At 67.7% G+C, this 56,998-nt stretch carries 50 protein-coding genes, 1 tRNA gene and 1 pseudogene (1 of these 52 cut by a window edge); 29 read left to right on the top strand and 23 right to left on the bottom strand.

The window, feature by feature from the left end; genetic code table 11:
* Both FHY04_RS00260 and FHY04_RS00255 read left to right on the top strand, forming a co-directional pair.
* Positions 1-480 carry the 3' portion of a hypothetical protein gene (locus FHY04_RS00260; RefSeq protein WP_409349134.1) on the top strand. Its footprint begins 321 nt before the window's first position, so only the last 480 of its 801 coding nucleotides appear in the window; the start codon falls outside the window, past its left edge; it ends in the stop codon at positions 478-480.
* Between the two features lie 101 nt (positions 481-581).
* On the top strand, positions 582-995 hold the full coding sequence (locus FHY04_RS00255) for a VOC family protein (protein ID WP_037531709.1): 414 nt from the start codon (positions 582-584) through the stop codon (positions 993-995).
* A gap of 38 nt (positions 996-1,033) precedes the next feature.
* On the opposite strand, the gene FHY04_RS00250 is transcribed toward FHY04_RS00255, so the two are convergent.
* The gene (locus tag FHY04_RS00250; RefSeq protein WP_183935031.1) at positions 1,034-1,294 is read right to left on the bottom strand and encodes a DUF6894 family protein; all 261 of its coding nucleotides are present in this window, start codon (positions 1,292-1,294) and stop codon (positions 1,034-1,036) included.
* A gap of 298 nt (positions 1,295-1,592) precedes the next feature.
* Between FHY04_RS00250 and FHY04_RS00245 the strand changes: the two genes are divergently transcribed.
* The 3 genes from FHY04_RS00245 (at position 1,593) to FHY04_RS00235 (ending at position 4,317) form a co-directional block, all read left to right on the top strand.
* Positions 1,593-2,333, top strand: coding sequence for a Crp/Fnr family transcriptional regulator (locus tag FHY04_RS00245; protein ID WP_311723057.1), 741 nt, complete (start codon positions 1,593-1,595; stop codon positions 2,331-2,333).
* A gap of 226 nt (positions 2,334-2,559) precedes the next feature.
* Positions 2,560-3,993 (top strand): DEAD/DEAH box helicase, encoded by a 1,434-nt coding sequence (locus tag FHY04_RS00240; RefSeq protein ID WP_056679374.1) that lies wholly within the window; start codon positions 2,560-2,562, stop codon positions 3,991-3,993.
* 57 nt (positions 3,994-4,050) lie between these two features.
* Positions 4,051-4,317 (top strand): hypothetical protein, encoded by a 267-nt coding sequence (locus FHY04_RS00235; protein ID WP_037530941.1) that lies wholly within the window; start codon positions 4,051-4,053, stop codon positions 4,315-4,317.
* Between the two features lie 270 nt (positions 4,318-4,587).
* On the opposite strand, the gene hslU is transcribed toward FHY04_RS00235, so the two are convergent.
* The 5 genes and pseudogenes from hslU to FHY04_RS00210 all read right to left on the bottom strand — a co-directional run bounded on the left by hslU (position 4,588) and on the right by FHY04_RS00210 (position 7,954).
* On the bottom strand, positions 4,588-5,883 hold the full coding sequence (gene hslU / locus FHY04_RS00230; RefSeq protein WP_037530944.1) for an ATP-dependent protease ATPase subunit HslU: 1,296 nt from the start codon (positions 5,881-5,883) through the stop codon (positions 4,588-4,590).
* Between the two features lie 118 nt (positions 5,884-6,001).
* A complete protein-coding gene (gene hslV, locus FHY04_RS00225; RefSeq protein WP_081874259.1) occupies positions 6,002-6,544 on the bottom strand; it encodes an ATP-dependent protease subunit HslV in 543 nt (180 codons plus the stop codon).
* A gap of 212 nt (positions 6,545-6,756) precedes the next feature.
* Positions 6,757-6,984 (bottom strand): annotated as a pseudogene (locus FHY04_RS00220) (3TM-type holin); the annotation flags it as partial.
* Positions 6,985-7,055: 71 nt separating this feature from the next.
* Complete coding sequence (locus FHY04_RS00215) at positions 7,056-7,592, bottom strand: glycoside hydrolase family 108 protein (RefSeq protein ID WP_183935422.1); 537 nt, start codon at positions 7,590-7,592, stop codon at positions 7,056-7,058.
* A gap of 176 nt (positions 7,593-7,768) precedes the next feature.
* Positions 7,769-7,954: a DUF4169 family protein gene (locus FHY04_RS00210; RefSeq protein WP_183935028.1), complete on the bottom strand. Its 186-nt coding sequence runs from the start codon at positions 7,952-7,954 to the stop codon at positions 7,769-7,771.
* 58 nt (positions 7,955-8,012) lie between these two features.
* On the opposite strand from FHY04_RS00210, the gene FHY04_RS00205 reads away from it, so the two are divergent.
* Positions 8,013-8,471 carry a DUF3617 domain-containing protein gene (locus FHY04_RS00205; RefSeq protein ID WP_183935027.1) on the top strand — a complete coding sequence of 153 codons (459 nt, stop codon included), beginning with the start codon at positions 8,013-8,015 and terminating at the stop codon, positions 8,469-8,471.
* Between the two features lie 75 nt (positions 8,472-8,546).
* On the opposite strand, the gene FHY04_RS00200 is transcribed toward FHY04_RS00205, so the two are convergent.
* Positions 8,547-8,623, bottom strand: a tRNA-Pro gene (locus FHY04_RS00200).
* Positions 8,624-8,823: 200 nt separating this feature from the next.
* Here FHY04_RS00200 and yajC point away from each other — a divergent pair.
* Genes yajC through FHY04_RS00180 form a run of 4 tightly spaced genes read left to right on the top strand, consistent with a single transcriptional unit; the run spans position 8,824 to position 12,156 of the window.
* Positions 8,824-9,162, top strand: a complete 339-nt coding sequence (yajC, locus tag FHY04_RS00195; RefSeq protein WP_031441219.1) for a preprotein translocase subunit YajC — start codon at positions 8,824-8,826, stop codon at positions 9,160-9,162.
* Positions 9,162-10,766, top strand: a complete 1,605-nt coding sequence (secD, locus tag FHY04_RS00190; protein WP_183935026.1) for a protein translocase subunit SecD — start codon at positions 9,162-9,164, stop codon at positions 10,764-10,766. The genes yajC and secD overlap by 1 nt, the downstream gene beginning before the upstream one ends.
* Positions 10,767-10,782: 16 nt before the next feature.
* On the top strand, positions 10,783-11,748 hold the full coding sequence (secF, locus tag FHY04_RS00185; protein WP_031441217.1) for a protein translocase subunit SecF: 966 nt from the start codon (positions 10,783-10,785) through the stop codon (positions 11,746-11,748).
* A gap of 39 nt (positions 11,749-11,787) precedes the next feature.
* Positions 11,788-12,156: an Mth938-like domain-containing protein gene (locus FHY04_RS00180; protein ID WP_159512928.1), complete on the top strand. Its 369-nt coding sequence runs from the start codon at positions 11,788-11,790 to the stop codon at positions 12,154-12,156.
* Positions 12,157-12,183: 27 nt separating this feature from the next.
* Here FHY04_RS00180 and FHY04_RS00175 read toward each other — a convergent pair whose 3' ends face one another.
* The 3 genes from FHY04_RS00175 to FHY04_RS00165 all read right to left on the bottom strand — a co-directional run bounded on the left by FHY04_RS00175 (position 12,184) and on the right by FHY04_RS00165 (position 14,976).
* Positions 12,184-13,365, bottom strand: a complete 1,182-nt coding sequence (locus FHY04_RS00175) for a glycosyltransferase (RefSeq protein WP_183935025.1) — start codon at positions 13,363-13,365, stop codon at positions 12,184-12,186.
* A 43-nt stretch (positions 13,366-13,408) separates the two neighbouring features.
* Complete coding sequence (locus FHY04_RS00170) at positions 13,409-13,891, bottom strand: hemerythrin domain-containing protein (protein ID WP_056409029.1); 483 nt, start codon at positions 13,889-13,891, stop codon at positions 13,409-13,411.
* Positions 13,892-13,968: 77 nt separating this feature from the next.
* A complete protein-coding gene (locus FHY04_RS00165) occupies positions 13,969-14,976 on the bottom strand; it encodes a class 1 fructose-bisphosphatase (protein WP_031395046.1) in 1,008 nt (335 codons plus the stop codon).
* A 170-nt stretch (positions 14,977-15,146) separates the two neighbouring features.
* Here FHY04_RS00165 and FHY04_RS00160 point away from each other — a divergent pair, with 170 nt between their 5' ends.
* Genes FHY04_RS00160 through FHY04_RS00150 form a run of 3 tightly spaced genes read left to right on the top strand, consistent with a single transcriptional unit; the run spans position 15,147 to position 18,138 of the window.
* Positions 15,147-16,271: an 8-amino-7-oxononanoate synthase gene (locus FHY04_RS00160; RefSeq protein WP_183935024.1), complete on the top strand. Its 1,125-nt coding sequence runs from the start codon at positions 15,147-15,149 to the stop codon at positions 16,269-16,271.
* Positions 16,268-16,891, top strand: coding sequence for a dethiobiotin synthase (gene bioD, locus FHY04_RS00155; RefSeq protein ID WP_183935023.1), 624 nt, complete (start codon positions 16,268-16,270; stop codon positions 16,889-16,891). Before FHY04_RS00160 ends, bioD begins: the two co-directional genes overlap by 4 nt.
* Positions 16,888-18,138 carry an adenosylmethionine--8-amino-7-oxononanoate transaminase gene (locus tag FHY04_RS00150; RefSeq protein WP_183935022.1) on the top strand — a complete coding sequence of 417 codons (1,251 nt, stop codon included), beginning with the start codon at positions 16,888-16,890 and terminating at the stop codon, positions 18,136-18,138. The genes bioD and FHY04_RS00150 overlap by 4 nt, the downstream gene beginning before the upstream one ends.
* Here the strand turns inward: FHY04_RS00150 and FHY04_RS00145 are convergent.
* On the bottom strand, positions 18,135-18,797 hold the full coding sequence (locus FHY04_RS00145) for a sulfite oxidase-like oxidoreductase (protein ID WP_183935021.1): 663 nt from the start codon (positions 18,795-18,797) through the stop codon (positions 18,135-18,137). The two genes, FHY04_RS00150 and FHY04_RS00145, sit on opposite strands and share 4 nt — an antisense overlap.
* 110 nt (positions 18,798-18,907) lie before the next feature.
* Here FHY04_RS00145 and FHY04_RS00140 point away from each other — a divergent pair, with 110 nt between their 5' ends.
* Together FHY04_RS00140 and FHY04_RS00135 are read left to right on the top strand one after the other, a co-directional pair.
* Positions 18,908-20,008: a glycosyl transferase gene (locus tag FHY04_RS00140; RefSeq protein ID WP_183935020.1), complete on the top strand. Its 1,101-nt coding sequence runs from the start codon at positions 18,908-18,910 to the stop codon at positions 20,006-20,008.
* A gap of 85 nt (positions 20,009-20,093) precedes the next feature.
* Positions 20,094-21,263 (top strand): aspartyl/asparaginyl beta-hydroxylase domain-containing protein, encoded by a 1,170-nt coding sequence (locus FHY04_RS00135; RefSeq protein ID WP_260171249.1) that lies wholly within the window; start codon positions 20,094-20,096, stop codon positions 21,261-21,263.
* Between the two features lie 18 nt (positions 21,264-21,281).
* On the opposite strand, the gene FHY04_RS00130 is transcribed toward FHY04_RS00135, so the two are convergent.
* The 3 genes from FHY04_RS00130 to FHY04_RS00120 all read right to left on the bottom strand — a co-directional run bounded on the left by FHY04_RS00130 (position 21,282) and on the right by FHY04_RS00120 (position 23,586).
* Positions 21,282-21,809: an energy transducer TonB gene (locus FHY04_RS00130; protein ID WP_183935019.1), complete on the bottom strand. Its 528-nt coding sequence runs from the start codon at positions 21,807-21,809 to the stop codon at positions 21,282-21,284.
* 129 nt (positions 21,810-21,938) lie between these two features.
* Complete coding sequence (locus tag FHY04_RS00125) at positions 21,939-23,267, bottom strand: aspartyl/asparaginyl beta-hydroxylase domain-containing protein (RefSeq protein WP_311723038.1); 1,329 nt, start codon at positions 23,265-23,267, stop codon at positions 21,939-21,941.
* On the bottom strand, positions 23,242-23,586 hold the full coding sequence (locus FHY04_RS00120; protein ID WP_183935018.1) for a hypothetical protein: 345 nt from the start codon (positions 23,584-23,586) through the stop codon (positions 23,242-23,244). The genes FHY04_RS00125 and FHY04_RS00120 overlap by 26 nt, the downstream gene beginning before the upstream one ends.
* Before the next feature lie 93 nt (positions 23,587-23,679).
* On the opposite strand from FHY04_RS00120, the gene FHY04_RS00115 reads away from it, so the two are divergent.
* Positions 23,680-24,741 (top strand): hypothetical protein, encoded by a 1,062-nt coding sequence (locus FHY04_RS00115; RefSeq protein ID WP_260171248.1) that lies wholly within the window; start codon positions 23,680-23,682, stop codon positions 24,739-24,741.
* Between the two features lie 107 nt (positions 24,742-24,848).
* Here FHY04_RS00115 and FHY04_RS00110 read toward each other — a convergent pair whose 3' ends face one another.
* Complete coding sequence (locus tag FHY04_RS00110; RefSeq protein ID WP_183935017.1) at positions 24,849-27,974, bottom strand: TonB-dependent receptor domain-containing protein; 3,126 nt, start codon at positions 27,972-27,974, stop codon at positions 24,849-24,851.
* A 221-nt stretch (positions 27,975-28,195) separates the two neighbouring features.
* Here FHY04_RS00110 and FHY04_RS00105 point away from each other — a divergent pair, with 221 nt between their 5' ends.
* Positions 28,196-28,735: a hypothetical protein gene (locus FHY04_RS00105; protein ID WP_183935016.1), complete on the top strand. Its 540-nt coding sequence runs from the start codon at positions 28,196-28,198 to the stop codon at positions 28,733-28,735.
* A 65-nt stretch (positions 28,736-28,800) separates the two neighbouring features.
* Here the strand turns inward: FHY04_RS00105 and FHY04_RS00100 are convergent, their stop codons facing one another.
* Positions 28,801-30,288, bottom strand: a complete 1,488-nt coding sequence (locus FHY04_RS00100; RefSeq protein ID WP_183935015.1) for a glycosyltransferase family 39 protein — start codon at positions 30,286-30,288, stop codon at positions 28,801-28,803.
* 61 nt (positions 30,289-30,349) lie between these two features.
* Entirely contained in the window at positions 30,350-32,656 is a 2,307-nt protein-coding gene (locus FHY04_RS00095; protein WP_409349133.1) for a glycoside hydrolase family 3 N-terminal domain-containing protein, read from the bottom strand.
* A 164-nt stretch (positions 32,657-32,820) separates the two neighbouring features.
* Between FHY04_RS00095 and FHY04_RS00090 the strand changes: the two genes are divergently transcribed.
* The 7 genes from FHY04_RS00090 (at position 32,821) to FHY04_RS00060 (ending at position 43,691) form a co-directional block, all read left to right on the top strand.
* Positions 32,821-33,888: a LacI family DNA-binding transcriptional regulator gene (locus FHY04_RS00090; RefSeq protein WP_183935014.1), complete on the top strand. Its 1,068-nt coding sequence runs from the start codon at positions 32,821-32,823 to the stop codon at positions 33,886-33,888.
* The gene (locus tag FHY04_RS00085; protein ID WP_260171247.1) at positions 33,885-36,950 is read left to right on the top strand and encodes a TonB-dependent receptor domain-containing protein; all 3,066 of its coding nucleotides are present in this window, start codon (positions 33,885-33,887) and stop codon (positions 36,948-36,950) included. The genes FHY04_RS00090 and FHY04_RS00085 overlap by 4 nt, the downstream gene beginning before the upstream one ends.
* 69 nt (positions 36,951-37,019) lie before the next feature.
* Entirely contained in the window at positions 37,020-38,474 is a 1,455-nt protein-coding gene (locus FHY04_RS00080) for a glucoamylase family protein (RefSeq protein ID WP_183935013.1), read from the top strand.
* Positions 38,475-38,540: 66 nt separating this feature from the next.
* On the top strand, positions 38,541-39,440 hold the full coding sequence (locus tag FHY04_RS00075) for a hydrogen peroxide-inducible genes activator (protein WP_056679320.1): 900 nt from the start codon (positions 38,541-38,543) through the stop codon (positions 39,438-39,440).
* Between the two features lie 93 nt (positions 39,441-39,533).
* Complete coding sequence (locus FHY04_RS00070; RefSeq protein ID WP_166747000.1) at positions 39,534-41,222, top strand: ABC transporter ATP-binding protein; 1,689 nt, start codon at positions 39,534-39,536, stop codon at positions 41,220-41,222.
* Entirely contained in the window at positions 41,212-42,291 is a 1,080-nt protein-coding gene (locus FHY04_RS00065) for an efflux RND transporter periplasmic adaptor subunit (protein WP_183935012.1), read from the top strand. Before FHY04_RS00070 ends, FHY04_RS00065 begins: the two co-directional genes overlap by 11 nt.
* Positions 42,288-43,691: a TolC family protein gene (locus FHY04_RS00060; protein WP_311723025.1), complete on the top strand. Its 1,404-nt coding sequence runs from the start codon at positions 42,288-42,290 to the stop codon at positions 43,689-43,691. The genes FHY04_RS00065 and FHY04_RS00060 overlap by 4 nt, the downstream gene beginning before the upstream one ends.
* Positions 43,692-43,707: 16 nt before the next feature.
* Here FHY04_RS00060 and FHY04_RS00055 read toward each other — a convergent pair whose 3' ends face one another.
* From FHY04_RS00055 to FHY04_RS00040, 4 genes are all read right to left on the bottom strand, one after another.
* Entirely contained in the window at positions 43,708-45,576 is a 1,869-nt protein-coding gene (locus tag FHY04_RS00055) for a gamma-glutamyltransferase family protein (protein ID WP_183935011.1), read from the bottom strand.
* Positions 45,577-45,659: 83 nt separating this feature from the next.
* On the bottom strand, positions 45,660-46,832 hold the full coding sequence (locus FHY04_RS00050) for an MFS transporter (protein WP_260171287.1): 1,173 nt from the start codon (positions 46,830-46,832) through the stop codon (positions 45,660-45,662).
* 137 nt (positions 46,833-46,969) lie between these two features.
* Entirely contained in the window at positions 46,970-48,331 is a 1,362-nt protein-coding gene (locus FHY04_RS22850; RefSeq protein WP_183935010.1) for an ATP-binding protein, read from the bottom strand.
* The gene (locus FHY04_RS00040) at positions 48,328-49,005 is read right to left on the bottom strand and encodes a response regulator transcription factor (protein WP_183935009.1); all 678 of its coding nucleotides are present in this window, start codon (positions 49,003-49,005) and stop codon (positions 48,328-48,330) included. Before FHY04_RS00040 ends, FHY04_RS22850 begins: the two co-directional genes overlap by 4 nt.
* 149 nt (positions 49,006-49,154) lie before the next feature.
* Between FHY04_RS00040 and FHY04_RS00035 the strand changes: the two genes are divergently transcribed.
* From FHY04_RS00035 to FHY04_RS00015, 5 genes are all read left to right on the top strand, one after another.
* Positions 49,155-50,450: a glycosyltransferase family 1 protein gene (locus FHY04_RS00035; RefSeq protein WP_183935008.1), complete on the top strand. Its 1,296-nt coding sequence runs from the start codon at positions 49,155-49,157 to the stop codon at positions 50,448-50,450.
* Between the two features lie 68 nt (positions 50,451-50,518).
* The gene (locus FHY04_RS00030; RefSeq protein ID WP_183935007.1) at positions 50,519-51,451 is read left to right on the top strand and encodes a lysylphosphatidylglycerol synthase domain-containing protein; all 933 of its coding nucleotides are present in this window, start codon (positions 50,519-50,521) and stop codon (positions 51,449-51,451) included.
* Between the two features lie 28 nt (positions 51,452-51,479).
* Positions 51,480-52,304 carry a hypothetical protein gene (locus FHY04_RS00025; protein ID WP_260171246.1) on the top strand — a complete coding sequence of 275 codons (825 nt, stop codon included), beginning with the start codon at positions 51,480-51,482 and terminating at the stop codon, positions 52,302-52,304.
* Positions 52,305-52,409: 105 nt separating this feature from the next.
* Positions 52,410-54,857 (top strand): prolyl oligopeptidase family serine peptidase, encoded by a 2,448-nt coding sequence (locus FHY04_RS00020; protein ID WP_260171245.1) that lies wholly within the window; start codon positions 52,410-52,412, stop codon positions 54,855-54,857.
* Positions 54,858-54,917: 60 nt separating this feature from the next.
* Entirely contained in the window at positions 54,918-55,571 is a 654-nt protein-coding gene (locus FHY04_RS00015; RefSeq protein WP_183935005.1) for an SOS response-associated peptidase family protein, read from the top strand.
* Positions 55,572-55,674: 103 nt separating this feature from the next.
* Here the strand turns inward: FHY04_RS00015 and FHY04_RS00010 are convergent, their stop codons facing one another.
* Positions 55,675-56,175, bottom strand: coding sequence for a hypothetical protein (locus FHY04_RS00010; RefSeq protein WP_260171244.1), 501 nt, complete (start codon positions 56,173-56,175; stop codon positions 55,675-55,677).
* A gap of 155 nt (positions 56,176-56,330) precedes the next feature.
* The coding region (locus FHY04_RS00005) for a transposase (protein ID WP_183935004.1) at positions 56,331-56,998 on the bottom strand (668 nt) is incomplete at its 5' end.

The raw sequence follows: 56,998 nt of genomic DNA, 5'->3' as shown, positions 1-56,998 counted from the left end.
GCCGCGACTTACTGGGCGCAGGGCGGCAATGCCTGGCTCGCCGCGGGCGACGCGACCAAGGCGCGCACCGCGCTCGATTCGGCACTCACCGCGGGGACGCTGACCGGGCTCCAGCTCGGCGAGGCACGGCTCGACCATGCCCGCGCGCTCGTCGCGGCGGACGATCTCGCCTCGGCGCGCACCGATATCGATCTCGCGCTGACCACCGCGGGCGACGATCCGCTTGCCTGGCTCCTGTCCGCGACGCTCGCGCGGCGGATGGGCAATCTGCCCCGCGCACGCGGCGACATCGCCGAGGCGCTCAAGCGCTCCCCCGACGACGCCTCGGTTCAGCTCGAGGCGGGCAACATCGCCGCGCGCGACGGCGACGAGACCCGCGCCCGCGCCGCCTGGGCCGAAGCCGCCCGCCTCGCCCCCGACACCCCCACCGCCCGCAACGCCATCGCCGCGCTGCGCCAGTTCGACCCGCCCAAACCCTGATCCGCCGGGACAGGCGCGCCCGTCCGCGACGACGCCCGCCCCTCTGGAACCCCGCCGGGGCGCCGCCTATCTACCGGCGATCCAACCCGAAAAGGCCGTCCATGAAATATCTGCACACGATGATCCGGGTCACCGATCCGGCCAAGACGATCGCGTTCTTCGAGCTGCTCGGGCTGAAGGAGGCCCGCCGCCTCGAAAACGAGCAGGGTCGCTTCACGCTGATCTTCCTCTCCGCGCCCGGTGACGAGAGCGCCGAGGTCGAGCTGACGCACAACTGGGATCCGGAAGAGTATGGCGAAGGCCGCAATTTCGGCCACCTCGCCTACCGCGTCGACAACATCTACGAGACCTGCCAGCGGCTCCAGGACGCCGGGGTGACGATCAACCGGCCGCCGCGCGACGGCCACATGGCGTTCGTCCGCACCCCCGACAACATCTCGATCGAGCTGCTGCAGGACGGCCGGCTCGACCCCGCCGAGCCCTGGGCGTCGATGCCCAACACCGGCCACTGGTAAGGGCCACTGGTAAGGATCGTCGGCCTGTCCGCTGCGCGTCACGCGCGGCGGCGGGCCGGCATCGTCCCGGCCGCCATCGCCGCGGCGCAATCCGCGACGTGGACCGTCGCGCCGCCGCCCTCGATGATCTCGATCCGCATCGTCAGGTCGACACAGCCCTGGCGGATGTCCTCCGCCAGCATCTCGCGCATCGCCACGATCGCATGCTCGATCGCCGCTGCGCGATGCGCGAGCTCGATCCCCTCGTGATCCTCGATCACCTCGCCGCGCAGGGCGATCTGAAATCTGTATCGCGGCATCAGCGACATCCTGTGCGTTCGATGCGACGGCCGGGGTGACCGGCGCTGCCGCGCCCATTGTTCGCCCCTGTTTCTCGCAAGGCGTCTACGCCCCTGCGCGACGATCGGTTCCGCGCCACCCGTACAGCGCGAGGCACCCGACATTTTCTTACAAGAACCGACAATTTCCGAAATGCGCGTCTAACCTATGTTTGAGCGAGACTATAACGCCTGTGATAGTGCAGGGCGCCTCTGGGCAAGCTATGCTTAACCCGGCGACTGAGAGTTCGATATGCTCCCGCCCGAGCGGAGCCTGCATGTGGATTACCCCATCGTCGTCACCGATCATCTGATTGCCAAGCTCGCGACCCGGGTCGAGCTGAACGCGGCGGATCGCGTGGCGATCGCGGCGCTGCCGTGCAAGCTGCGCACGATCGACCAGTCGACCTATATGCTGCGCGAGGGGCAACGCCCGCTGCGCTGCGCGTTCGTGATCGACGGCTTCGCCTATCGCCAGAAGCTCACCCCCGATGGCGAGCGCGAGATCGTCTCGATCCTGATGCCCGGCGACTTCATCGATCTCCAGAACCTGTTCCTCGAGGAATCGGATCACGACGTCCAGGCGCTGACCCGGATCACCGTCGCCGAGATCCCGATCCCCGCACTGCGCGAGATTGTCGCGGTCTCGCCGAAGATCGCCACCGCCTTGTGGATCGAGGCGCTGGTCGAGGCGTCGATCCACCGCGAATGGCTGCTCAACGTAGGTCGCCGCAACGCCAAGATGCGGCTTGCGCACCTGCTCTGCGAATTCTCCGCCCGGCTGCGCGCCTCCTCGCTCAGCGACGCGGATGGCAGCTACGAACTGCCGATGACTCAGGAACAGATGGGCGATGCGCTCGGCCTGACCCCGGTCCATGTCAACCGCGTGCTCCGCGCGCTCGAGACCGACGGGCTGATCACGCGGCGCAAGCGGCAGATCGGCGTCGTCGACTGGTGCGCGCTGCGCGACGCCGCCGAATTCAACGAACGCTATCTCCACCTGACCCAGACGCGCCCCTGACGCCCTGGGCCAACGCCCCCAACCCGGCCACTCTTGACTTTTCGGCCGGTCGCGCGCATCTGACCGCCATCGAGGCGTCATGCAGCGTGATCGGACCTGAACAAGGTCCAGGCTCCGCCTCGGTCGTTTCTAACGGGCTTCCCTTTTCACGCGGGGTGTCAAAACACCACGCCCCTCGCGCGTCCTCCTGTGGATTCGCGAGCCCGGCACATTTGAGAGACTATTCATGTCCTTTTCCAACCTCGGCCTCGCCGAGCCCCTCGTCCGCGCGCTCGAAGCCAAGGGCTATACCGAGCCGACGCCGATCCAGGCCCAGTCGATCCCGATCCTGCTCGAGGGCGGCGATCTGCTCGGCATCGCGCAGACCGGCACCGGCAAGACCGCCGCGTTCGTGCTCCCCTCGATCCAGCGCCTGACCGAGACGCAGAAGCGCGTCCTGCCGACGCATTGCCGCATGCTCGTCCTCGCGCCGACGCGCGAACTCGCCAGCCAGATCGCCGACAGCGCACGCGCCTATGGCCAGTTCAGCAAGATGTCGGTGACCACCGTGTTCGGCGGCACCAGCATCAACAAGAACCGCCAGGACCTCAGCCGCGGCGTCGACATCCTCGTCGCCACGCCGGGCCGCCTGATCGACCTGATCGAGCAGGGCTTCTGCAACCTGTCGATGATCGAGATCCTCGTGCTCGACGAAGCCGACCAGATGATGGACCTCGGCTTCATCCACGCGCTGAAGAAGATCGTCCGCATGCTCCCGAAGAAGCGCCAGACGCTGTTCTTCTCGGCGACGATGCCGACTGCGATCCGCGATCTCGCCTCGCAGTTCCTGCTCGATCCGAAGACCGTCTCGGTCAAGCCCGCCGCGACGACCGCGGAGCGCGTCGACCAGTATGTCACCTTCTGCAACCAGTCGGAAAAGCAGGCGCTGCTGACGATCACGCTGGGTGATCCCGCGATCGACCGCGCGCTCGTCTTCACGCGCACCAAGCACGGCGCCGACCGCGTCGTGAAGCTGCTCGCGGGCAACGGCATCGCCAGCAACGCGATCCACGGCAACAAGAGCCAGGGCCAGCGCGAGCGTGCCCTCGGCGAGTTCAAGCAGGGCAAGGTCAAGGTCCTGATCGCGACCGACATCGCCGCACGCGGCATCGACGTCTCGGGCGTCAGCCACGTCATCAACTTCGAGCTGCCCAACGTCGCGGAGCAGTATGTCCACCGCATCGGCCGTACCGCGCGTGCGGGCGCCAGCGGCATCGCCGTCGCGTTCTGCGCGGATGACGAGAAGGCCTATCTGCGCGACATCGAGCGGATCACGCGTCAGAAGGTGACGGTCCGCCCGCTGCCCGACGATTTCGTCAACCTGTCGAACCAGATCAAGCAGACGCGCGTCAAGACGATGGGCGCCGATCCCGAGGTCCGGATCGACCGTCCGCGCGATCCTGCGCGTCCCCGCGCCACCCACGCACCCCGCGCGACCGGCACCACCGGCCGCAACTATGCGGGCGCGAGCCGTGGCGGTCAGGGTGGCGGCGGCCAGGGTGGCGGCGGCGGTCGTCCCCAGGGCGGCGGTCGTCCCGGCGGCCAGGGCGGTGGTCGCCCCGCCGGTGGCGGTCGCCCCGGCGGCCAGGGCCGCGGCGCCGGCCCCAGTTCGGCACGCTAAGGCCCCATGTCTTTGCCTCGCGGGTTTGCTATAGGCAGACCTGCGAGGAGAAGACTGATGGACGTCTCGAATACCCCGATCGCCGAACGCATCGCCCGCGTCCTGGCGGGCCAGCGGATCAGCGCCAATGCCGGCGGCGACGCCGCCTCCGCGTCGCGCCTGATCGACGACGCCTGGACCGATTATCTCCCCGACGCGCTCGCGGTCCTGCGCACCTTGCGCGAACCCGACCAGACCATGGCCGCCGCCGGCGACCCCGCCATCTGGGAAACCATGGTCCTCGCCGCGCTCAAGGCCGCCCGCCCGCAGACGGTGGTGCTGTAGCGCCCGCCCTTACTCCCCCTCGTCATCCTGACGAAAGTCAGGACCCAGAGCCAAAAGCACCACCGCCCGTAACCTGGGTCCTGGGTCAAGCCCAGGATGACGAAGAGGGCGAGAACCGCCCCCCATCCGTTCGCCCTGAGCGAAGTCGAAGGGCCTGCGCCCCCTCCCGTTCGCCCTGAGCGAAGTCGAAGGGCCGGCGCCCAAGTGCTTCGACTACGCTCAGCACGAACGGACCGGGGGCGCGCGCCTCACCCCCCGAAAACCCCCAGACTAAAGCACGAACCGGCTGAGATCCGTATTCCGCGCAATCTCCTTCAGCTGGCTGTCGACATACGCCCCGTCGATCACCACGCTCGACCCGCCGCGATCCTCGGCATTGTAGCTGACGTCCTCGAGCAGCTTCTCCATCACCGTCTGCAACCGCCGCGCGCCGATATTCTCGACCTCGGCATTCACCTCCGCGGCGATCCGCGCGACCGCGGCGATGCCGTCCTCGGTGAAGCGGATCTCGACGCCCTCGGTCGCGATCAGCGCCTTGTACTGCAGCGGCAGCGACGCCTTGGTGTCCGACAGGATCGCGACGAAGTCCCCTTCGGTCAGGCCCTTCAGCTCGACCCGGATCGGCAACCGCCCCTGCAACTCGGGCAGCAGATCGCTCGGCTTGGCGACATGGAACGCCCCGCTCGCGATGAACAGGATATGGTCAGTCTTCATCGGCCCGTATTTGGTCGCGACCGTCGTCCCCTCGATCAGCGGCAGCAGGTCGCGCTGCACGCCCTCGCGGCTCACCGACCCGCCGCGCCCGTCCGACACCGCGATCTTGTCGATCTCGTCGAGGAACACGATCCCGTTCGCTTCGGCATCCGCCAGCGCGACGCGGCTGACCTCGTCCTGATCGAGCCGCTTGTCCGCCTCTTCCTCGACCAGCTTGTCCCACGCCGCGGTCACCGTCAGCTTGCGGCGCTTCAACTGCTGCCCGCCGCCCAGCGACTTCATCATCTCGCCGATGTTGATCATCTGCGGCGCACCGCCGGGGATCTCGAACGGCGTGGTCGGCGCCTGCTCGACCTCGATCTCAACCTCGGCCGCGTTCAGATGCCCGTCGAGGAACCGCTGCTTGAAGCTCTCCCGCGTCGCGGTGCTCGAATCCTTGCCGACCAGCGCGTCGAGCAGCCGGCCCATCGCCGCCTCCTCGGCCTTGTCCTTCACCGCGATCCGCCGGCGTTCCTTCTCCAGCCGGATCGCCTCCTCGACCAGGTCGCGCGCGATCTGCTCGACGTCGCGCCCGACATAGCCGACCTCGGTGAACTTGGTCGCCTCGACCTTGACGAACGGCGCATCGGCGAGCTTGGCCAGACGCCGGCTGATCTCGGTCTTGCCGCAGCCGGTCGGCCCGATCATCAGGATGTTCTTCGGCGTCACCTCGTCGCGCAGATCCTCGCTGAGCTGCTGGCGCCGCCACCGGTTGCGCATCGCCACCGCAACCGCGCGCTTGGCCGCGGCCTGGCCGATGATATGCGCATCGAGCGCGGCGACGATGGCCTTGGGGGTAAGCTGGTCGTTCATGATTACTCTTCTTCGCCCCTCCCCTTCAGGGGAGGGGTTGGGGGTGGGGACTATCCGCGGGACGGGCGCCTGGTGAAGCCCGACCCGACCCCTCCCCCGAACGGGAGGGGCGTCGAAATCAGCTGGTCGAGTCCATCGACTCCACGGTCAGCCGGTCATTGGTGTACACGCAGAGCTCTGACGCGATTCCCATCGCCTTGCGGCACAGCACCTCGGCATCGCTCTCATACTCGACCAGCGCACGCGCCGCGGCGAGCGCATAGTTGCCGCCCGATCCGATCGCCGCGACGCCGTTCTCGGGCTCGAGCACATCGCCATTGCCCGTCAGGATCAGCGTCACGTCCTTGTCCGCGACGATCATCATCGCCTCGAGGTTGCGCAGGAACTTGTCGGTCCGCCAGTCCTTGGCGAGCTCGACCGCGGCGCGGAGCAACTGCCCCTGATGCTGCTCCAGCTTGCGTTCGAGCCGTTCGAACAGCGTGAAGGCATCCGCGGTCGCGCCGGCGAACCCGCCGATCACCGACCCGTCGCCGAGCCGCCGCACCTTGCGCGCATTGGGTTTCATGACCGTCTGGCCCATCGAGACCTGGCCGTCGCCGATCACGACGACCTTGCCGCCGCGCCGGACCGAAAGGATGGTGGTGCCGTGCCAGACCGGCATGGCGTGGGGATCATTTGCACTCATGACCGCGATGTAGGGTGCGCTTTCGACCACGCAACGGTCCGTTGCACCGACCCCCTGCACGACCCCCTCACCCTCCCGCTCGACTTCCCTGTCGGCTTCCCGGTTACCTTCCCCCTTTACGTCATCCTGACGAAAGTCAGGATCCAGAGCCTCGAACGCCACGCCCGCCGCTCCGATACCAGCCCCGCTCACCGCCGCTTCCCCCACTCACGCGCCGCGGTATACCCCAGATACCCCGTCCCGAAGAGCGCATAGAGCGGCTCGGGGATCGCCCCCAGATACGCCCCCACGCCCGCCGCGATCGCCTGCGCCGCCGCCGGCCGCACCGCCGCGAGCAGCCCCACCGGGATCGCCCCCAGCAGCAACGCGTACATCACATACAGGAACCCCGGCCGCGCCCGCGTCACCCACGGATCGGCGGGCAGTTCCGCCCCCTCCTCAACGCCTTTCGTCATGACACCCCCCTGGAAAAGTGGCGCTTTCCGCCTCACGCCCGGTTGGCGAGCCAGCCATAGAGAAACGCCTCGTTCGCCGGCCGCCGCTCCGCCAGCGCGACATAGCGTTCGCCCTGCAGTGCCTCGATCGCCTTCAGCAGCACCGCCTCGCCCCCCGCGCCGCGTCGTTTGAGGAACCCCGCCAGCGCCGCGAGCGTCCCCGGCCCGATCCGGCCATCGACGACGAGGTCGGGATAATCGCTCGCCCCGCGATTGAGCGCGTTCAGCGCCCGCTGCAGAAACCCGCTCGCGACCGCCGGCCCCATATTCACCCCGGTGTCGAACAATTCGCCCGCAATATCCGGCGCGATCCGGCCAACCCCCTCATATCCGGGGTCGATCCAGTAAGCCTGCCGATAGATCGCGACCGCCGCCGCCCGCGGAAACACCCGCATGTCCCCCGCAAACCCATGCGCCCGCGCCACCGCCTGCGTGATCCCGAACCGCGTCGCCCCCCCGCGATCCGCCGGATGATCGCCGTACCCGCCCTCACGATCGATCACCGCCTCGATCAGCCCACCGATCTCCATCCCCGACCCCCCCGATTCGCTCGCCACCTTATAACCATATAGGTTAGCGAATAGCAAGATCAGCAGCACGAATGGTAAAAGACGAACACTTACTTCCACCCATCATCCTGACGAAAGTCAGGATCCAGAGCCCAGCAAACCCACCCCCTGATCACCCAGCAACCCCCCGCCAAACCTCAGCTTTCCTCCCCCTCCAGCCGCGCCCCATCCAGCACCCGCTCCCCCCGCGCCCGCGCCTCAGCATCCCGCGCGCGCTCCGCCTTGGTCCGCCCGAACGCCGCGCGGTTCGCGTCCGCCACCACCCCCGCCTCGCGCCGCACCCGCGCTTTGCGCGCCCGCCGCAAATTGATGATCTCGCCCATGAAAACCCCTGTCACACCGCTTGCCAGCACCCCGCCGGCGCTACAGACTGCCCCTCCTATGCGCCATCCCGTCCTGCTGTCCGCCCTTCTCCTGCTCCCCGCCGCCGCGTCGGCGCAGGCGCTGCCGCCCGGCGCCTGGGCGATCACCTCGACCGCGGTCGAGCTCGTCATTCCGGGGGCGCCGGGGTTTATCCTGCGGATGATGCGCGGAAAATCGAAGACCGAGCGCAAATGCCTGCCGCCCGAACAGGCATCGTCGGGCGTCGCCGCGCTGTTCGTCCCCAAGCCCGAGGCGCGCTGCACCGTCGAGCGCGCGCAGTTCGCGGGCGGGCGGATCGATCACGTCATGACCTGTCCGCAAAAAAAGGGGGCGCCGATGCGGATCGTCCGCGCGGGCAGCTATGGCGCGACCGGCTTTACCGCGCGGATGACGATGACCGGCGACACCGACAAGGGCGCGATGCGGATCGTCGCGGATCAGGTCGCGGCACGCACCGGTCCTGTCTGCAAACGCTGACACCAGGATCTGGAATGGCACGATATTTCGTGCCCGGGAGCGGCGTCGCCTCTGGCGGCCGGCTCCGGAAATTTCTGGTCGGGGCGACAGGATTCGAACCTGCGACCCCCACACCCCCAGTGTGATGCGCTACCAGGCTGCGCTACGCCCCGACCGAAGGGCGCGCATTATGCGGATGTTGCGCGCGATGCAAGCACGCGATTGCGGCAAAGCCCATATTCGTCCGTCTCATCGCGACCCGGCCACGCTTCACCGGCGCGGATCGGTTGCGCGGGGCGGCAACCGGTGATAGCGGCATCGCCCATGCGAGCGCGGGCGTATGGCGCCTGCCCACCAGCCAAAACGGGACTCCATGTTCATTTCCCCAGCATATGCGCAGGCCGCCGGCGAGACGGCGACATCGGGCGGCATCGCCTCGTTCCTGAGCCTCGCGCCGCTCTTCCTCGTCTTCATCGTCTTCTATTTCCTGATGATCCGTCCGCAGCAAAAGCGGATGAAGGCGCTTCAGGCGTCGGTCGCGGCGGTCAAGAAGAATGACAGCGTCGTCACCGCGGGCGGCATCATCGGCAAGGTGACCAAGGTCGAGGACGCGTTCGTCGAGGTCGAGATCGCGCCCAACACGCGCGTCCGCGTCGTCAAGGCGACGCTCACCGACATCACCAGCCCGAACACGAAGCCGGCGAACGACTGATGTTGGATTTCCCCCGCTGGAAGGTCGCGTCGATCATCGGCCTGCTGGCCGTGCTCTGCGCGCTTGCGATCCCGAGCTTCTTCTCCGAATCGACGACCAGCAAGTGGGGGGCGATTCCGCATAAGCGGATCAACCTGGGTCTCGATCTGGCGGGCGGCAGCTATCTGCTGCTCGAGGCGGACACCGCCGATCTCGCCAATTCGCGGATCGAGGCGATGCGCGACAGCATCGCGGGCACGATGCGCAACGGCACGCCGCGGATCGCGATCGGCGATATTTCGGCGCGTGGCGGGCAGCTTAGCTTCCTGCTCCGCGATCCGAGCCAGGTCGATGCCGCGCGCGAGCGGCTGCTCTCGATCACCGGCGGTGGCGCCGGGATGAGCGGCCAGCGCGAATGGGACATCAACGTCGTCGACACCAGCCGGTTCGTGCTCAAGCCGACCGAGGCCGGGCTCCAGCAGGCGATCGACACCGCGATGAAGGACGCGACCGAAGTCGTCCGCCGCCGCATCGACGAACTCGGCACCAAGGAGCCGACGATCGTCCGCCAGGGCGCGACGCGTATCGTCGTCCAGGTGCCGGGCCTGCAGAATCCGCAGGCGCTCAAGAACCTGCTCGGCAAGACCGCAAAGCTCGAATTCAAGCTGGTCGACGAGACCGCGAACCCCGCCGATCTCGTCAAGGGCATCGCCCCCGTCGGCAGCCAGGTCATTCCTTACCCCGGCAATCCGCAGGGCATTCCGTTCATCGCGGTCAAGCGGTCGGTGATCATCTCGGGCGATCAGCTCGCCGATGCCCGCCAGGAGTTCGAGCCGCAGACCAACGCGCCGCAGGTGGCGATCACCTTCGACGCGGTCGGTGGCCGACGTTTTGCCAAGGTCACGCAGGAGAACACGAACAAGCCGTTCGCGATCATCCTCGACAATTCGGTGATCTCCGCGCCCAACATCAACGAGCCGATCCTCGGCGGTCGCGCCTCGATCTCGGGCAATTTCACGGTCGAATCGGCCAATTCGCTCGCGATCTCGCTGCGGTCGGGCAAGCTGCCGATCAATCTGAAGATCATCGCAGAGAGCACCGTCAGCCCCGATCTCGGCAAGGATTCGATCCGCGCCGGCGTGCTGGCCAGCATCGTCGCGGCACTCGCGGTGATCGTGTTCATGTTCGTGACCTATGGCCGGTTCGGCCTCTATGCGAACCTCGCGGTGGTCATCAACATCCTCGTGATCGTCGCCGTCATGGCGATGCTCAACGCGACGCTGACGCTGCCCGGCATCGCCGGCTTCGTGCTGACGATCGGCACCGCGGTCGACGCCAACGTGCTGATCAACGAGCGTATTCGTGAAGAGCGGCGACGGGGGCGCAACATCGTCCAGGCGGTCGAGCTCGGCTATAAGGAGGCGTCGCGGACGATCTTCGAAGCGAACGTCACGCATGCGATCACCGGCGTGATCATGCTCCTGCTGGGCTCGGGCCCGGTCAAGGGCTTTGCGGTCGTGCTGCTGATCGGCATCTGCACCAGCGTGTTCACCGCGGTGACCTTCACGCGGATGCTCGTGGCGCTCTGGCTGCGCAAGAACCGCCCCACCACGATCAATATTTGAGGCGGGAGACATCATCATGCGCCTGCTGAAACTCGTACCCGACAACACCAACCTGAAGTTCGTCTCGCTCCGCAAATGGGCGTTCGGGCTGACCATCCTCCTGTCGCTCGCCGCCGTCGGGCTGGTCTTCGCCAAGGGTCTGAACATGGGCGTCGACTTTGTCGGCGGCGTCCTGATTGAGGAGCGGTTCGCAACCCCGCCGTCGATCGACGCGGTCCGTACCGAGGTTGATCGTCTCGGCGTCGGCGAAGCCTCGATCCAGTCCTTCGCCGATCCGACCGTGCTGTCGATCCGTCTGCCGATCCCCGAAAGCACCGACGAGGGTGCGACCAACGCGCTCGTCAAGAAGGTTGCCGACGATCTGGCGGTCAAGTTCCCCGGCGCGACCTTCTCGAAATACGACACGATCTCGGGCAAGGTCTCGGACGAGCTGATCAGCAAGGGGCTGCTCGCGGTCGGGCTCGCCATCCTCGGCATCGGCCTGTTCGCAGTGGTCCGCTTCGAATGGCAGTTCGGCGTGTCGACCGTCGTCGCGATCGTCCACGACCTGTTGATGACGCTCGGTTTCTTCGCGCTGACGCAGTTCGAATTCGACCTTAACATCGTCGCCGCGGTGCTGACGATCGTGTCCTATTCGATCAACGACAAGATCGTCATCGACGACCGTATCCGCGAGAATATGCGCCGCTACCGCAAGATGGACATGCGCGAGATCATCGATCTGTCGGTGAACGAGACGCTGCCGCGCACCGTCATGACCTCGGTCACGATCCTGCTCGCGCTGACCGCGATGCTGGTGCTCGGCGGCCATGTGCTGCGCGGCTTCACCGCAGCGATGATCCTCGGCATCGTCGTCGGCACCTATTCGTCGATCTACGTGTCGTCGTCGCTGCTCATCACGCTCGGCCTGCGCGCCGAGCCCGAGGGCCGCAAGGGCGACCGCGACGACGCCGAGCGCGTGGGCCCGAAGGCCGGCCGCTGATGCGCGGCGGGCCCGGCACGTGAGGACAAGCGCGTGAGAATGGACAAGGAAAAGACCGACGGGCCGATGATCTCGGCAATCGGTCACGGCGGGTTCCGGGTCGACGACGGCTATTACACCGCGTTGCTGATCACCCCGTCGCGCGCCGACGGCTGGACCCCGCCGCCGTTCGAGGCACTGGGCGCGGACGATGTCGCCAGCGTCCTCGCGCTGTCGCCCAGGCCCGAATTCCTGCTGCTCGGCACCGGATCGCAGCTGCGCCAGCCCGCCGCCGCCTTCCGCCGCGCGGTCGAGGCGCAGGGCGTCGGGATCGAGGCGATGGACAGCCGCGCCGCCGCGCGCGCCTGGGCCGTGCTCCGCGGCGAAGGCCGCTGGATCGCCGCCGCGCTCTACCCGCTCGAAGGCTGAGGCTTTTCAGGCATTTGGTCGGGCGCGCTAGGCCCCGCCCCCGACCAGCCCCGCCAGATGCGCGAACAGCGCGGCGCTGTTCGCCTCCCAGGTAAAGCGCGCCGCGACCCGCCGCGTCGCCTCTCTCGCCGGCGGTGCCGCCAGGATCCCGGCGATCGCCGCACCGAACGCCGCCGCATCGCGCGGCACGATCCGGCCCGCCTCGTCCGACGTGACCACTTCGCCCGCCCCGCCCGCATCGGTGATCACGATCGGCGTCCCGCAGGCGAGCGCCTCGACCCACGCATTCGCCAGCCCTTCGGACGCCGAGGCCAGCGCCATCACATCGGCGGTCGCGACCAGCCGCGGAATCGCCTCATGCGCGACGCTGCCGAGCAGCCGGACCCTGTCTCCCACGCCCAGATCGCGGATCAGCGCCTCCAGCCGCGCCCGGTCGCCCCCCTCGCCCGCTATCCTCAGCGAAACACCCGGCAGGCGCGCGACCGCCGCGATCACCACGTCATGCCCCTTGCGCGGGATCAGCGCCCCGACCGACAGCACCAGCGGCCCCGTCACGCCGAGCCGCGCCGCCTCGGCCGCACGCGCCGCTGCGTCGATCGGGCGGAACCGGTCCTGGTCGACCCCGGTATGATGCACCCGGATCCGTGCCGCCGGCATCCCCATCGCGATCATGTCCGCGCGCATCGCCGCGCTGACCGCGAGCAGCCCGTCCGCCGCGCAGCCCGCACGCCGGATCTGCTCGCGTGTGCCGGCCGCGCGACCCCAAAGATGGATATCCGCCCCCCGCGCCTTGATCGACACGGGCACGCCATAGCGTCGCCCGAGCGCGACCGCGGCGACGCCGTCGGGAAAGAAGAACGATGCATCAATGACATCGAATGGAAAATCCGGCCGCAAGGCATCGAGCACCGGGATCAGCGCGCGGGTCAGCGCCGCGGCATGCCACCGCCCCCCGGTCGCAGGGATCGTCGTGAACCGCGGCCGCTGCACGCCCACCCCGCGCCACCTCTCCTCGAGCGGTAGCTGCGCGAGCGGCGCGAAACGCGGCATCAAGCGCAGCGGCCCGGGCGGCAGGCCGATCGGTGCGACGACGCGCAGATCGACCCCCGGATGCGCCGCCAGCCCCAGCGTCTGCCGCTCGACGAAGACACCGAAATTGGGCCGGCTCGCATCGGGAAACAGCGTGGACAGGGTCAGGACGCGCATCATGGCCCTTGGTATCGCCGCCGGGTTAAGAACCCTGTCGCTGCGATTATTGCAGGTCGACCGGCCCGGTCGCGATCACCCCGGCGCGCAGGGCATCGTCGTACAGCAGCGCGCTTTCGCGCTGCACCTGATGCGTCAGCCGCGCGAGCATCGCCTCGGCCTCGCCGCGGAACTCATACCAGTCGGCGGGCTCGATCGTCGGCAGCCAGTGCGCGATGAACACCCGCCATTCGCGCCGCAGCGCGTCGAGTTCGGCGGCCATGACCGCGACCGTCTCGGGCGAATAGTCCGCCTCGGTCGCGATCGCGGTCAGGTCGATCACCTCGTCCTCGACGCCCAGATGATCCGCGACCAGCACCGCGAGTTCGAGCAGCTTGCGCGACGCCGCCGCGCAATTATGCCCGCGACGCTGCAACAGCGCGACCAGGTCAGCGCAGCGTTCGGCGATACGGTCATGATCGTCGATCAAGCGTCGCCACGACGTCCGGTCATCACGCTGTTCGGCGAGTCTTTGTGAGGTGACTTCCATCGAACTTCTCCCCTTTTCAACGCGCGCCCTCGTCCGTCATGCCCCAACCCCCGACCGCCGGCGGGTGACGATGCGCGCTACTCCCGATAGGCGGTGGTTATCGCTTCGACCTCGGCCGGATCGCCCATGATCAGGCCGATCCGCTGGTGCAGGCTGCTCGGCTCGATCGACAGGATGCGCTGCTCGCCATCGGTCGCGGCACCCCCTGCCTGCTCCATCAGCATCGCCATCGGATTGCCCTCGTACATCAGCCGCAGCTTGCCGACCTTGCCCGGCTGGCGGACGTCGCGCGGGTACAGGAACACGCCGCCGCGCTTGAGGATGCGGTGCGCGTCGGCGACCATCGATCCGGTCCAGCGCATGTTGTAATCGGTACCGATCGGCCCGTCCTTGCCCGCGATCCGCTCGTCGATGAACCGCGTCACCTCGGGCGACCATTGGCGCGCATTCGACGTGTTGATCGCGAATTCGCGCTTACCGCCGGGCATGCGGATATTGGTGTCGGTCATCACCCACGACCCGATCTCGCGGTCGAGCGTGAACTCGTGCACCCCCGCGCCGACCGTCAGCACCAGGATCGTCTGCGGCCCATAGACCGCATAGCCCGCCGCGACCTGAGTCTGCCCCGCCTGGAGGAAGTCCTGCTCGGACACGTCGGCGCCCGACGCGGTCTCGGCCGCGCGCAGCACCGAAAAGATCGTGCCGACCGACAGGTCGACGTCGATGTTGCTCGACCCGTCGATCGGATCGAACAGCAGCAGATATTCGCCCTTGGGATAGCGGTTGGGGACGAGGTGGATCGTCTCCATCTCCTCCGACGCCATCGCCGCCAGATGCCCGCCCCACTCGTTCGCCTCGAGCAGCATCTCGTTCGCGATCACGTCGAGCTTCTTCTGCACCTCGCCCTGGACGTTCTCGCTCTCGAGGCTACCGAGCACGCCGCCCAGCGCCCCCTTGCCGATCGCATGGCTGATCGCCTTGCACGACCGCGCGACGACCTCGATCAGCAGGCGCAGCTGCGGCTGCAGCGTGCCGGCCTCACGTTGCTGTTCGATCAGGAACTGGGTCAGCGTCTTGCGCTTCATGGGCAGGGTACCTTCGACCGGAATGGAGAATGCAATCGTGGTTAGCCAAGCCGATCCTGCTATACCATAGGAGAGAAATGCCCGATCCGACCGAACGATCCCTCTTTATGACGGGGTGTTTCGGCCAATCGGCTCGCGCTGGCGCGGCATTGCCGTTAGAGGCTGCCGCGATGTCCGCGTTCGACCAGCATCATCGCGACCTCTCCGCACTTGCCACGGCAACGCGTCGCCGCGCGCTGATCGCGCGGCAAGGGGTTGATTTCGCATCCAATGATTATCTCGCGCTCGGCCAGAGCGGGCGGATCGCCGCGGCCGTCGCGGCCGCGCTGGCTCGCGGCGTCGCGGTCGGTTCGGGCGGATCGCGGCTGCTCCGCGGCAATGATCCCGAACACGCGCTGCTCGAAGCCGAGGCGGCGGCGTTCTTCGGGGCGGAGGCGGCGTTGTACTTCTCGACCGGTTATGCCGCCAACGCCGCGCTGTTCGCGACGCTGCCGCAGACCGGCGACATCGTCGTCCACGACGCGCTGATCCATGCGAGCGCGCATGAGGGGATGCGGCTCGGCCGTGCGGAGACGGTCTCGGCAGCGCATAACGACGTCACCGCCTTTGCCGATGCGATCGCGCAGTGGCGCCGCGCGGGCGGCACCGGGCGGCCCTGGATCGCGGTCGAAAGCCTCTACAGCATGGACGGCGACCGCGCGCCGCTCGACGCGCTTGTCGCGCTTGCCGAGGCACATGACGGCGTCGTGCTGATCGACGAGGCGCATGCCACCGGCGTGTTCGGCGACGATGGCCGCGGGCTCGCCGAGCATCTGGAGGGACGGCCCGACATCGTTACCTTACGCACCTGCGGCAAGGCGATGGGGTGCGAGGGCGCGCTGGTCTGCGGCCCCGAAATTGTCCGCGACTTCCTCGTCAACCGGGCCCGCGCGTTCATCTTCTCGACCGCGCCCTCGCCGCTGATGGCGAGCGCCGCGCGCGCGAGCCTTCAGATCCTCGCCGACGAACCCGAACGCCGCACCGCCCTGCGCGCGCTCATCGCCACCGCCGAAACCGTGCTCGCGCCGTACGGCGTCGTGCCGACCGGATCGCAGATCCTTCCGCTCGTGCTCGGCGACGATGCGACGACGATGCGCGTCGCGGCGGCGGTCCAGGCGGCAGGGTTCGACGTTCGCGGGATCCGCCCGCCGACCGTGCCCAAGGGCACGTCGCGACTGCGGATCTCGCTCACGCTCAACGTCACCGCGCCCCAGATTGCGGGGCTCGGCGACGCGTTGCAAAAGGCCCTGTCATGACCCGTCTCGTCGTTACCGGCACCGACACCGATGTCGGCAAGACCGTCTTTGCCGCCGCGCTCGCGGGCGCGCTCGACGCAAGCTATTGGAAACCCGTCCAGGCCGGGCTCGACGGCGGCAGCGATGCGTCGCGCGTCGCGGCGCTGTCCGGCCTCGCGCCGGAGCGGATCCTGCCCGAGGCCTATCGGCTGACGACGCCCTGCTCGCCCGACCGCGCGGCGACGCTCGACGGTGTGACGATCGACCTCGACCGGCTCGTGCCCCCCGCGCTGCCCGGCCCGCTGGTGATCGAGGGGGCGGGCGGGGTGATGGTGCCGCTGACCGACACCCGCGTCTTTGCCGACCTGTTCGCGCAGTGGCGGCTGCCCGTCGTGATCGTCGCGCGCACCGCGCTCGGCACGATCAACCACAGCCTGTTGTCGATCGAGGCGCTGCGCCGCCGCGACGTGCCGATCCTCGGCGTCGCGTTCGTCGGCGACGCGGTCCCGCACAGCGAGGCGGCGATCGTCCGGCTGGGCAACGTGCGACATCTCGGCCGGCTGCCGATGCTCCCCCGGCTCGACGCCGCCACGCTCCGCGCCGCTTTCGCCGCCAGTTTCCGGCTCGAGGATTTCCGATGATGTCGCCGATCTGGCATCCCTTCACCCAGCATGGTCTGGGCGATCCGATCCCCCGCATCGTCCGGACCGAGGGGGCGGCGCTCCATACCAGCGACGGGCGGCGGATCGTCGACGCGATCTCGTCCTGGTGGGTGACGACGCACGGCCACCGCCATCCCCGGATCATGGCCGCGATCGCCGAGGAGGCGGGGCGGATGGACCAGATCATCTTCGCCGGCTGGACGCACGAGCCCGCCGAGACGCTCGCGCACGGCCTCGTCGCGATCATGCCCGAAGCGCTGCGCCACGTCTTCTTCTCCGATTCCGGTTCGACCGCGGTCGAGGTCGCGCTGAAGATGGCGCTCGGTTACTGGCGCAACCGCGACGAACCGCGCGACCGGATCCTGGTGCTCGAACACAGCTATCACGGCGATACGATCGGGACGATGTCGGTCGGCGAACGCGGCGTCTACAACCGCGCCTATGCGCCGCTGCTGTTCGACGTCGGCACCATCCCCTTCCCGCACCCCGGCGCCGAACAGGCCACGCTCGACGCGCTCGAGGCAGCGTGCCGCGCCGCGCCCGCAGCGTTCATCGTCGAACCGCTCGTGCTCGGCGCGGGCGGCATGCTGATCTATCCGCCGCACGTGCTCGCCGAGATGCGCGCGATCTGCGCCCGTCACGCCGTGCTGTTCATCGCCGACGAGGTGATGACCGGCTGGGGCCGCACCGGCACGCTGCTGGCCTGCGAACAGGCCGGCGTCGTGCCCGACATCCTGTGCCTGTCCAAGGGCTTGACCGGCGGCGCGGTCCCGCTCGCGGTGACGATGGCGACCGCGGAGATCTTCGACGCGCACCTGTCCGACGATCGCGCGCGGATGTTTTTCCACTCCTCGAGCTATACCGCCAACCCGATCGCCTGCGCCGCCGCCAACGCGAACCTCGCGATCTGGCGCGACGAGCCTGTGCACGACCGGATCGCGACGCTCGGCGCACGACAGGCGGCGCAGCTCGACCGCATCGCCCGCCTGCCCGGCGTGACCAATCCGCGCCGCATCGGCACGATCGCCGCGGTCGACCTGCAGGTCGGCGATCGCGGCTATCTGTCGGATCTCGGGCCGAAACTGCTGCGCTTCTTCACCGCACGCGACCTGTTGCTGCGGCCGCTCGGCAACACCGTCTACGTCATGCCGCCCTATTGCATCGACGAGCCCGACCTCGACGCGATCTATGCCGCGATCGAGGAGGCGTGCGCGACCCTGCTCTAGTTTTCGCTGTAGCGTTCCTCGGCCCAGGGATCGCCGCGCCGGTGATAGCCATTGACCTCCCAGAAGCCCGGCTTGTCCGCGCCAAGGAATTCAATCCGCGAAATCCACTTCGCACTTTTCCAGAAATAGAGATGCGGGATGACGAGGCGGACCGGGCCGCCATGCTCGCGGGTCAGAGGCTTGCCCTGCCAGCTGTGGACGAGCAGCGCGTCCGCCGCGGCGAAATCGGCCAGTGGGACATTGGTGGTGTAGCCGTCATAGCCGTGCAGCGTCAGGAACGCCGCCGCATCCCCCGGGCCGACATGGTCGAGCAGATCGCGCGTCGCCACGCCCGACCAGTCATTGTCATACCGCGACCAGGTCGTGACGCAGTGAATGTCCGACCGGACCGCAGTCTGCGGCAGCGCCATGAACCCTGCCCAGTCGAGCGTCACCGGCCGCTCGACCATCCCGTCGATCGTCAGCCGCCACCGCTCGCGCGCGATATCAGGCTGCTGGCCGAGATCGAGCACCGGCCAGTCGCGGACCAAGTGCTGCCCCGGTGGCAGGCGGTCGCCCTCCGCGCGGTCCGTCGCTCCCGTCAGGAACTTGCCCTCGCTTGCCCAGCGTTGCTTCGACCGCGTCAGCTTGGTCGGTTCGGACCTGTCATCATCGCTCATGCGGCACAGACTAGGCGGCTTGCGGCGACGGGGCCACCGTCGATTTCCCGGGGGATTTCGCGGGGGATTTCCCGGGGGATTTTGGCGCGCGGAGCGGGTATCCCCCGATAATGCCTCAACCGATCACCTTCTATGTCGGCCATCAGGGCCGCGGCCATGCCAATCGCGCGATGGCGATCATCGACGCGTTGCCCGCCGAGCGCGCCGTCACGATCCTGACCGCACGCCCCGCGCTGTTCGACGGGTTCGCGCGCGCCGTCACGCTGGTGCCCCTGCCCGACGAGGGCGCGGCCAGCGACAGCCCCCCGCCGGCCCTCGCCGCGCAACCCACCCCCGACATCCTCCACCGCGCACCGATCGGCGACGCGGCGATCCGCGCGACGATGCGGACGATCCTCGACCATCTCGATGCGGTCGATCCCGCGCTGTTCGTGGTCGACGTCTCTGCCGAGATCGCGCTGCTGGCCCGCATCGCCAGCGTCCCCGCGATCGGGATCCGGATGCACGGCAACCGCGGCGATGCCGCGCATCTCGCCGGCTATCGCGCCTGTGTCGGCCTGCTCGCGCCCTTCGACGAAGCGCTCGAACAGCCTGAGACCCCTGACTGGATCCGCGCCATGACCCATTATGCGGGCGGGCTGTGCACCGCGCAGGACCGCGTGCCGGGCAAGGCGGAGGCGCGGGCGATGCTCGGCCTCTCCCCCGACCGCGAGATCGTCGTCGTGCTGACCGGCGGCGGCGGCGCAGGCACACCCTATGCACCGCTGACCATGGCCGCGCGCGCGCTGCCAGAGACCGACTGGCTGGTGCTCGGCCCCGTCCAGCGCGAAGGCCATGAGACCGATTTCGGCAATCTCCACCTGCGCGGCTGGGTCGCGACGATCACCGCGCACATCGCCGCGGCCGACGTCGTCGTCGCCTCCAGTGGCGATACCATCGTCCACGAAATCGCGCGCGTCGGCCGCCCCTATGTCTGCGCGCCCGAATGGCGCTATTTCGACGAACAGATGCGCAAGGGCGAACGCCTGGCCGAACTCGGCGCCGCGATCCTGGTGCCAAGCTGGCCCGGCGCATCGACCCCATGGCGCGGCCTGCTCGACGCCGCCAAGGCGCTCGACCCCACCGCACTCGCAAGCCTCTACACCCCCACCGCCGCCGCTAGCGCCGCGGACTATCTCGACCGGCTCGCCACCGATCTCTGGACACGCTGAACCGGCATTACCGGGTTGAAAGACGGGCGGGTCCGATCCGGATGTTTTTAGCTGTATCCAGTGCAATGGCAGGCTAGCCTGCGTCATGCACCTGACCCGCCCACAGGCCGACTCGCTCGCCCGTGAGGGCATGACCGCGCTGCGCAACGGCAACGCCGCTGTCGCCTATGAAAAATTGTCGCTGTTGCGCGACGGCGCACCGGGCATGCCCGCGCCCTGGTTCCTGATCGCGCAGGCGGCGCAGGCTATCGGGCGCGACGACGAGGCCGACGACGCGCTCGTCCGCTTCCTAGCGACCGAGCCCCGGCATCTCGGCGCACTGCTGACGATGGCGGCGCTCAAGCGTCGTCGTAGTGACGATCGTGCGGCGGAGTCCTTCTATCGCACCGCGCTGTCGGCTGCCTCCCAGCCAGGTGCGAACATCGCCCCCGCGCTCGTCCCCCTGCTCCGGGTTGGCGAGACCTTCCTGACCGAAGTCGCCGGCCGTTTTTCGGCCCATCTCGACGCGGCCCTCAAGGACATACCCCGCGCGGCGGGTCCCCGGATCCGCCACGCGCTCGACCTGCTGCTCGGCCGGAGCGAGCTCTATCTTCAGCAACCCTCGATGTTCTATTTCCCGGGCCTGGCGCAGCGTGCCTATTTCGAGCGCGACGAGTTTGACTGGGTCGCCCCGATCGAAGCGGCGACCGGCGCGATCCGAGCCGAACTCGACGCGGTGCTCGCGGCCGGACCGGGCTTTGCACCCTATGTGCAGACGATGGCCGGTCGACCACCGCCCGCAAACCCGCTGCTCGACGATCCGGGCTGGGGCGCCTTTCACCTCTGGCGTGGTGGCGTGCCGGTCGAGCCCAATGCAACGATGTGCCCGAACACGATGGCCGCGCTGTCGCTGGCGCCGATCCCCGTCATTCCCGGCCGGTCGCCGATGGCGATCTTCTCACGGCTGACCCCCGGCACGCATATCCGCCCGCATCACGGCATGCTCAACACGCGGCTGATCTGCCACCTTCCCCTGATCGCGCCCGACGGATGCGCGCTGCGCGTCGGGTCCGAGACGCGGCCGTGGCGGGACGGCAGGATGCTGATATTCGACGATTCTTTCGAGCACGAGGCGTGGAACCGGGGGACGCAGACCCGGATCGTCCTACTGTTCGAAATCTGGCGTCCCGAATTGACCGCAACCGAACGCTACACGCTGACCGACATATTCGCCGCGATCGACCGGTATCAGGGTCCCGTGGTCGATACCGGCTAAGCGCGGCCGGCGTGTCGATCAGTCGCCCGGCATCGCGCGGGTGTGCATCTCGCGGGTTTCGTCCTGCGCCAGTTCATACTGGCGTCGCCATTCCGCCTTCGTCAGGCAGATGCGCTGGCTCGCGACTAGCGAGCCCGTCCGCGCCTGCGCACGACAGATCTTCTTCTCCGGCAAGGGCCCCGCGGTTGCTGACGCGGTCGTGGGTCGGACACCCGCAGGCAGCGTCCAAACGACTTGCCCCTCCTGCCGGGTCGTCGGCCCGCCGCCGCCCGGTGCGACATAGGCCGCAATCTGCGCATGCGAGAACAGGAAGTCGCACGTCGCCTCGTCGAGTGACGCAAAGCCGCTGCTCTTCGAAACCGCACATTCGCGCAACCGCCCCTGCCGATCGACGGTAACGCTGATCCCGACGGTTCCCTGCTCACCGCGGCGCAGCGCTCCGCGCGGATAATTGGCGAGCTGAACCCGTGCATTCTTTTCCCGGAGCGCCTGCAGCGCGGGATCGTCTGCAGATGCAGTGGAGACGGGTGCGATTTGCGCCCCCACGGCCGATAGGCCGACCATACCCCCGACGAGCGCGATGACCCACGACCCCCGGCTTGCCCATGACAGCATCGTCCGCATAGTTTCGTCTCCCAGCCAGTATTCCACCACCGCAGCCTCGCGCGGGCAAGCTCAATCCACCACGTCGCCCGCCATGCCCAGCTGCGCGCCGAGCGTCCCGAACATCCGCCGCATCATCGCGATTTCGCTCGCGGTGAGATGCGGGTTCCAGACGTCGACGATCAGGACGGCGCGAATCTCGTCGCTGTCGTTCCACGCCTCATGCTCGATCGTGTCGTCAAACACGAACGCCTCACCGACGCGCCACGCTCGGGTCTCGCCACCGACCCGAAAGCCGCATCGGTCGGGAACGATCAGGGGGAGATGCACGACGGACCGGATATTGCTGACCCCCGTATGCGGCGGCAGCCGCGTGCCGGGCTTGAGGACCGAGAAGAAGGCGGACGGCCCGCGGCCGGGAATGTCCGCCAACGGCAGCGTCTCCAGCATCGCCGCGGTTTGCGGGCACCGCGTGCACACCGCATCGTCGCGCACGCCATACCGCCACAGATATCGGGCGCTCCACAGATCCGACCCGTCGAGCGGGGTCCACCGGTTCCGCGGCGTGCCCGGCGTCATCGCGACATAGGGCGCGAAGCCCGGTGCCCCATCAGCAAGAAGATTTTCCAGCTCTGCGCGGATCGCCGGCGTGGCCGCTTCGAACGCGGCCAGCCAGGGAAAATGCCGCCGCGGGAAGAATTCGTCGGCGGGCAGGAATGGAAAATGCAGCCCGTGGGGTACCGGCGCATGGATCGCCCGACGACCGAGCATCGCATCGATACAGACGTCGATGCGACGTCGATCGTCCGCGGCCGCATCCTCCCGCAACGGTGCAAGCGCCGTATCGATGGCATCGGACAGCGCACGTGTATGCTGCGCGATCCTATCAGAGGCACGGACGAGGAGCTGGCTTAACGCCGGCGACCGCTCGGGGAGCGACTGAACGATCGTGGCCACCCCACCCCAGCGAAACGCCGCCGCCGCAGTGTTACCAACGCGGTCCAGCAGTTCGGCCAGCCGGACGTTCGCCATCAGATTGCGCTGGTCGAGCGCAAGTGCGCGTTCGAGCGCGGTCTGTTCCCCCACGCTGTCGCCGAGCCCGCGATAGGCGCTCGCCAGGTTCATCCACAGCGGCGACGCGGCAGGGTCAGCCTTCGTCGCGCGCGCGAAATAGCCGACCGCCATACCATCGCCCCGCGCCAACGCGTCGAGGCCCAGCGCGTTGAGCGCAACAGGATGTTCGGGCGCAATGCCGAGCACGTCGTGAAAGACGGCGCAGGCCCGCGCACCGTCGCCGGCACGCTGCGCGGTTTCGGCGGCTTGCAACAACATCTCGAGCGACGGCCCCGGCTGCTGGCGCATCACCGGGGCGCCGTTATTGCGCACCGCTGCGTGCGGCACGATCGACCATATCCTGTCCCGCGGCACGTCCCGCCTGTGCGATCTGGTCCCATTCCGCGCGCGTATGGCATTCGCGTCGCGTCTCGATCAGCGATCCCGACGGCGCCGATCGCTTGCAGATCCGACGCTCGGCCGGCGGCGTCGCGGCCGGTGGCGCCTCATCGCGCTGCGCCATCGTTGCGCCGGCCGCTGCCAGAGTGAACGCGGACGGCGCCGCCACGATCAGCAACACCCCGGCAAGACCCGATCGGACCGCCGATCCATACCATGTCGTCCGCATCATCATGCCGCTCCACGACGCATCGCCGCCACGCATCATGACGGGTCCTTTCCGTTTCGCAACGACATTTTGGCCGATTCGGACGTACCAAGACCGGTAGCGGTCGGGACCATGATATGCGATCCCGATGCCATGATCCGTCCGACCCGCCCGCCCGCCCCCGCTCGGGAATCCGCCACGTCCGTCGGCGCACAGATCGGCAATCCGTGCTGGCTGGCCCATCGTTACGATCCGGACCATGATGCGGTGCATTTCATCGCGGCGGACCGGGCGCAGCGTGGCGTGGCGACCTTCCTCACCGACGAGTATATGCCGTCGTCGGCCACGCCGATCGTGGTGCCACGACGCGACGCCGTCGCGGCCGCCCCGCCCGCTGCATCGGTTCATTTCATTTTCCACTCGGCCTATTGCTGTTCGACGATGCTGGCGCAGGCACTCGACATGCCGGGCTTCGCCACCGCGCTGAAAGAGCCGGTAATTCTCAACGATCTCGTCGGCTGGCGTCACCGCGGCGGTCATCCCGCGCGCGTCGGCGAGGTCCTTGATGCGACGCTGAGACTGCTTGGCCGCGCCTTCGAACCCGGCGAGGCGGTGGTGATCAAGCCGTCGAACGTCGTCAACGCCCTCGCGCCTGCGATGCTGGCGATGCGGCCACAGGCCCGCGCCGTGCTGCTCTACGCGCCGGTGCGCATCTATCTGACGTCGATCGCACGAAAGGGCATGTGGGGCCGGCTTTGGGTGCGCGAGCTTCTCGCCAAGCAACTCGCCGATGGCATCGTCGATCTGGGCCTCACGCCCGAGGATATCTTCAGGCTGACCGATCTGCAGGCGGCCGCGGTAGGGTGGATCGCGCAGGCCGATCTGTTCGCTGGCCTGGTGGCCCGCTTTCCGGACCGCGTCAGAACGTTGCAGAGCGAAACCCTGCTCGCGAACCCCTTGGCCGCGGTGACGGCCCTGGCACGCTTCTATGCACTACCCGACGATCCGGCGACCGTGCAGGCGCTGCTCGACGGCCCTGCCTTTGCGCGCAATGCCAAGGACGGCAAGACCTATGGCGCGGCGGACAGGGTACGCGAGCACGAGACCGGCGCGGCACTCCACGCCGACGAGATCGACAAGGTGATCATCTGGGCAGAGGCGGTCGCACGCACCGCTGGCGTCGCGCTTGATCCCCCGGCGCCCCTGCTGGGCTAGGCGCTCGTCCCGCCACCACGCGCAGCCGATAGGTTCGCGGTCGAGCCCGGACAAAAAAAGGGGCGGTTCCGAAGAACCGCCCCAATCCAGACCGAGATGGCCTGACCCTAGAAATGCAGGTTCGCACCGATCGCAAAGCGGCGGCCCAGTGCGTCATACGTCGACGGATAGGTGTTGCCGCTGTTGAAGCTCGTCGAACCCACCGTCGATCCGACGAGCGGCGGCTGCTTGTCGAACAGATTCTGTACCGTGACGGTCAGGTCGAAATTCTCGGCAATGCCGATCCGGGTCGACAGGTCGATATAGTCGTAGGACGGGATCCGCGTGAAATCCGCAGACTGGCCGGCAAGAGCGCCACCGGTGAGCGTACCACTGAACGCCGCCCCGTTACCGTTGACGATATCGTCCGGCTCCTGCTGGACGTTATCGATGTGACGCCACAGCACCGACACGTCGATATTGTCGACGAAGGTGAACGTCGCACGAGTGTTCCAGGTGAATTCGGGCTGGATCGAGCCCGAGCCCCCCGCCGCAGCGCTGGCCGCGCCGCCGCAGTTGACCGAATAATAGCCGATGCACTCACGATTGATGAGGCCCGGTGCGGCCTGGAAGGTCGCAGAGTTCGACCAGTTGCCCTGGAACGACAGGCCCAGTTTGACACCCTGAGTCAGCGGCGTGCGATAGTTGATAGCGAGATCGATACCGTCGGTCTTGACGGTGCCGAGGTTCGAGATTGCAGCCAGCAGGCCGCGCGTGGTTGCCGGATCGCCGTCGAGTCCGCCCGTGACCGGGTTTCGCGAGATCGCGAGGCAGGCCGGGCTGGTGGCGCTCGCCGCGGTGATGGTGTCGAAGCAGTTGGAGATGATATCGCCCGGCGCGAACTGCGAGATCGCGCCCTTGATCTTGATGTTGTAGTAATCGACGTTGATCGAAAGGCCGGGAATGATCTGCTGCGGCTGGATGACGAGGCCGAGCGTGTAGCTGTCCGACTTTTCCGGACGCAGGTCGAGGTTACCGCCGGACGTGATGTTCGCCTGACCCGCAGTCGGAACCGCAATGAGACCGATGGTCGAGGCCGGTGCGCCCTGCGCAAGGCAGACGGCGCGCAGATTGGCATCGTTGACCGGCGCTGCACCGGCGCAACGATCGGTCGCCAGGTTGGTCAGACCCGTATTCACCGGCGAGAACAGCTCGCTGATCGTCGGTGCGCGGACTGCACGCTGATAGCTGCCGCGAACCTTCAGGCCCGTGACAGGCTCCCAGCTGCCGCCGCCCTTGTAGGTGGTCGTGTTATACGAGGGCGAGTTGGCCGCGAAGACCTTGTAGTGCGAGTAGCGGACGCCCGCTTCGAGCGTCAGGCTTTGGAAGAACGGACGATCCTGGACGAGCGGTGCGATAAGCTCGCCAAAGCCTTCGCTGACCTCATAGCCACCGTCGATGTTCGGCGCGGCGCCACCGGCGCCACCGAGTTCGCCAGCGGTCTGTGCCAGCGTATCCGAACGCTGCGACGCACGGTACTTGCGATACTCCGCACCGGCCGCGAAACCGATCGAGTCGCTCGCGAACGGCGAGGCAAAGCCGAAATCACCGTTGAGAACCGCGCGGGCCTGCGCCAGCGAGGTACGGACGGTCGTGGTGCTCTCACCCGTGATGTACGAGGTCATATCGGGGGTGATCGACCCGTCGGCACCGAAGACGTTGAGCGGAACGCAGCCGGTTCCCGCGTCGATCGCCGCACCGCCGGGCGCACCGCCAAGGCAGCTCGTGGTATTGGTTGCATAGACCGCGGACCGTACGCGCGACGTCAGAACATAGCCCTGCAGCGTCTGCGTATTCTCCGATTCGCCGTAACCGCCTGAAACATCGAGCTTGATACCCTCGGTCAGCCCGACTTTCACGCCGGCACGATAGTCGAAGATCGTCGTCTGGAAGTTCGAGATACGCGGCCCGACCTCGGTCGTGCGCCGAGCCAGATTGGTCGTGATCGTGCGGAAGTTCGGGTTTGCGGTCGTCACGCCGCCCACGGTGACGGTCGGGCTCGTCGCGGTTGCGGCGAGGTCGCACTGCGCCTGCGTGATGCTGGCGGCGGCGCAGAACTGGTTCCGCGCGCCGGCCGGCAGATAGGGGTTCGACAACGGCACGACGATCGACGAGTTGAACACGCCCGACGGCGCGATGATCGTGTCGACGGTGTTCTTTGAGAACAGGCCGCGCGTGTAGATCTCGACGCTGTCCGACACTTCGTAATGGCCGGCGCCATACATGTTGAACCGCTCGAACGGCGTCTGGAAGATGTTGTACGGGTTGAAGTTGAACGGAACGATCGTCGACGTCAGCGAACCCGTGGCCGGGTTGATCTGGCGACGACCGCCAAGCGTGAAGACCGATGGGACCGTCGTGCCCGAGCCGCTGCTCGCGCCAGAGAACGAGTCGTAATTCTGCACCGAATAGTCGCGCTCGCCCTGATAGACGGGGTCCGACTGCTGGTATCCGACCGAAAAGACCGCGTTACCGCGGCCATCGTCGAAATTGGCGCCGATCGTGATGTCGCCGCGGAAATACGCGCCATCGCCACGCTCGGTGATCTGGTTCGAAACCGAGGCGTCGATGCCCGAGAAATCCGACCGCGTGATGAAGTTGACGACGCCCGACACTGCGTCCGCGCCGTAGGTGGTGGCGGCGCCGCCGGTCAGCGTATCGACCCGCTCGACCAGTGCGAGCGGAATGTTGTTGAGATCGACGCGACCGAGCAGCCCCGAGGGTGCGATGCGGTTGCCGTCGAGCAACACGACGTTACGGAACGAGCCGAGGCCGCGAAGATCGACATAGGACGCGCCGCCGTTACCGTTGTTGACGGCCGAACCGATGCTCGGCGTCGCACCCGGCAGCGTGCGCAGAATGTCTTCGGCGGTGTTCGATTGGCGAAGCTTGATTTCCTCTTGGCCGATGACCGTCACCGGCGACGAGGCGATCAGCGCAGGGTTCTTGATCAGCGAGCCGGTGACGACGATGTCGCCCTGGCTGTTCTCCGTGCTCGGCGCGGCCTCCGACGTCGTCATGCCGACTTCGCCCTGGGCGTTGGCGCCCGGCGTGGTCGACTGAGTCGCGGTCGCGCCCCCGGCGCGAATCCCCGAATTGTCCCCCTGGACCTGCGCAAGGGCTGGAGTGGCGAACGTCGTCGCCCCCATCAGCAACGTGGTCGCAAGCAAATGGGCGCGAGCTGCAGATGTCATAAATACCCCTTTGTCGCCGGTGAATGCACCGTGCATTTTCTCCGGTTTTTCCGGTTCTGGTCACGATCTATCCAGCCACGCCATTGCGCTGCAACAATTATCGTCGATTCGGACCTTTTCTCATTTCGTTTGCGACATCACCGTGACATAACCGCAACATAGTGTCGTATGGCGAAACCCGAGGCCGGGTTCTGCCAAGCCAAAGCTGATAAGGCGATCATATGCGAATGTTGCCGGCCATCTCTGTTGCCCTGTCAGCGCTTCTCGTCGGCGCCCTGCCGATCGCCCCGGCTGTTGCCGCGCAGGCCAGAGAAGACTCTTCGAAGACATTGGATGCGCTGGCCGCGTGCCGGGACATAACGGCCGATGCAGCCCGGCTTGCCTGCTTCGACACGACCGCCGGGCAGATCGCGCGCGCGCGCCAGGCAGGCGACCTGCTTGCGCTCGACCGTGGCAAGGTTATCGAGCGCAAACGCCAGCAATTCGGCCTCGCCGATGCCGGCCAGAGCCCGCTCGGCGGCGGTGAAGCAGATCGAGCCACACGCGTTACGGAGGTGCAGACCACGATCACCACGGCAAAGCCGGCGAGCTATGCGCGGTTCGCACTGCAACTGGCGAACGGCATGGTCTGGGAAACGATCGAACCGCTCTCGCTGCAACCCCGGCCGGGTACCGCAATCACCATCCGGCAGGCCGGCTTTGGCGGGTTCAAGGCGTCGATCACCGGTGAGCGCGCGATCCTCGTCAAACGCCGCCGCTGAGCCCGGTCGCTATCTTGGGCACCTCGTAAAAAGGTGGCGTCCTGCGGTCGTTAAGGGGCTTCAGATCAGGGCCGACATGCTCGGCGCGCCCGCGGGATATCGATCAGCGTCACCGCCGGGGTGGTGTCACGGGTGAGCGGTCGGGCGGTCACCGCCGGATCGTCAAGTATCGGCGGATGAAAGGGTCCCCATTCGACCACCGCGGCGCAACCCCGGTCGCGAATCACCGCAAGCGCGGCGGCGGGCGACAAATGCGTGCCCGAATACAGCCCGTCGGCCCAGCGTTCACGATAGGCCGACTGAACGACGATCGGTCTCGGGCCCTTGAGCTCCGCGTTTGAGCGATAGCGATCAAGCGCCAGCGCGACCGCATCGTCGCCGACGATGACGAGCGCGGGTTGATGGCGCCCGATCAGGGCGACGGCCTGAGGCCAGTGCTCGCGCTCACGGCTGGGCAGCCAGCTCGCCAGGCCGATGGCGCTCAGACCGAGCAGGATGGCGCCGCTTGCACGGGCGACGGGGGTCGATCTTATCCGCGTCACACCGAGCGCCACGAGCACCAGCTCTGGTCCGCTCGCCCAGCTCAGCGTGCGCGGCAGGAATATCGGCACCCGCTGGCTGATCGCGAACAGCAGTAGCGGCGCGCCGATCGTCAGGACGGCAAGCAGCCGTACTTCCGGTCGCGCCGCGCGTACCGCACACGCTGCAAGCCCGGCGAACAGGCCCGCCAGCAGCAGCATACCTGCAATCCCCGTCTCATGGGGAAAGAGCGGCAGATAGACCTGCGCCGTCATCGCGACCGCGTCGCGCCATGACGGCGTGGCGATCCACGCGATATTGGTCACGGGCATCGTCATCTGGCGGACGCTGATCATCGCCCACCATCCCCAGCCTGCCAGCACCGCGACGTTCGTCGCCAGCCACCGCGCCTGTGCCCGTCGGTCACTCCACAGCAACCAGAGCATTGTCACCCCCGCCAACCCGGCAAACAGCGCGACCGTCGTATGCGTATACAGGCCGATGAGCGTCGCAATGCCGTAGAGGACTAGGCCACCCAGCGTCCGGCGACGCAGATAGAGCACCATCCCGGTGCAGGCGAGCAGCACCGCCAGCTGCGCGAGCGCATAGCCGCGCAGCTGTTGGCTCAGATCCGTGCCCAGCGCGGAGAGCGACAGCAGCGCGGCGGCGAGCAGCCCGGCCTTCGCATCCCCGACCGCTCGCCCTAGCCCATAGGCCGCGCCGATCCCCACCATGCCGATACCGATCGGCAGGAGCCGCACCGCGACATCATCCTGGCCGACCAGCGCGATCCAGCCCGACAGCAGCGTGTAGAACAGCGGCGGGTTCGTCTCGCGCAGCATCCAGCTGCTCCACAGCCGCGACACGGGCTGGCGCGCGAATTCGAGCGACGCCAGCTCGTCATACCACAGCGAACAGTTCGCCGTGCCCATGCGAAAAGCCGCGACGGCGACGAGCATCAGCGCCAAGACCACCAACGCGCGCCGGCCGCCGGCCTGCGCCGGGTATCCATCATGCTGATCGACCCGCTTCACCGCCATCGCCTTTCCCGATCGCGTTCCCCCGCGCAAGGCCTACAGCTTGCGCCGATACGCGTCAGACGAGGTCGAATTCGCCCGACACCCCCTCGGCCTGCGCCGATGGCGCGATCCATAGGTGGAAGCGGCCCGGCTCGACCGTCGGCACGAGATCCTGGCCGATGAAGAGCAGGTCGTCGCGACGCAGCGTGAACGACACGACCTGCCGCTCGCCCGGCATCAGCGCGACACGGCGAAACGCTTTGAGTTCGCGCACGGGGCGCGTCACGCTGGCCGCGAGATCGCGGATATAGAGCTGCACGACCTCCTCAGCGGCGCGCGTGCCGCCATTGGCGATCGTCGCGCGCACCGTCAGCGCGCCATCGGTCGACAGCCGCGCAGCGCCGAGATCGAGCGACTGATAGTCGATCGCACCATAGGTCAGGCCATGACCGAACGGGAACAGCGCGGCGTTGGCGAATTCGCGGTAGCGCGCCTTGTATTCGAGCAACGGGCCCGGCGGGTTGGGCCGCCCGGTGTTCTTGTGATCATAATGATAGGGCTCCTGCCCCGTGGCATGCGGGAAGGAAACGGGCAGCCGCGCCGACGGCCCGGTCTTGCCGAACACGATGTCGGCGATCGCCGGCCCGTCCTGCGACCCCAGAAACCAGGTGACCAGGATCGCCGGCGCCTTGAGCACCGCGTCGCTGAGCACCAGTGCACGGCCCGTACGCAGCAGCACGACGATCGGCGTGCCGGTCGCTGCCACCGCCTCGGCCAGCGCCATCTGCGCCGCGGGGATCACGATCGACGCCCGCGACTGCGCCTCGCCCGACATGCGCTGACTCTCGCCGACCGCCAGCAGGACGACATCGGCCGCGCGTGCGGCGGCCACAGCTGCGGCAATCCCGCCGGGGAGCGGATCGTCGATCCCCGACCCCGGCGTCACGCTGACCTGCGCCGGGTCGGCCACCGCTGCCCGGATACCGGTCGCCAGATCGACCGCCTCGGCGTCGGTGCCGTACACGTTCCACGGACCGATCAGGTCGTGCTGCCCGGCCGCGAACGGGCCGATCAGCGCGATCCGCCGTCCCTGTCGCGGCAGCGGCAGCAATGCGCCGTCATTCTTCAGCAGGACGATCGACCGCGCCCCCGCATCGCGGGCCAGCGCCAGCGTCTCGCGCGTCCGGATCCGCGTCTTCTCGCGACGCGGGTCGATCCGCCGGAACGGATCGTCGAACAATCCGAGCGCGACCTTGAGCGCGAGGACGCGGCGGACCGCCTGGTCGAGCCGCGCCATCGGCACCTCGCCCGCCGCGACGAGCGCCGGCAGATGCGCTAGGTAAAACCCGCTTTGCATGCTCATGTCGACGCCCGCCATGAAGGCGAGCTTGGTCGCTTCGCGCGCATCCGTCGCAAAACCGTGCGCGATCAATTCCTCGTCGCCGGTATAGTCGGACACGACCAGCCCGCCAAAGCCCCATTCGCGGCGCAGGATCTGCGTCAGCAGCCACGCATTCGCGGTCGCCGGAACGCCCGAAATCTCGTTGAACGCCGCCATCGTCGTCGCAGCGCCGGCGTCGAAGGCCGACTGGAACGGCGGAAAATACACCTCGCGGAGCGTACGCTCCGAAACGTCTACCGTGTTGTAGTCGAGCCCGGCTTCGCCCGCGCCATAGGCGGCGAAATGCTTGGCGCACGCCGCGACTGCGTCCGACGCCGCCAGTCCCCGCTCGCCTTGGAACCCGCGGACCCGCGCGGCCGCCATCATCCGGCCGAGCAGGACATCCTCGCCCGCCCCCTCGACACCACGGCCCCAGCGCGCGTCGCGCGCGACATCGACCATCGGCGCGAACGTCCAGTCGATCCCCGATGCCGCCGCCTCGGCCCCCGCGGCCCGGGCAGTGCGCCGCGCAAGGTCGGGATCGAAGCTTGCTGCCTCTGCAAGCGGGACCGGAAACACGGTGCGCAGCCCATGGATCACGTCGGCGGCGAACAGCAGCGGGATCTTCAACCGCGACTGGCGCATCGCAGCGGTCTGCATCCGCTGTGCCATGACCGCGCCATTGCCGTTGAACACCCCGCCCAGTCGCCCGGCGCGGACCTGCGCGAGCTGTTCGTTGAAACTCGACGACCCGCCCGCGGGGTTGAGCGCGGTCGCCGCCCCCCCCGCCCAGGCCGCCGCCATCAGCGTCAACTGCCCGGCCTTCTCGACGACGGTCATGCGCGCAAGCACGGCTTCGACCGATGCGGGCAAGGCACGCGGCTGTGCCGTCTGCTGCAGCAGCGCGCGCGCCGGGCTGGCGGCCCAGGCGGTGACGGCGCCCGCCCCCATGATCATCGCCCGTCGTGAAATCGTCCGTTGTGCCATCGTCGCCGCCGTCATCCGCTAACCCTTTGTCCGTGCCTGTTTCGACCGCCCGGCTCCACCGGGCTGATGATCGTTGCAAGGTTCTTGATCCCCGTTTCTGGATCATGTAACCGGTTACATCAAGAACAACATTTCCAGCCGCGAACGACGGCCGACGCCAGAGGGGATCCTGACCAGCCATGTCGCACGCCACGATCCGTGATATTGCCCGCGAGGCGGCGGTGTCGGTGGCGACCGTGTCGCGCGCGATGAACGGGCTTGCCAGCGTCCGCCCCGAATTGCGCAAGCATATCGAGGAGGTCGCGACGCGGCTCGGCTATGTCCCGCATGCCGCGGCGCGACACCTGAGCTCGGCCCGTTCGGGCATGATCGGCGTGGTGATCCCCGATCTTCACGGCGAATTCTTCTCCGAACTGCTGCGCGGCATGGACCGCGAGGCGTCGGAGCGCGGGCTGTACCTGATGCTGATGAGGATGCACGGCGACGCGGCGCGCGGTGTGGCGGCGCTGAACGCGATGCGCGGTCGGGTCGACGGGCTGCTGGTCATGGCCCCTCAGGTCGCGGCGGACGAGCTGCTCGCGCACCTGCCGCGCGACATGCCCGCGGTGCTGCTGAACTGTGCGCCGGGGCAGCCCGGCCGCGCCGAACTGCGCATCGACAACGCCTCCGGCGCCGCCGCGATCGTCGAGCATCTGATCGCGACCGGCCGCCGCCGGCTGGTCCATATCACCGGCCCCGAGGGGAATATCGATGCGGAGGAACGGTGTCGCGGCGCGCGCGACGCCTGCGCGCGTGCGGGCGTCGCGCTGCGCATCCTGCAGGGGGACTTCAACGAACCCTCGGGCATCGCCGCCGCCGCGACCCTTCTCGACGAGGGGTGCGACGCGGATGCGATCTTCGCCGCGAACGACATGATGGCGATCGGCGCGATGATGACGCTGAAACGGGCCGGGATTGCCGTTCCGGAGCAGATTGCGATCGCCGGTTTCGACGACATCCCGCTCGCCCGGCTCATCACGCCGTCGCTGACCACCGCGAGCATCGACATCGCGGCCTTCGGTGCGCGCGGCGTCGCACGGCTGGCAGGCGCGATTGCCGGGCAGGACGATGGCCTGCCCGAGCAGCGCATCCCGGTCGTCGTCATACGGGGATCGACCGGCCAGCCCGACGCGGCACGACCCAACGCATTTCTATCCACAATCCACAACGAGACACCCGATCAATCGGGAACAGGGGAACGACCATGACCAAGATGATGTTGCGTGCGGCAGCGCTTTCGCTGACGGCGCTGTCCGGCGGGGTGCTGTTCGCCCCCGCGCCGGCAGCCGCCCAGGTCGGCCAGGCGTCGTTACGCGGCACGATCACCGCGCCGGCGGACAATCCGGTCGTCGAGGTCACCGCGGTCGAGGTCGCGACCGGCCTGCGTCGCACGGTGCCCGCCGACGCCGCTGGCAGCTATAACTTCGCATCGCTGCGCGCGGGCACCTATCGCCTCGAGATCAGGCAGCGCACCGGCACGCGCAATTCCGACAGCTTCACGCTGCGCGTCGGGCAGAGCGCCGGGCTCGACCTCGACCTGTCGAGCGCCGCGACGCCCCCCGCCGCTCAGCCGACAACGCCCGGTGCCGAACCTGCTCCGACGGCGGACACCGGGGCGACCCCGGCCGCAGGCGGCACGGGCGACGAGATCGTCGTCACCGGCAACCGGATCCGCTCGCTGTCGGGCGGCCAGGTCGGCAGCAACATCACGCAGCGCCTGATCGAGCAACTGCCGCAGAACAACCGCAACTTCCTTGCCTTCGCCGATCTCGCACCGGGCGTCCGCTTCATCGAGGACGCCAGCGGCGCGTCGCGCATTCAGGGCGGCGGCCAGGACAGCCGCACCGTCAATGTGTTCGTCGATGGCGTCAGCCAGAAGGATTACGTCCTCAAGAACGGCATCACCGGCCAGGATTCGTCGCCCGGCAACCCCTTCCCGCAGCTTGGCATCGGCGAATATCAGGTGCTGTCGTCGAACTATAAGGCGGAGTTCGACCAGGTCAGCTCGGTCGCGATCACCGCGGTGACCAAGTCGGGCACGAACGAATTCCACGGCGAGGGCTTCTTCGACTACACCAACCAGAAGCTGCGCGACCGTCGCCCGAGCGAGATTTTCCCGACCACGATTCCGAAGGTGGACACGAGCAACAAGCAGTTCGGCGCGGCCCTGGGCGGCCCGATCATCAAGGACAAGGCGCACTTCTTCTTCACCTATGAAGGCAAGCGCATCACCAGCCCGTACGACGTGCGACCCGAGAACGGCTATCCGGTCGCGTCGATTCCGGAACAATATCGGGACGATTTCGGTACCTTCGCGCAGCGGTTCAAGGAAGACCTGTACTTCGGCAAGATCGATATCGTGCCGACCGACAATGATCTGATCGAGCTGTCGGCCAAGTATCGCAACGAGTCCGGGCTGCAGAACGCGACGGGCATCAACGCCGCGAGCACGTCGACGTTGAACAAAGTCGTCGACAAGCGCGGCCTGCTGCGTTGGCAGCATACGGGCAATACGTGGATCAACGACGCGCGCGTCTCGTATGAGGATGTGGTCTTCTCGCCGACGCCCGCGACCGACGGCATTACGCAGTTTTTCCAGGCGACGCAGCGGATCGGCAGCGGCACGCAGCGCACCGACCTGCTTCGCGCCGGCGCCGGCGGCAACTTCCAGACCAAGGGGCAAAAGGGCTGGACCGTCCAGGACGATTTCACCTTCACCGGTCTTCAGGGGCACACGATCAAAGTCGGGGCCAAGGCGAAATGGGTGAAGCTCAACACGCGCGAGCAGAACCTGACCAACCCGCAATATACCTATGACGTCAACGCGATCCCCGGCGTCGCCTTCAACGACACGCTGCCCTACCAGCTCCAGTTCGGTGCCGCCGTCGCGGCGGGCAATCCCAATGTCCGGTCGAACAATTTCCAGATCGGTTTCTATGCGCAGGATGATTGGGACGTCACCGACCACCTGACGCTCAATCTCGGCCTGCGCTGGGATTATGAGCGGACGCCGGCCTATCTCGATTATGCCACCTCGGCAGAGAATGTCGCTGCGGTGTCGCCGGCCAATTACGGCAACCTCACTGGCGCCGACTACGACATCAACGACTATATCTCGACCGGCAACAACCGGAAGGCGTTCAAGGGCGCGTGGCAGCCGCGTCTAGGCTTCACCTATCGCTTCGACGAAGCCGGACGCTTCTCGATGTTCGGCGGCTATGGCCGTTCCTATGATCGCAACCAGTTCGACTTCCTCCAGCAGGAGGTCAGTCAGGGCGCGTACCAGGTCCGCACGTTCAACTTCATCGGCAATGATTCACTCAACCCCTGCGTACCCAGCCAGACCTGTATCGCCTGGGATCCGGTCTATCTGACCGAGGCCGGGCGCCAGCAGCTGGCGACCTCTGCGAGTGGTGGGGGCCGCGCGATCGTCATGATGAACAATGATCTGAAGCTGCCCTATTCGGACCAGTTCAGCCTTGGTCTGCGCGGCCGCTTCTCACCGGTCGAACTCGAGCTCGGCTTCACGCATATCGAGAGCAATGACGGGTTCGCATTCCTGCTCGGCAACCGGCGCCCGGACGGGAGCTTCTTCTTCAACGATCCGGCCAACCCGACCGACGTACCGCAGTCGCCGTTCTCCTTCTCGCCGAACGGCTTCGGGTCGATCATTCTCGGCACCAATGGCCTGAAGACCAATTCCGATGCCGTCTATTTCAAGCTGACCAAGACCTATTCGGCGGCCTCGCCGTGGAGCATCGACGCGACCTACACCTACACGCAGGCCGACGAGAACCGGCAGTTCGGCGAAACCTATTCGCTCGATTTCGCCCAGCTCTCCGATTATCCGACCTTGCGCTCGTCGGGCGTGCCGCGTCACCGGTTCGTCATCGCGGGCAGCGTCGATACGCCGATCGGGGTGACGATCTCGACCAAGTTCCAGATCGAATCGCCGATCTATCTCAAGGCGTTCATCGACAATTCGGATCCGTTCTCGCGAACGCTGGTCGGGCGCGAGGCCGATGGCCTTGGCGATCTCTGGGGTCGCCGACAGCTCGATTTCGCGTTCACGAAATATGTCCCGCTCGGCCTCATCTCCGATCAGACCAGGATCCGCATGCGGCTCGATATCCTGAACGTGATGAACGACCGCAATTACGTCGATTTCAACAACAGCCCGCTCGACCCGAATTACGGTCGGCGGTCGACCTACAGCACGGGCGGCAACGCACCGCGCACGGTCAAATTGTCGGCGGGTTTCTCCTTCTGACCTGCCCCCGGGGGACGTGGCTCAGCCACGCCCCCGCTTTTTTTTTGAAGACCAGACCCGAAGGATATCATGATCGATCGCAGGCAGATGCTGGGCCACAGCACGCTCGGCCTGGCGGGACTCATGGCCGGCTGCGCCGCGCCGTTCCGCTCCAATGCGCCCCTCCCCAGCGCGGCCCTCCCCGGCCCCGAGACCATCGCTACGCCGATGCCGAGCGCGTTGCTCGCTGACCTCCATCACCGCAGCTTCCGCTATTTCTGGGACACGACCGATCCCGTCACGGGTCTTGCGCCCGATCGCTGGCCGACCCCGTCCTTCGCGTCGATCGCCGCGGTCGGCTTCGCGCTCACCGCCTATCCGATCGGGGTCGAGAATGGCTGGATCACGCGCGACCAGGCGCGCGCGCGGACCCTGGCCACGCTCGAATTCTTCGCAGCCGCCCCGCAGGGCGACAGCCGTAGCGACGATAGCGGCTTCAAGGGCCTGTTCTACCATTTCCTCGGCCGGACCAAGGGTCACCGCTTCGCACGCGCCGAACTGTCGACGATCGACACGGCGCTGCTGATCGGCGGCGTGCTGTTCGCCCAGAGCTGGTTCGATACCGAACATCCGGGCGACGTCCGGATCCGTGCGCTGGCGGACCAGCTCTATGCCGCGATCGACTGGACCTGGATCACCCCGCGTGCGCCGTTCATGGCGATGGGCTGGCATCCCGAAAGCGGCTTCATCCCGCATGACTGGAACATCTACAACGAAGGCCTGCTGCTCTATATCCTCGCGCTCGGCTCGCCGACGCACGCGCTGCCGGCAGAGAGCTGGGATGCGTGGACGAGCCGGTTCGACGCGCAGTGGGGCGACCGCTGGGGCGGCGAGTCGCACGTCCAGTTTCCCGCGCTGTTCATCCATCAGTACAGCCATTGCTGGATCGACTTCCGCGGTATCCGCGACCGCTACATGACGGCGAAGGGCATCGATTATTTCGAGAACAGCCGCCGCGCGGTCCGCGCACAGCGCGCCTACGCGATCGCCAACCCCGAAGGCTGGGTAGGCTATGGCCCCGATGTCTGGGGGCTGACCGCGTGTGACGGCCCCGGCGACTTCACCACCGACATCGGCGGCCGCCGACGCGAATTCTTCAGCTATGCGGCCCGCGGCGTCGGCGACCGGGACGACGGGACGCTGGCCCCGACCGCGGCGGCGGCATCGATCGCGTTCGAACCCGAATTGTCGCGCCGCGCGATCGAAACGATGCACGCCCGCTACGGCGCCCGCATCTACGGCAAATACGGCTTTCTCGATTCGTTCAACCCGACGCTGACGGCCACGTCGGTGCCGCTCAAGCATGGCAGCGTCGATCCCGCTGCGGGCTGGGTGGACGACGATTATCTGGGCATCGACCAGGGCGCGATCGTGGTCATGATGGAGAATTGGCGCACCGGCCTCGTCTGGACGACCATGCGCCGCAATCCGCATATCCGCCGCGGGTTGCAGCGCGCGGGGTTTACCGGGGGTTGGCTGACCTGATCGCAGCGGCGGGCGATGACGCTATAACAGGTGCGCACGGCCGGCTCGGGCGCGATAGGATGACGCATGCATCGCCCCAGGACCACCATCCGCCAGCTCAGCTATTTCGTCGCGCTTGCCGAAAACGGCAGCTTCACCCGCGCGGCCGAACGGATGGGCGTGTCCCAGCCGTCGCTGTCGCAACAGATCCGCGCGCTCGAGACGATTCTCGGCGCGCCACTGTTCGAACGCGGTGGCCCTGCGATCCCGACGCCGCTCGGCCGCGAGCTCCTCGAGCGCGCGCGTCGGATCCTGTTCGACCTTGCGGACCTGGAGGAGGTGCGCGTCGCTTCGGCGGACGCGTTGGTCGGGACGATCCGGCTGGGCGTATCGCCGACGCTCGGCGCCTATCTGCTACCGACCTTCGTCGCGCGTCTGCACCGTGACCATCCGACGCTGCGCATCCATGTGCGCGAAGGCCTGCCCTCCGCGCTGACCGCGGGACTCGCGGCGGGTGACCACGACCTGATCCTCGCACAGCTGCCGGTCGCCGGGCGCGGATTCCACACCGAGCGTCTGTTCCGTGAGGCGCTGTATCTGGCGATGGCGGCGGACCATCCGCTGGCGCCCAAGGCTGGAATCGAGATGGCCGATCTGCGCGGCCAGAACCTGCTGACGCTCGTCGCGGACTATCGCCTCGCGCAACAGGTCGCCGCGATCGCCGGCGAAGTCGGCGCGGTCGTGCTCAACGATTACGAGGGCACCAGTCTCGACGCGATCCGGCAGATGGCCGGGATGGGCATGGGGCTGGCCCTGCTGCCCGAACTCTATGTCCGCCAGGAAGTGCGCGACGGCGACGACGTCACCGTCCGCCCGTTCAATCACGGTCGCCAATATCGCGAGATCGGACTGCTGTGGCGCATCGGCGCAGGCCGTGCTCCCGCCTATCACCTGATCGCCGACCTGTTGCGCGCGGTTGGCCCATAGGTTTATCCTATCGATGATATAGCCGCCCCGTAGTTGTATCAATGAGGCTGTGCGGCGATTCTAATTGCGGACTCGAGCAGTTGGATGACGCAGGTGGCAGGCAAACGAATCGGATGGCGTGAAGCACGCGGCTGGCTGGGCGAGATCGTTGCACCCGATACGCCCTATCTCCGCCTCGCAATGGTGTACGGCGTCGCGATCAGCCTGTTGTCGCTCGCCACGCCGATCTCGGTGCAGCTGCTGATCAACAGCGTCGCCAACACCGCGCTGCCCGCACCGCTCTGGACGCTGGCCGGGCTGTTGCTCGTGCTGCTGCTGTTCGTGGCCGGGCTCAGCGCGATGCGCTTCTGGGTCATGGCGCTGTTCGAACGGCGGTTCTTTGCGCGCGTCGTCGCCGAAATCACCGAACGCGCCGTCCATGCGCAGAACCCCTTCTTCGCCGATCAGAATCGCGGCGACCTGTTCAACCGCTATTTCGATCTCGTCGTGGTGCAGAAGGCGGTACCGAGCCTGGTGATCGGGGCGTTCACGATCATCCTTCAGTCCGCGGTCGGGCTGGTCGTGACGAGTTTCTACCACCCCTTCTTCCTCGCGTTCAACGCGCTGCTGATCCTGCTGGTGCTCGCGATCTGGACGATCTGGTCGCGCGGATCGATCCGCTCCGCGGTCGCGCTCAGTCACGCCAAGCATGAGGCCGCCCGCTGGCTGGAAAGCCTGGGTGGATCGAACGGCTTCTACAAATCGAGCCGCCATCTCGATTTCGCGATGGATCGGTCCGAAGCCGTCACTGCGACCTATGTCGACCGGCACGAACGCTATTTCCGCTACAGCTTCGCGCAGACCGTGGCCTTCCTGCTGCTCTATGCCTTTGCCAGTGCGGCGCTGCTCGCGCTCGGCGGCAATCTGATCCTGCGCGGCGAATTGTCGATCGGACAGCTGGTCGCGGCCGAGCTGATCCTGAGCGGTGTATTCTACGGCGTGTCGCAGCTCGGCTGGTATCTCGACACGCTCTACGATCTGATCGCGAGCGCTGAGGAATTGTCGCTGCTGTTCGCGATTCCCCAGGAACAGGCGGCCGCCACCGCGGGACAGGCGCCCGGCGATGGTGCCGTCCGGCTCGAAGCGGTCGAAGTGGAGGGTGCGCGCTTCGACTTCTCGCTGGCGGCGGGCGAACAGCTCGTCACGCTCGCGGATGGCGGGGCGGAACGGCTGCTGGCGATGGTGCTCAAGCGCCACATCGTGCCCGAGCGCGGGCTGGTCACGGTCGGTGGCGCCGACATGGCGACGTTCGACATGTATCTGTTGCGATCCGCGGTGATGGTGCTCGACCGGCCGACGATCGTCGAGGTCACGATCCGCGAATATCTGTCGCTTGCCGCGGCGGCTGGATCGGACCCGGGCGGGATGCTCGAAGTCCTCGACGCCGTGGGCCTGCGCGAACGGGTTGCGCAGTTTCCGCACGGACTCGACACCCCGCTAGCCGCGTCGGGCTATCCGCTGGCGATCGGCGAGGTCGTCGCACTCAAGCTCGCCAGCGCGCTGCTCGTGCGACCACGCGTGCTGATGCTCTCGCAGCTGTGCGACCTGATTCCCGCGGAGCGGCTGGCGGACGTGCTGCGCCGGTTGAAGGCGGCCGGGACGACCACCTTGCTGTGTACCGGCCGGCCCGAGGACATCGTCCTCGATGGCTGGTTCCGCCTCGAACCGCATCGCCAGCGACGCTTCGCCACCCATGCCGCGCTGATCGCCGACGCGCATACGGAGTCGAACGATGCCGTATAGTCCCGATCGCGTCGCACATTTCCCGACACTGGCAAGGATGCGCGCGCCGCGCAGCGCGGTGACGGTCGCGTGGCTGTTGTTTATCGGCATCGCGGTCGCGATCGCGATCATGGCGCTGGTCCCCTGGGTGCAGACCGCCAACGGCACCGGCCAGGTCGTCGCGCTCGATCCCGACGATCGGCAGCAGCAGGTGACGGCGTTCGTGCCGGGCCGCGTCGAACGCTGGTATGTACATGACGGGCAGCATGTCGAACGCGGCGATCCGATCGCGCGCGTCGTCGATCTCGACCCCGACCTGCTGTCGCGTCTGCGCGCCGAACGGGCGCAGGTCGAGGCGGAGATCGCCGCGGTCCAGCAAAGCCGCGCGGTCGCGGGAATCGACGTGTCGCGTACTGCGCAGCTCCTCGCCGAGGGGCTGGCCGCGCGGCGCGACTATGAGCAGACCCAGATCAAGGTCGCCGATGCAGGCGCCAAGCTGGCCGAGGCGCGCGCCAAGCTCAACCGGATCGACATCCAGCTCAACCGCCAGTCCGCGCAGATGGTCCGCGCACCCCGCGACGGTCGCGTCCAGCAGCTCAACGCCACGACCGGCGGATCGATGGTGTCGCCCGGCACCGTGCTCGCGGTGATCGCGCCCGAGCGCGTCGAGCGCGCGGTCGAGCTGTTCGTCGACGGTCGCGACGTGCCGGTGCTGCGTCCCGGCCGACCGGTCCGCCTTGAATTCGAGGGCTGGCCCGCGATCCAGTTCAGCGGCTGGCCGTCGGTTGCACAGGGGATGTTCGACGGCCGCGTTCGCACGATCGATCCCAATGCCGCTCCCGACGGGCTGTTCCGCATCCTGGTCGAGCCCCAGCCCGGCAAACCTGCCTGGCCCGCGCGCGAATTCGTCCGCCCCGGCGGCAAGGTGCGCGGCTGGGTGCAGGGCGAGACGGTGCTGGTCGGTTATGAACTCTGGCGCCAGCTCAACGACTTTCCGCTCGAATTCGGCCGGCGCCCGGCGGCAGCCGCGAAGGGCGAGGCCAAGGCCATGGATGCGAAGGCCTCCGACGAGGAGGGTGGCAAGAAGTGACCCGATTCTTCGCCGCGCTGCTGATGCTGCTGTCCCCAGTGGCGGCGATCGCGCAAGCCGCCCCACTGACACTCGACGAGGTGCTGCGTGCCTCCGTGCGGTCCGCCCCGCAGATCGTCGAGGCACTCGCGCGCGTCCGCCAGGCGGAGGGGCGATCGCTGTCGGCGGACGGCGCGTTCGACACGGTGTTCGACGTCGACGGCAAGTCGCGCGTCGCGGGCTATTATGACGGCACCGTCGTCGAAAGCCGCGTGACGAGGCCGCTGACGACCAATGGCGGCTATGTCTATGGTGGCTACCGCGCGTCGCGGGGCACTTTTCCTGTCTATGAGGATCAGGCCTATACCAACCGGCTGGGCGAGGCGAAGGTCGGCGCGCTGTTCGCCTTGTTGCGCGACCGCGTGGTCGACGAACGCCGGACGCGGCGCAGCGTCGCCGGCGCGGACATCGACGTCGCACGGTTCGAAGCGCAGATGGTCGCGATCGGCGTCCAGCGCCGCGCGGTCGACGCCTATCAGGCCTGGGTCGCCGCAGGGTTGCGACTGCGTGCCTATCGCGACCTGCTCGACCTTGCGGAGCGGCGGCGCGGCGCGATCGGGCGGCTGGTGACGCTGGGTGCACGACCCGAGATCCTGTTGACCGAAAACGACCAGAACCTCGTCCGCCGGCGCGCGCTCGTGGTGCGGGCCGAACAGGATATCGCCACCGCCGCCAACACGCTGTCACTCTATCTGCGCGACGATGCGGGGGCGCCGCTGCTCGTATCGCCCGACCGGCTGCCCGCGGACACGAGCGCGCTTGCCGGCGTCGCGCCGACCGGATCGAGCGCGGCAGCGGTCACGCGGCCGGATTACCGGGCGATCCTGACCCGGATCGACCAGTCGACCGCGCGGCTGATGCTGGCGGAAAACGATCTGTCGCCCCGGCTCGACCTGCGCGGTGAAGTCGGCAAGGATGTCGGCCCGGTCGGTCTGGGCGGACCAAACCGCACGCCGCTCGAGGCGGCGGTCGGCTTCCGCTTCAGCGTGCCGCTCCAGAACCGCGCCGCCAAGGGACGGGTGGCCGAAGCCCGCGCCGAGATCGACGCATTGGCACAGCGCAGTCGCTTCCTGCGCGACCAGATCGCGATCGAGGTCGAAGGCATCGTCATCGCGGTCGGCGCGACCGAACGGCTTGCCGGGATCGCGGAGGAGGAACGCAGCCTGGCCGACCAGCTCGCCGTCGCGGAACGCCGCCGCTTCGAACTGGGATCGGGCGACTTCTTCCTGGTCAACCAGCGCGAGGAGACCGCGACCGATGCACGCGTCCGCCTGATCGACGCACAAGCGCGAATCGCCTCCGCGCGCGCCGAACTCGCCGCCGCGACGGCCGACCGTGTCGCACTGGGGCTGGACCGCTAGGCCAGCCCCGCCCTGCTCAATAGGCGAGCGCGCACCCATCGGCGCGCATCTCGCTCGCCGCGGCATAGACGCGGGTGTCGCCGTCCATGCGGTGTTCGACACATTCGTAGCGTCCGAAGCCGCCATCGGGATCGCCGATCGTCCACCCCATGTCGGCCAGCCGCTTCCGCGTCGCGACCGGCACCCCGGTTTCTAACCGTAGCAACCCGGTGGGCCCGAGCCCGGGCGTATCCTCGCCCATCGATTGCGACGATCCCTCGTGATGCCAGCGCGGCGAATCCCCTGCCGACTGGATCTCGAGCCCATAGTCGATGCGGTTGACGATGATCTGCGTCTGCCCCTGCGGCTGCATGTCGCCGCCCATCACGCCGAAGCTCATCCACGGCGCGCCCTTGCGCGTCGCGAAGCCCGGGATGATCGTCTGGAACGGCCGCTTGCCCGGCGCATAGATGTTGGGGTGACCGTCCTTGAGACTGAACAGCTGCCCGCGATCCTGGAACATGAAGCCGAGGCCATCGGCGACGAGGCCCGATCCCATCCCGCGGAAATTGGACTGGATCATCGACACCATCATGCCGTCCTTGTCCGCGCAGCTGAAATAGGTGGTGTCGCCGTGGCTTGGCGCCTGCCCCGGATAGACCGGGGTCAGCAGCCGGTCGGGCCGGATCAGCCTGGCGCGCTGTGCCGCATAATCCTTGGAGATCAGCCACTCGACCGGCACCTTGGCGAAGTGCGGATCGGCATAGTATCGCGCGCGATCCTCATAGGCGAGGCGCTTGGCTTCGGCCTGCAGGTGAATCGACAGCGCGGACTGGAAGCCTGCGCCCTTCAGGTCGAACCGCTCGAGGATGTTGAGCATCTGGAGCGTCGCCAGCCCCTGCGTGTTCGCGCCAAGCGCATGGACGGTCGTGCCGCGATAGTCCGTCGTGCTGGGCGCGATCCATTCCGAATGGTGCGCGGCGAGGTCCGCCGCCGACAGCCACCCGCCGATCCGCTTGAAGTAGCGCTCGATTGTCTGCGCGATGTCGCCCTCATAGAACGCATCGCGTCCACCGCTTGCGATCGCGCGATAGGTGCGTGCGAGGTCGGGATTGCGGAACACGCCCCCTGCCGCCGGTCCCTTGCCGTCCGCCAGCCCGTAGGTGCGCAGCGCGTTGGCGGACTCCTCGAGCCCGTTCCCCGGACGGCGGAACGCGGTGAGGCTACGGCGGATATAATAGGCGATGATGTCGGGCACCGGCGCGCCCGCCTCGGCGAGCGCGATCGCGGGCTGGAACAGGTCCGCCCAAGGCAGTTTCCCGTAGCGCTGGTGCATCGTCCACCACGCATCGACCGTCCCCGGCACCGACACGCTGAGCGCGCCGAGCGGCGGCAGTGCGCCGTTCCTGGCGCGCGACCGCACCGTTTCCAGGCTCAGGCCGCGCGGCGATGCGCCCGACCCGGCGAGCCCGACGACCGCCTTGGCCTTGGGATCCCAGATCATCGCATAGGCATCCCCGCCGATCCCGCTCGACGTCGGCTCGAGGAAGCCGAGACACGCGTTGATCGCGATCGCCGCATCGACCGCCGACCCACCCGACCGCAGGATGTCGATTCCCGCCTGCGTCGCGAGCGGATGCGCGGTCCCCGCCGCGCCGTTGAGACCATAGACCGCGGTGCGCGACGCGAAGCTCGCGCCGATCGGCCGGTCGCCGGCATGGACGTCGGGGCGCAGGAAGCGCTCCTCGCCAGGCGCCCAGAATGTAGGATTGGTATCCGTCGCGGGCGCTGCCCCCTGCCCCGGGCCGGGGGCGGGGTCGGTGCTGGCTGTACCGCGCTGCGCAGACGCGAGTGTCGGAAGCAGCGCCGCCGCGGGCAGCGATGCGATGAAGGTGCGACGATGCATTGGCGAACTCCCAGGACCAAGCATGGTTGTTGCCCGCAGGGGCGATCGGCGCAAGTGGCTGAAATCGGCGGCGCCTCGACGGATCAGCGCCGGCGTCTGGCCGCGACGATCTGAAGCAGCACCGCCGCGGCGGACAAGGCCGCGCCTAGCCCCGTGACCGCAACCCAGCCGTCCATGTGCCATGCCCAGGTCGCGCCGGCCGATCCCGCCGCGCCGCCGAGGAACATCGCCCCCATGAAGATCGTGTTGAGCCGGGCGCGGGCCTCGGGCCGCAGCGCGTAAACGACATGCTGATTGGAGACGAGCGCGCTCTGCACACCGAAATCGAGCAGGATCACGCCGACCACTAGCCCGGCAATCGAACTCCACAGCGCAAAGACCGCCCAGCTTGCCAGCGTCAGCACGGCCCCGAGCAGGATCACCAGCCTGGGACCGCGGCGGTCGGCGATACGCCCGGCGACCGGCGCGGCGAGCACGCCGACCGCGCCGACCACCCCGAACAGACCCGCGATATCCGCCCCCAGACCGAAGCGCGGACTCTGCAGATGGATCGCGAGGATCGTCCAGAACACGCTGAACGCGCCGAACAGCAGCGCCTGCGTGATGGCGGCCTTGCGCAGCGCGCCGAACTCCCGCCAGAGACCGCCGAGCGACCGCAGCAGCCCTGCATAACCGAGATCCGCGGTCGGGACGCTGCGCGGCAGCCGCAACGCCATCACCACCCCCGCGCCCAGCGCCATCGGCACGCCCAGCCAGAACATCGCCCGCCACCCGGCATGCGTCGCGACGAAACCCGCCAGCGTCCGGCTGAGCAGGATGCCGCACAACAGCCCCGCCATGACCGTCCCGACCGTTGCACCGCGTCGTTCCGGGCTTGCGAGATGCGCTGCAAACGGCACGACCTGTTGCGCGACGGTCGAGAATATCCCGACGAGCAGCGACGCGGCGATCAGCATCGCCGCGCTTGGTGCGATCGCCGCGAGGATCAGGGCCGTGGCCAGCCCCAGGAACTGCACGACGATCAGACGCCGGCGTTCGACCAGGTCGCCGAGCGGCACCAGGAGGAACAGCCCCGCGGCATAGCCAAGCTGCGTCGCGGTCGGCACCAGGCTGGTCGCGGCCCCGGGCAGGTTGCGCTCGATGATCCCCAGCATGGGCTGGTTGTAATAGATGTTGGCGACGGCAACGCCGGCCGCGGCGGCCATCACGAACGTCAGCCCCCGACCGAGATGGTGTCCGCCCGACGGGCCTGGCATCGACGCATCCGGCTCCAAGGGGCCACGGTCCTGCGCAATACTCGTCATACCAAATTCCTCTGCGACCGCGTGCCCGCTATGTGGACCATGGTGCAATGCCCGATAAGAGCGCGTCAGTGGCGAAGATGGGCTCGCGATCAGCGGCGCATCAATGCGGTGCGGAAGGTAATCGCGAACCGGGTCCGCCCCGGCCGCGACGCGAGCACCACCCGCGTCGCGTGCGCCTCCGCGACCTGCGCGACGATCGCCAGCCCCAGCCCGCTGCTGGCGGATGCGGCACGATCGCGTTTCCAGAAACGGCGAAAGATCGACGGCTGATCCGCCTCGGGGATGCCGGGGCCGTCGTCGCAGACCGCCAGCGTGCCGTCTGTCCCGATCGTCACGTCGATCCGACGGCCAGGCCCGCTATGCTTGACCGCATTCTCGATCAGGCAGCCCAGCGCCTTGGCGATCCAGGCCGCATGGCCCGCGACCATCACGCTGTCCGCCCCCGTCGACAGCGCGATCGACTTGCCCTGGCGGATCGCCAGCGGTGCGATCGAGGCCACGCCGTCGGTCGCGATCGCGACGAGATCGACCGATGCCGCGGTATCCAGCGCGACGGTTTCGAGCTCGGCGATCTCCAGCACCTGCTCGACGATGCGCCCGAGCGTGTCGAGATCGCTGCGCAGCGTCGCCCGCAACGTAGCATCCTCGACCTCCTCGACACGAAGCCTGGCCACGGCGATCGGCGTGCGCAGTTCGTGCGCCGCATCGGCGATGAAGTCGCGCTGCATGCGGTAGCTCGACGTCAGACGCTCCAGCAGCGCATTGACCGCGCGCGCGAGTGGACGGACCTCGGCCGGAAGCCGGTCGTCATGCAGACGCAGATCGAGCGGCAGCGCATCGTCCGTCCGCAGTGATGCGGAGGCTCGCCGTACCGGCGCGACCGCACGCCGGATGATCAGCACGTCGATCGCCAGCAGCAGCAGCAGGACCGGCGTCACGATCGCCAGGCCGTAGAGCAGGAACTGCGCGAGCAGGTCGTCGAGAATATAGTCCGGGTGGGTCAGGTTCTGTAGGACGACGATCCAGACGCGTGCGCTTCCGACGCGCGCCGGGCTGCTGGCGCCGGCATAGAAGGCGTGCCGCGACTGCCGGCGGAAGAAGCGCTCCTCGTCGCTCAGCGGGATGGCCGCGAGCGGCACCATGATCGGCGAATCCGACCGGAACAGGACCGCACCCCGCGGATCGACAATGCGGAATGCAAAGCCCGCCCCCGGCGCGAACACCGCGGCGCTGGTCCCGTCCTGGGTCAGGTGCAACCGGCCGCGCGCGTCCTGCGACAGCGCCTGGCGCAGGGCCTGGGTATGGACGTGGACCGTCTGATGCTGGATCCGCGCCGCCGTCGTGTCGAGAAACAGATAGACCCCGCCGGCCACCGCGACGGCGGTGATCAGCACCGCGATCGCGTGCCAGCGCAGGATCTGCGCCATCAATGATCGTGGCGGCCGCGTCACGCGTCCCGCTCCAGCAGCATGTAGCCGACTCCGCGGACCGTGACGATGTCCGCGGTCGCCTGCGAATCGGCGAGGCGCCGCCGCAGCCGGTGGACATAGACCTCGACTGCATTCGACCCGAGATCGTCGGCCAGCCCGAACAGCAATTGTTCGAGATGTTGCTTGGTCACCACCCGGCTCGCGCGGCGGATCAGCCCGGCGAGCACCTCCAGTTCGCGCGCGGACAAAACGGTCGGCCGGCCGGCAACGGTGACCTCGCGCGTTGCCGGATCGAACCGGACATTGCCGCACTCGATCGTCCGGTCGACGATCGTGCCGCTGCGCCGGAGCAGCGCCTGGATGCGGGCGAGCAGTTCCTCGGGCGCGAACGGCTTGGCGAGATAGTCGTCGGCCCCCGCCTCGAGCCCGGTCACGCGGTGTGCGACGCTTGCCCGCGCGGTCAGCGCGATGACCGGCGTGGGATCGTCGCGGTCACGCAATTCGCGCACGACCGACAGGCCATCGCCGTCCGGCAGCCCGAGATCGAGGATGACCGCGGCATAGCGCGTATAGGACAGGATCAGCCGTGCATCGGCGGCCGTCGCGGTCGCGTCCGCGGCATAGCCCGCCTCGCCGAGCAGCCGGATCAGCATCGTGACCAGATCGGCATGATCCTCGACGATCAGGATCCGCATCGACGCTCCCCGGTCGGGCTGCCCGGAGCGCACCGGCCGCGCCGATGGCCGCCTGTAAGGCTGGCGTAAGCCGGACGGGATAGGCCGACCGATCCTCGATCCCGATCGATGTCGCGCGATGCGCCGTCAGCAAAAATCAGAGTGTCTCCATGTCCGATATCCTTGGCCCGTTCGAACGGCTTGCAGCGACCCGCGCCGCGGTGTCCCGCGTCCGTGCGGCGCCCGACCAGCCGCGCCGGGTCGCCCTGTTCTCGGGCAACTACAACTATCTGCGCGACGGCGCCAACCAGGCGCTCAACCGCCTCGTCGGGTATCTTGAGCGCGACGGCGTCGACGTCCGGGTCTATTCACCGACATCGCCCCGCCCCGCCTTTGACCCCACGGGCACATTGGTGTCGGTCCCGTCGGTTCGCATTCCGGGTCGCGGCGAGTATCGGCTGGGGCTCGGATTGCCGGCGGCGGTCCGGCGCGATGTCGAATGTTTCCGCCCCGACATCGTCCACCTGTCCGCCCCCGACTGGACCGGCGTTGCCGCGCAGCGGCTGGCGCGGACGATGGGCGTCCCGGTCGTCGCCAGCTTGCACACGCGGTTCGAGACCTATGCGCAATTCTATGGTGCGGGATTGATCCGGCCAATGATGGAACGGCATCTCGACCGGTTCTACACCGGCAGCGACGCGATCCTCGTGCCCACCCCTCCCATCGCCGCCGAGTTTTCCGCCAAGGGGCTTGGCGAGCGGACACGTCTCTGGGGTCGCGGGGTCGATCGCGACGCCTTCTCTCCGCGCCACCGCGACCTGGCCTGGCGCCGGCACATGGGCATCGCCGACACCGACATCGTCCTGCTCTTCTTCGGCCGGCTGGTCCGCGAGAAGGGACCGGCGCTGTTCGCCGACATCGTCGACGCGGTTCGCAAGGGTAGCGGAGATCTGTGCGGATCATCCGCCACGATCCGGGCCGTGATCGTCGGCGACGGGCCCGAACGGGACTGGCTAACGCAGCGCCTGCCGGACGCGATCCTCCTCGGCAGCCTGTCGGGCGACAGGCTGGCCCGCGCGGTCGCCAGCGCGGATATTTTCGTCAATCCGAGCATTTCCGAAGCCTTTGGCAACGTAACGTTGGAAGCGATGGCATCGGGATTGCCGAGCGTGTGCGTCGACATCCCCAGCGGACGCAACCTGCTGCGCAAGGAAACGGGCATGTTCTTCGCCGCGAACGATCTCGATGCGGCGGTTGCCGCGGTTCGCCGTCTTACGTTGTTCTCGGATCTGCGCGCGTCGATGGGCCGGGCCGCACGCGCGGCAAGCGCGGCCTATGACTGGGACACCGCGTCGGCGATGGTCCTCGACGCCTATCATGCGCTGTTGGGGACGGACACGGTGTCGGCAACCGCCGATCCGGGTGCCGCGCCGGCACTCCGGCGGAATCGGTCGGCCGCGGGCTGAGCGTCGTGACAGAACAGTGCAGCGCCCGGGCGCCGTCAGGATGGCGACGTCTCCTGTCATCGTCGTCGGTGCGAACGGCAGCCGCCGCCGCCGCGATGCTCGCCGTCGTCGCGATCGCCCTGTCGGCGCTCGCGAGCCTGCTAGACGGGGTCGACTGGACCGACATCCGCGACGCGCTGACGCGGATCGGCTGGATCCGGCTGCTGCTCGCCGCCGGGATCACCGCGATCAGCTACGGCGTGCTGACCGGCTATGACGTGATCGCGCTGCGGGTCATCGGGCGACGGGTTGCCTATCCCCGGGCGGCGCTCGCCTCGTTCACCAGCTATGTCTTCAGTCACAATTTCGGGTTCGCGCTGCTGACCGGCGGAACCGCGCGGTGGCGGATCTACCAGCCCGCAGGGCTGACGATCGGCGAAGTCGGCCATGTCATGGTGCTGACCGGCCTGACCTTCTGGTCCGGGGTGCTCTTGCTGCTCGGGATCGGGCTGATCGCCAGTCCCGACAGGCTGGCGATTGCCGGCCTTGCGATGTCCTACCCGGTGCATGCCGCGATCGGCGCGGCGAGCCTTGCCCTGCTGGGCGTGGTGCTGATCCTGCTCCACCGGCGTGGCGGTCGGATGATCGTCGCGTTCGGCCGCTCGATCCCCGTGCCTCGCACGCGGCAGGCGCTGATCCAGATGATGCTGGCGAGCATCGACCTCGTCCTTGCGGCGCTGGTGCTGGTCGTCCTGCTGCCCGGTGCGTCGCTTGCCCTGCTTCCCGGTCTGTTGCTCGGGTACCTGGTGGCGATCACGACGGGACTGATCACCCATGCCCCCGGCGGCGTGGGCGTGTTCGAAGCGGTGATGCTGGCGAGCCTCCCCGAGATCGACCGCGCGACGCTGTTCGCCGCCTTGCTCGCCTATCGGATGGTCTATTTCCTGATCCCGCTCGCCATCGGGATGGTGCTGTTCGCGCTTCATGAAGTCGACCTGCGGGCTCGCGTAAGGTCGGCGTAAGTCGGCGCGGCGATGAGCGCATGTCCTCATGCTCCAGCCACCGGAACCCGTCACCATGATCATCCGCGCGCGGCCCTGCGCCCCGTTCTCCCTCGCAGCGTTCTGCGCCCCCGCCCTCCTCGCCGCCAGCACCGGTGCAGCCGCGCAGACGCGATCGGCAGATGCCCAGCCGGTACCGGGCGCGACCGCGATCGCGGGGGCGACGTCCGCGGCGATCCCCGCCATCCCCGAACCGATGATCTTCGACATGGTGCGGCCACTCGGCGCACGGCGCGGCGAGCTCGAGACCAACACGCTCGCCCAGGTCAATCTCAGCGGACCGTCCCGCCATGTCGAATGGGCGCCCGAGGTCGAATATGCGGTCGCCGACGGCTTTGCGGTCGAGCTCGAGCTGCCGTTCAGCAATGGCCGGCTGACCGATCTTAAGATGGGGCTGCAGGGGACGTTCGGCACGTTTCGCGGCGGACGCAGCATCCACGGCGTCCAGTATCTCGGGCTTCACAATCGCCGCGACGGGGGGTGGTCGAGCAGCCTGGTCTATCTGCTCGGCAACCGCTTCGGCGAACGGTTGAGCACGATGACGATGATCGGCGCGGGCGACGTGACGCTCAGGAGCACGAAGGGCACCGGGCTGATCGTCAATCACTCGACATTCTGGGATGTCGATGACGGCACCGTGCTCGGGTTCGAGGTAAACCGGCAGACGGGGGCGAGCGGCTATTGGCTCTTGATGCCACAGCTGCACCGCGCGATCGGGCGGAAGGTCTCGGCGCAGATCGGTGCGGGTGCCGAACGCGCCGTGTCGGGTCCATTCCGACCGCGCGTCGGCCTGCGCATCATCCGCGAATTCTGAGGTGCCAGCTGCCACGCAGGCCGGGCCCGCTGGTGCCGGCACGCCCGACATGCCACACCCCTGACATATCAGAACAAGGGGTTATGAATGCGCGCCAGTGCCTGTTTGATCGCTCTCCTCCTCGTCACCACGACCGCTTTACCCGGCGCGGTGATCTCCGGCGCCAGCGCGCAGACGCCGGGCACGCCCTATCACCGCGCGCCCGATGCGATCGCACGGGCGCTGGAGACACCCCCGACCCCAGGCGTCTCGGTCAGCCCCGACCACCGGACGCTCGCGATCCTCGGTCGCGAGAATCTTCCGTCGATCGCCAATTTGTCCAAACCGATCCTGCGGCTTGGTGGTTATCGCATCGATCCCGCGACCAATGGTCAGGCCGAGGTCCGCGTGCAGTGGTTGAACGCGCTGCAGTTCAAGGATCTGGCAAGCGGCAAGACCATTAATGTCGCGCTGCCGGCCGGACTGCGCTTTGCCGCACCTGACTGGTCGCCCGACGGCACCCGCCTCGCCTTCTATGCGCAGCAGCCCGACGGTCTCTCGCTCTGGATCGCCGAGCGTGACGGCAGCGCGCGCATGGTGGCCAAGGGCCTGAACGGGACGTTCGGCACGCCGTTCACCTGGATGCCCGACAGCACGGCGCTGATCGCCTACACCGTCCCCGCGAACCGCGGCCCCGCGCCCGTCGCCGGCGACACGCCGACGGGGCCCGTCGTCCAGGAAAGCGCGGGCCGATCGTCGGCGGCGCGAACCTATGAAGACCTGCTCGGCAATGCGCATGACGAGGCCCTGTTCGATCATTATTTCACCGGCCAGCTCGTCCGGATCGCGCTGTCGGGTGCCACCCGGCCGATCGGGGCGCCCGGGCTCATCACCGAGTTCAGCGTCTCGCCCGACGGCCGGTATCTGCTGACCGAACGGCTCAAGCGTCCCTATTCCTATCTGCTGCCCGCGCGCTATTTCCCGACCGAGATCGCCGTCGCGACGATCGATGGCCAGCCGGTACGGACGCTGGTCGATCGCCCTCTCGCCGACGATCTTCCGGTCGACTTCGACGCCACCGTCAAGGGTCCGCGCGAGGCAATGTGGCGATCCGACGCCCCCGCCACGCTCGTCTGGGCCGAGGCGCTCGACGGCGGCAATCCGCGTGCGAAGGTCGCCTTCCACGACGTGGTCAAGATGCAGGCGGCACCGTTCGAAGCGGCGCCGGTCGATCTGGCGATGACCCCGGCGCGCTATGCGACGACCTTCTGGGGCGATGACGGCTTCGCGATGGTCGTCGACCGCGAATGGCGGTCGCGGACCGAACACCGGCTTGGGGTCGCACCGGCGCGACCGGGCCAGCCGCGCACGCTGCTGACCCGCAATTATCAGGACCAATATGGCGACCCGGGTCGGCCGGTCGTCGAATCGAACGCCGCGGGCAAACCGGTGATGCGCTTCACCCCGGACCATAAGGCCGTCTACGTCACCGGCGACGGTGCGACCAAGGCGGGCGCCTTCCCCTTCCTTGCGACGCTGCCGCTTACAGGCGGCGAACAGACGCGGCTATGGTCCGCCAAGCCGCCCTATTACGAAACCGTCGTCGCGATGCTCGACGATACCGGGCAGCGCATTCTCACGCGCCGCGAAAGTGCGAAGCTCGCTCCCAATTACTTCGTGCGCAGCGTCAGGGGCGGCAGCGCCCAGCCGGTCACCGCGTTCGCCGATCCTGCCCCCGTGTTCGCGGGCGTGACGCAGCGCACGATCACCTATCCCCGCGCCGACGGGCTTGCACTGTCGGGGTCGCTCTACCTCCCCGCGGGCTATGACGCGAAGCGCGACGGGCCGCTGCCGACCTTGCTCTGGGCGTATCCCGCCGAATTCACCGATGCGAAGGTCGCCGGGCAGACCGTCGACCAGGGCAATCGCTTCGTGCGTCCGCGCGGCATCAGCCACCTGTTCCTGCTGACCCAGGGCTATGCGATCCTCGACAATCCGGCGATGCCGATCATCGGCGAAGGCGGCACGGAGGCAAACGACACCTACGTGAAGCAACTTCAGCAGGACGCGCAGGCGGCGGTCGATGCCGTCGTCAAGCTCGGGGTCGCCGACCGGACGCGCATGGCGGTCGGCGGGCACAGCTATGGCGCGTTCATGACCGCCAATCTGCTTGCGCATACCGATCTCTTCCGCGCAGGCATCGCCCGGTCGGGCGCGTATAACCGCACGCTGACGCCGTTCGGATTCCAGGCCGAACAGCGGACCTATTGGCAGGCGACGCCGACCTATACCGAGATGAGCCCGTTCACCTATGCCGACCGGATCAAGGCGCCGATCCTGCTGATCCACGGCGGCGCGGACGACAATAGCGGCACCTTCCCGATCCAGTCCGAACGCATGTACGCTGCGCTCAAGGGCAATGGTGCGACCGTGCGCTACGTCGTCCTGCCGAACGAGCCGCACGGCTATCGCGCGCTCGAGTCCACCGAAGAGACGCTGTGGCAGATGACGGACTGGCTGGACCGCTACGTGAAGCCGAAGCCGGCGCCGGAGACGGCGGAGCACCGGCCATGACCGGCCGTTGCTCCTTTCCGCGGGCTTGCGCGACGGCCGGTCGCATCGCATCGGCACCCCATGTGTAATCGCGCGCGGTTCGAGGGCGAGCCCGAAACCCTTACCCAGGTCTTTGGCGCGGGCTGGCTAACGCCAAGGCCGATGGATAACCGGTTCAATCCGACCGAGCTCTATCCCAAAAGCCGCGCCTATGTGATCCGCGAACAGGACGGGGCCCGCGGACTCGATGTGATGCAGTGGGACGTGACCGCCGGGCAGGCGCCATGGCCGATGACCAATGTCCGCAACCTCGCGCTGCCACAGTGGAAAGCGCTTGCGGCGAACCCCGAAAACCGGTGCCTGATCCCGCTCACCGAATTCTGCGAATGGACGCCCGACCCCGTTGATCGCGGCGACGGGAAAAAGCCCATCAAGGGCGAGATGTGGTTCGACGTCATCGACCAAGACGTGTTCGCGATCGCCGGCTTCTGGCGCCAGATCGGCGAGCAGCGCTATTTCGCGATGGTCACCTGCGACGCGAACGACCTGGTCGCGCCGATCCACCCCAAGGCGATGATCACCATCCTGCATCCGGACGATCACGCGCTATGGCTCGCCGGTCGCTACGACGACGTCGTCGCACTGCAGCGCCCCTATCCGGCCAGCCGGATGACGGTGCGCGGCCCCGTCTTTCCGACCCGCACCGCCGCACCGCCGGGCCGCACCCTGCTATAAGTGTCGAACCGCCCGGCGCGGCATCGGGCCGGGCGCCGACGCCAAGCGGCAATCACCCGCAACCATGGTCAGGCGGGCGGCGTACCGCCCGCCTGACCGATCGTCACTTGGGGGCGGACGGCGCGGCGGGCGCGACCGTGGTAGCGACAGGCGTCGCGGCGATCGGCGCACCCGGCGAAGCCACCGTCGCGGCCGGGGATTTCATCGTCTGGCGGATGAACACGGTCTGGTTGATCTGCTCGAACGCCGTCTGATAGACCGACACGTCGTAGATCGGCTCTTCGTCCTGCGCCCCCGAGCCATAGACAGTCGATTTGACTTTCCCCATGACGAAGCTCAGCCGCACATGGGTCGTCGACGGGCTGGTCTGCTCGATAAAGGCCGAGACGATCGGCGTCTTCTTCGATTTACCGAAACCGGTCCACAGGCTGTACGACATCTTGCCCTTGGTCGAGGCGATACCGGTGATCAGCCCGGTGTCCTTGTCGGCGGCCTGGATACGATAGCCCGAATCCTGCAGCACCGACATGACGGCGCCGAACACCTGATCCTTGCTCGCCTCGATGTCCCGGCCCTGCAGTTGCTGGAGTTCGAGCGACGACATGACGACGGGCTTTTTTGCAAGGACGACAGACGCGTCAAGGCATGCACCCGCCATGGCGAGCGCTACAAAAAGCTTCGAGACTGTTGAAAAAGGATCGCGTGGGATCAGCGTGGTGGATGACAGGTGACGCCGGGCACCGGAGGATGCGCCGCGTATCAGGCCGGCGCGGCCTGCCGGGCCAGCAGCTGGAGGTTGTATGCCGCGGCAGCCATGGAGAACTCCTCAGCTGCTCCGGCGAGGCCTCTCAGCTTGAGCGTTCGTAGCCCCAAGTTGCGTTTCAGGTGGCCGAACACGCGCTCGATCCGCTTTCTTCGACGCCGCGCGTGCACATAGGCGTCGGTGCCGGCAAGGGCGCGCGCGGCATCGCGGGCATCCTCGCTGACGAGGCGGGTGATGCTGCGTTTCCGGCTGACGGTGCATCGGGGCTTCAGTTCGCAGCCAGCACAATCGGCAACATGGCTTCGGTATACGCGAACTTGGTTGGCGCGTTTGGTGCCGCAATAGCCGAGCGGCTTATCGGCCGGGCAGCGATAGGTATCGGCCTCGCGGTCATAGCGAAAAGCATCACGGGTGAAGAAGGCGTCGCGTTGGCGGCTGCGGTCGATGACCGGGATGTACGGGGTGATTTTCCGGTCGATTAGCCAGCCGAGCAACGGGCCGCTGCCATATGCTTTGTCAGCCGCGAGGCTCTCGGGTTCGATGCCCAGCCTGGTGCCGGCGCGTGACACCAGCGTCCGGGTCGCCGCCACCTCGGCTGCGAAGCGGGCGGGCGTCGCCTCCACGTCGAGGATGCAGTCGGTGTCGAGGTCGAGCAGGGGGTTAA

The sequence above is a fragment of the Sphingomonas sp. BK481 genome (assembly GCF_014194875.1).
Taxonomy (GTDB): domain Bacteria; phylum Pseudomonadota; class Alphaproteobacteria; order Sphingomonadales; family Sphingomonadaceae; genus Sphingomonas; species Sphingomonas aerolata.
This window is presented reverse-complemented; position numbering and strand designations above follow the sequence as displayed.

What these genes read in the sequence shown, in the direction of transcription:
- FHY04_RS00255 (WP_037531709.1), top strand. Translation starts at nt 582, where the DNA reads ATGAAATATCTGCACACGATGATCCGGGTCACCGATCCGGCCAAGACG.
- FHY04_RS00250 (WP_183935031.1), bottom strand. Translation starts at nt 1,294, where the DNA reads ATGCCGCGATACAGATTTCAGATCGCCCTGCGCGGCGAGGTGATCGAG.
- FHY04_RS00240 (WP_056679374.1), top strand. Translation starts at nt 2,560, where the DNA reads ATGTCCTTTTCCAACCTCGGCCTCGCCGAGCCCCTCGTCCGCGCGCTC.
- FHY04_RS00235 (WP_037530941.1), top strand. Translation starts at nt 4,051, where the DNA reads ATGGACGTCTCGAATACCCCGATCGCCGAACGCATCGCCCGCGTCCTG.
- hslU (WP_037530944.1), bottom strand. Translation starts at nt 5,883, where the DNA reads ATGAACGACCAGCTTACCCCCAAGGCCATCGTCGCCGCGCTCGATGCG.
- hslV (WP_081874259.1), bottom strand. Translation starts at nt 6,544, where the DNA reads ATGCCGGTCTGGCACGGCACCACCATCCTTTCGGTCCGGCGCGGCGGC.
- FHY04_RS00215 (WP_183935422.1), bottom strand. Translation starts at nt 7,592, where the DNA reads ATGGAGATCGGTGGGCTGATCGAGGCGGTGATCGATCGTGAGGGCGGG.
- FHY04_RS00210 (WP_183935028.1), bottom strand. Translation starts at nt 7,954, where the DNA reads ATGGGCGAGATCATCAATTTGCGGCGGGCGCGCAAAGCGCGGGTGCGG.
- FHY04_RS00205 (WP_183935027.1), top strand. Translation starts at nt 8,013, where the DNA reads ATGCGCCATCCCGTCCTGCTGTCCGCCCTTCTCCTGCTCCCCGCCGCC.
- yajC (WP_031441219.1), top strand. Translation starts at nt 8,824, where the DNA reads ATGTTCATTTCCCCAGCATATGCGCAGGCCGCCGGCGAGACGGCGACA.
- secD (WP_183935026.1), top strand. Translation starts at nt 9,162, where the DNA reads ATGTTGGATTTCCCCCGCTGGAAGGTCGCGTCGATCATCGGCCTGCTG.
- secF (WP_031441217.1), top strand. Translation starts at nt 10,783, where the DNA reads ATGCGCCTGCTGAAACTCGTACCCGACAACACCAACCTGAAGTTCGTC.
- FHY04_RS00180 (WP_159512928.1), top strand. Translation starts at nt 11,788, where the DNA reads ATGGACAAGGAAAAGACCGACGGGCCGATGATCTCGGCAATCGGTCAC.
- FHY04_RS00175 (WP_183935025.1), bottom strand. Translation starts at nt 13,365, where the DNA reads ATGATGCGCGTCCTGACCCTGTCCACGCTGTTTCCCGATGCGAGCCGG.
- FHY04_RS00170 (WP_056409029.1), bottom strand. Translation starts at nt 13,891, where the DNA reads ATGGAAGTCACCTCACAAAGACTCGCCGAACAGCGTGATGACCGGACG.
- FHY04_RS00165 (WP_031395046.1), bottom strand. Translation starts at nt 14,976, where the DNA reads ATGAAGCGCAAGACGCTGACCCAGTTCCTGATCGAACAGCAACGTGAG.
- FHY04_RS00160 (WP_183935024.1), top strand. Translation starts at nt 15,147, where the DNA reads ATGTCCGCGTTCGACCAGCATCATCGCGACCTCTCCGCACTTGCCACG.
- bioD (WP_183935023.1), top strand. Translation starts at nt 16,268, where the DNA reads ATGACCCGTCTCGTCGTTACCGGCACCGACACCGATGTCGGCAAGACC.
- FHY04_RS00150 (WP_183935022.1), top strand. Translation starts at nt 16,888, where the DNA reads ATGATGTCGCCGATCTGGCATCCCTTCACCCAGCATGGTCTGGGCGAT.
- FHY04_RS00145 (WP_183935021.1), bottom strand. Translation starts at nt 18,797, where the DNA reads ATGAGCGATGATGACAGGTCCGAACCGACCAAGCTGACGCGGTCGAAG.
- FHY04_RS00140 (WP_183935020.1), top strand. Translation starts at nt 18,908, where the DNA reads ATGCCTCAACCGATCACCTTCTATGTCGGCCATCAGGGCCGCGGCCAT.
- FHY04_RS00135 (WP_260171249.1), top strand. Translation starts at nt 20,094, where the DNA reads ATGCACCTGACCCGCCCACAGGCCGACTCGCTCGCCCGTGAGGGCATG.
- FHY04_RS00120 (WP_183935018.1), bottom strand. Translation starts at nt 23,586, where the DNA reads ATGATGCGTGGCGGCGATGCGTCGTGGAGCGGCATGATGATGCGGACG.
- FHY04_RS00115 (WP_260171248.1), top strand. Translation starts at nt 23,680, where the DNA reads ATGATCCGTCCGACCCGCCCGCCCGCCCCCGCTCGGGAATCCGCCACG.
- FHY04_RS00110 (WP_183935017.1), bottom strand. Translation starts at nt 27,974, where the DNA reads ATGACATCTGCAGCTCGCGCCCATTTGCTTGCGACCACGTTGCTGATG.
- FHY04_RS00105 (WP_183935016.1), top strand. Translation starts at nt 28,196, where the DNA reads ATGCGAATGTTGCCGGCCATCTCTGTTGCCCTGTCAGCGCTTCTCGTC.
- FHY04_RS00095 (WP_409349133.1), bottom strand. Translation starts at nt 32,656, where the DNA reads ATGACGGCGGCGACGATGGCACAACGGACGATTTCACGACGGGCGATG.
- FHY04_RS00090 (WP_183935014.1), top strand. Translation starts at nt 32,821, where the DNA reads ATGTCGCACGCCACGATCCGTGATATTGCCCGCGAGGCGGCGGTGTCG.
- FHY04_RS00085 (WP_260171247.1), top strand. Translation starts at nt 33,885, where the DNA reads ATGACCAAGATGATGTTGCGTGCGGCAGCGCTTTCGCTGACGGCGCTG.
- FHY04_RS00080 (WP_183935013.1), top strand. Translation starts at nt 37,020, where the DNA reads ATGATCGATCGCAGGCAGATGCTGGGCCACAGCACGCTCGGCCTGGCG.
- FHY04_RS00075 (WP_056679320.1), top strand. Translation starts at nt 38,541, where the DNA reads ATGCATCGCCCCAGGACCACCATCCGCCAGCTCAGCTATTTCGTCGCG.
- FHY04_RS00065 (WP_183935012.1), top strand. Translation starts at nt 41,212, where the DNA reads ATGCCGTATAGTCCCGATCGCGTCGCACATTTCCCGACACTGGCAAGG.
- FHY04_RS00055 (WP_183935011.1), bottom strand. Translation starts at nt 45,576, where the DNA reads ATGCATCGTCGCACCTTCATCGCATCGCTGCCCGCGGCGGCGCTGCTT.
- FHY04_RS00050 (WP_260171287.1), bottom strand. Translation starts at nt 46,832, where the DNA reads ATGCCAGGCCCGTCGGGCGGACACCATCTCGGTCGGGGGCTGACGTTC.
- FHY04_RS00040 (WP_183935009.1), bottom strand. Translation starts at nt 49,005, where the DNA reads ATGCGGATCCTGATCGTCGAGGATCATGCCGATCTGGTCACGATGCTG.
- FHY04_RS00035 (WP_183935008.1), top strand. Translation starts at nt 49,155, where the DNA reads ATGTCCGATATCCTTGGCCCGTTCGAACGGCTTGCAGCGACCCGCGCC.
- FHY04_RS00025 (WP_260171246.1), top strand. Translation starts at nt 51,480, where the DNA reads ATGCTCCAGCCACCGGAACCCGTCACCATGATCATCCGCGCGCGGCCC.
- FHY04_RS00015 (WP_183935005.1), top strand. Translation starts at nt 54,918, where the DNA reads ATGTGTAATCGCGCGCGGTTCGAGGGCGAGCCCGAAACCCTTACCCAG.
- FHY04_RS00010 (WP_260171244.1), bottom strand. Translation starts at nt 56,175, where the DNA reads ATGTCGTCGCTCGAACTCCAGCAACTGCAGGGCCGGGACATCGAGGCG.